General features: G+C 70.4%; 59 protein-coding genes and 3 pseudogenes (1 of these 62 only partly in view). 41 read left to right on the top strand and 21 right to left on the bottom strand.

Annotated features, from left to right (window positions below; translation table 11 throughout):
- Positions 1-791, bottom strand: partial view of a tRNA (adenosine(37)-N6)-threonylcarbamoyltransferase complex ATPase subunit type 1 TsaE gene (gene tsaE / locus MKK69_RS23490; protein WP_243971870.1) — the 5' portion only. The gene continues 790 nt to the left of window position 1, outside the view; only the first 791 of its 1581 coding nucleotides appear in the window; it begins with the start codon at positions 789-791; the stop codon falls past the left edge of the window.
- 233 nt (positions 792-1024) lie between these two features.
- On the opposite strand from tsaE, the gene cynS reads away from it, so the two are divergent.
- The 9 genes from cynS to MKK69_RS23445 all read left to right on the top strand — a co-directional run bounded on the left by cynS (position 1025) and on the right by MKK69_RS23445 (position 6297).
- Complete coding sequence (gene cynS, locus MKK69_RS23485) at positions 1025-1513, top strand: cyanase (RefSeq protein WP_243971868.1); 489 nt, start codon at positions 1025-1027, stop codon at positions 1511-1513.
- 489 nt (positions 1514-2002) lie between these two features.
- Positions 2003-2191: a hypothetical protein gene (locus tag MKK69_RS23480; RefSeq protein ID WP_243971866.1), complete on the top strand. Its 189-nt coding sequence runs from the start codon at positions 2003-2005 to the stop codon at positions 2189-2191.
- A 235-nt stretch (positions 2192-2426) separates the two neighbouring features.
- Positions 2427-2696: a DUF1488 family protein gene (locus MKK69_RS23475; RefSeq protein WP_243971864.1), complete on the top strand. Its 270-nt coding sequence runs from the start codon at positions 2427-2429 to the stop codon at positions 2694-2696.
- Between the two features lie 29 nt (positions 2697-2725).
- Complete coding sequence (locus MKK69_RS23470) at positions 2726-3115, top strand: hypothetical protein (RefSeq protein WP_243971862.1); 390 nt, start codon at positions 2726-2728, stop codon at positions 3113-3115.
- 115 nt (positions 3116-3230) lie between these two features.
- A complete protein-coding gene (locus MKK69_RS23465) occupies positions 3231-3443 on the top strand; it encodes a hypothetical protein (RefSeq protein WP_243971861.1) in 213 nt (70 codons plus the stop codon).
- 215 nt (positions 3444-3658) lie between these two features.
- A complete protein-coding gene (locus MKK69_RS23460; protein ID WP_243971859.1) occupies positions 3659-4003 on the top strand; it encodes a hypothetical protein in 345 nt (114 codons plus the stop codon).
- A gap of 267 nt (positions 4004-4270) precedes the next feature.
- Positions 4271-5020 (top strand): aquaporin Z, encoded by a 750-nt coding sequence (gene aqpZ, locus MKK69_RS23455; RefSeq protein ID WP_243971857.1) that lies wholly within the window; start codon positions 4271-4273, stop codon positions 5018-5020.
- Positions 5021-5368: 348 nt separating this feature from the next.
- Complete coding sequence (locus tag MKK69_RS23450) at positions 5369-5563, top strand: hypothetical protein (protein WP_243971855.1); 195 nt, start codon at positions 5369-5371, stop codon at positions 5561-5563.
- Positions 5564-6102: 539 nt separating this feature from the next.
- Positions 6103-6297, top strand: a complete 195-nt coding sequence (locus MKK69_RS23445; RefSeq protein ID WP_243971853.1) for a hypothetical protein — start codon at positions 6103-6105, stop codon at positions 6295-6297.
- A gap of 34 nt (positions 6298-6331) precedes the next feature.
- Here the strand turns inward: MKK69_RS23445 and MKK69_RS23440 are convergent, their stop codons facing one another.
- Genes MKK69_RS23440 through folE form a run of 3 tightly spaced genes read right to left on the bottom strand, consistent with a single transcriptional unit; the run spans position 6332 to position 8596 of the window.
- A complete protein-coding gene (locus MKK69_RS23440; protein WP_243971851.1) occupies positions 6332-7318 on the bottom strand; it encodes a patatin-like phospholipase family protein in 987 nt (328 codons plus the stop codon).
- Positions 7315-7737 (bottom strand): phosphoribosyl-AMP cyclohydrolase, encoded by a 423-nt coding sequence (gene hisI / locus MKK69_RS23435; RefSeq protein WP_243971849.1) that lies wholly within the window; start codon positions 7735-7737, stop codon positions 7315-7317. The genes MKK69_RS23440 and hisI overlap by 4 nt, the downstream gene beginning before the upstream one ends.
- 40 nt (positions 7738-7777) lie before the next feature.
- Entirely contained in the window at positions 7778-8596 is an 819-nt protein-coding gene (gene folE / locus MKK69_RS23430; RefSeq protein ID WP_243971848.1) for a GTP cyclohydrolase I FolE, read from the bottom strand.
- A 239-nt stretch (positions 8597-8835) separates the two neighbouring features.
- On the opposite strand from folE, the gene MKK69_RS23425 reads away from it, so the two are divergent.
- Both MKK69_RS23425 and yidD read left to right on the top strand, forming a co-directional pair.
- The gene (locus tag MKK69_RS23425) at positions 8836-9279 is read left to right on the top strand and encodes an iron-sulfur cluster assembly scaffold protein (RefSeq protein ID WP_243971846.1); all 444 of its coding nucleotides are present in this window, start codon (positions 8836-8838) and stop codon (positions 9277-9279) included.
- Positions 9280-9283: 4 nt separating this feature from the next.
- Entirely contained in the window at positions 9284-9622 is a 339-nt protein-coding gene (gene yidD, locus MKK69_RS23420; protein ID WP_243971844.1) for a membrane protein insertion efficiency factor YidD, read from the top strand.
- A gap of 346 nt (positions 9623-9968) precedes the next feature.
- On the opposite strand, the gene MKK69_RS23415 is transcribed toward yidD, so the two are convergent.
- From MKK69_RS23415 to MKK69_RS23405, 3 genes are all read right to left on the bottom strand, one after another.
- A complete protein-coding gene (locus tag MKK69_RS23415; protein WP_243971895.1) occupies positions 9969-10226 on the bottom strand; it encodes a hypothetical protein in 258 nt (85 codons plus the stop codon).
- A 312-nt stretch (positions 10227-10538) separates the two neighbouring features.
- The gene (gene pucL / locus MKK69_RS23410; protein WP_243971842.1) at positions 10539-11381 is read right to left on the bottom strand and encodes a factor-independent urate hydroxylase; all 843 of its coding nucleotides are present in this window, start codon (positions 11379-11381) and stop codon (positions 10539-10541) included.
- 32 nt (positions 11382-11413) lie between these two features.
- Positions 11414-12817 carry a nucleobase:cation symporter-2 family protein gene (locus MKK69_RS23405; protein ID WP_243971840.1) on the bottom strand — a complete coding sequence of 468 codons (1404 nt, stop codon included), beginning with the start codon at positions 12815-12817 and terminating at the stop codon, positions 11414-11416.
- A 280-nt stretch (positions 12818-13097) separates the two neighbouring features.
- On the opposite strand from MKK69_RS23405, the gene MKK69_RS23400 reads away from it, so the two are divergent.
- Positions 13098-13331, top strand: coding sequence for a hydroxyisourate hydrolase (locus tag MKK69_RS23400; RefSeq protein WP_243971838.1), 234 nt, complete (start codon positions 13098-13100; stop codon positions 13329-13331).
- Positions 13332-13560: 229 nt separating this feature from the next.
- Positions 13561-13827, top strand: a complete 267-nt coding sequence (locus MKK69_RS23395) for a hypothetical protein (protein ID WP_243971836.1) — start codon at positions 13561-13563, stop codon at positions 13825-13827.
- Positions 13828-13872: 45 nt separating this feature from the next.
- Here MKK69_RS23395 and MKK69_RS23390 read toward each other — a convergent pair whose 3' ends face one another.
- From MKK69_RS23390 to MKK69_RS23370, 5 genes are read right to left on the bottom strand one after another with little or no spacing between them, the layout of a single operon-like run.
- Complete coding sequence (locus MKK69_RS23390; protein WP_243971835.1) at positions 13873-14934, bottom strand: BMP family ABC transporter substrate-binding protein; 1062 nt, start codon at positions 14932-14934, stop codon at positions 13873-13875.
- A gap of 33 nt (positions 14935-14967) precedes the next feature.
- Entirely contained in the window at positions 14968-15894 is a 927-nt protein-coding gene (locus tag MKK69_RS23385; protein ID WP_243971833.1) for an ABC transporter permease, read from the bottom strand.
- Positions 15891-16967: an ABC transporter permease gene (locus tag MKK69_RS23380; protein ID WP_243971832.1), complete on the bottom strand. Its 1077-nt coding sequence runs from the start codon at positions 16965-16967 to the stop codon at positions 15891-15893. Before MKK69_RS23380 ends, MKK69_RS23385 begins: the two co-directional genes overlap by 4 nt.
- A 15-nt stretch (positions 16968-16982) precedes the next feature.
- Positions 16983-18581, bottom strand: a complete 1599-nt coding sequence (locus MKK69_RS23375; RefSeq protein WP_243971893.1) for an ABC transporter ATP-binding protein — start codon at positions 18579-18581, stop codon at positions 16983-16985.
- A 54-nt stretch (positions 18582-18635) separates the two neighbouring features.
- Positions 18636-19643 carry a hypothetical protein gene (locus MKK69_RS23370; RefSeq protein ID WP_243971830.1) on the bottom strand — a complete coding sequence of 336 codons (1008 nt, stop codon included), beginning with the start codon at positions 19641-19643 and terminating at the stop codon, positions 18636-18638.
- A gap of 247 nt (positions 19644-19890) precedes the next feature.
- Here MKK69_RS23370 and MKK69_RS23365 point away from each other — a divergent pair, with 247 nt between their 5' ends.
- The 12 genes and pseudogenes from MKK69_RS23365 to MKK69_RS23310 all read left to right on the top strand — a co-directional run bounded on the left by MKK69_RS23365 (position 19891) and on the right by MKK69_RS23310 (position 31701).
- Positions 19891-20133, top strand: a complete 243-nt coding sequence (locus tag MKK69_RS23365) for a hypothetical protein (protein WP_243971828.1) — start codon at positions 19891-19893, stop codon at positions 20131-20133.
- Between the two features lie 482 nt (positions 20134-20615).
- The gene (locus MKK69_RS23360) at positions 20616-21509 is read left to right on the top strand and encodes a MetQ/NlpA family ABC transporter substrate-binding protein (RefSeq protein ID WP_243971826.1); all 894 of its coding nucleotides are present in this window, start codon (positions 20616-20618) and stop codon (positions 21507-21509) included.
- Positions 21506-22306: a MetQ/NlpA family ABC transporter substrate-binding protein gene (locus MKK69_RS23355; protein ID WP_243971824.1), complete on the top strand. Its 801-nt coding sequence runs from the start codon at positions 21506-21508 to the stop codon at positions 22304-22306. The genes MKK69_RS23360 and MKK69_RS23355 overlap by 4 nt, the downstream gene beginning before the upstream one ends.
- Positions 22306-23448 carry a methionine ABC transporter ATP-binding protein gene (locus tag MKK69_RS23350; protein ID WP_243971822.1) on the top strand — a complete coding sequence of 381 codons (1143 nt, stop codon included), beginning with the start codon at positions 22306-22308 and terminating at the stop codon, positions 23446-23448. The genes MKK69_RS23355 and MKK69_RS23350 overlap by 1 nt, the downstream gene beginning before the upstream one ends.
- Complete coding sequence (locus MKK69_RS23345) at positions 23429-24082, top strand: methionine ABC transporter permease (protein WP_243971820.1); 654 nt, start codon at positions 23429-23431, stop codon at positions 24080-24082. The genes MKK69_RS23350 and MKK69_RS23345 overlap by 20 nt, the downstream gene beginning before the upstream one ends.
- A gap of 71 nt (positions 24083-24153) precedes the next feature.
- Positions 24154-25386 (top strand): SfnB family sulfur acquisition oxidoreductase, encoded by a 1233-nt coding sequence (locus MKK69_RS23340; RefSeq protein WP_243971818.1) that lies wholly within the window; start codon positions 24154-24156, stop codon positions 25384-25386.
- A 5-nt stretch (positions 25387-25391) separates the two neighbouring features.
- Positions 25392-26630, top strand: a complete 1239-nt coding sequence (locus MKK69_RS23335; RefSeq protein ID WP_243971816.1) for an SfnB family sulfur acquisition oxidoreductase — start codon at positions 25392-25394, stop codon at positions 26628-26630.
- Positions 26630-28004, top strand: a pseudogene (locus MKK69_RS23330) (LLM class flavin-dependent oxidoreductase). The gene MKK69_RS23335 and the pseudogene MKK69_RS23330 overlap by 1 nt, the downstream one beginning before the upstream one ends.
- Before the next feature lie 280 nt (positions 28005-28284).
- A complete protein-coding gene (locus MKK69_RS23325; RefSeq protein WP_243971814.1) occupies positions 28285-28572 on the top strand; it encodes a hypothetical protein in 288 nt (95 codons plus the stop codon).
- A gap of 55 nt (positions 28573-28627) precedes the next feature.
- A complete protein-coding gene (locus MKK69_RS23320; protein WP_243971812.1) occupies positions 28628-29914 on the top strand; it encodes a hypothetical protein in 1287 nt (428 codons plus the stop codon).
- Between the two features lie 186 nt (positions 29915-30100).
- The gene (locus MKK69_RS23315; protein ID WP_243971810.1) at positions 30101-31468 is read left to right on the top strand and encodes a YeiH family protein; all 1368 of its coding nucleotides are present in this window, start codon (positions 30101-30103) and stop codon (positions 31466-31468) included.
- Positions 31465-31701, top strand: a complete 237-nt coding sequence (locus MKK69_RS23310; RefSeq protein WP_243971809.1) for a hypothetical protein — start codon at positions 31465-31467, stop codon at positions 31699-31701. Before MKK69_RS23315 ends, MKK69_RS23310 begins: the two co-directional genes overlap by 4 nt.
- 52 nt (positions 31702-31753) lie before the next feature.
- On the opposite strand, the gene MKK69_RS23305 is transcribed toward MKK69_RS23310, so the two are convergent.
- Both MKK69_RS23305 and MKK69_RS23300 read right to left on the bottom strand, forming a co-directional pair.
- Complete coding sequence (locus MKK69_RS23305) at positions 31754-32125, bottom strand: hypothetical protein (RefSeq protein ID WP_243971807.1); 372 nt, start codon at positions 32123-32125, stop codon at positions 31754-31756.
- 68 nt (positions 32126-32193) lie between these two features.
- Positions 32194-32844 (bottom strand): BON domain-containing protein, encoded by a 651-nt coding sequence (locus tag MKK69_RS23300; RefSeq protein WP_243971805.1) that lies wholly within the window; start codon positions 32842-32844, stop codon positions 32194-32196.
- Between the two features lie 623 nt (positions 32845-33467).
- Between MKK69_RS23300 and MKK69_RS23295 the strand changes: the two genes are divergently transcribed.
- The 5 genes from MKK69_RS23295 (at position 33468) to MKK69_RS23275 (ending at position 37952) form a co-directional block, all read left to right on the top strand.
- Positions 33468-33860 carry a hypothetical protein gene (locus MKK69_RS23295; protein ID WP_243971803.1) on the top strand — a complete coding sequence of 131 codons (393 nt, stop codon included), beginning with the start codon at positions 33468-33470 and terminating at the stop codon, positions 33858-33860.
- A 345-nt stretch (positions 33861-34205) separates the two neighbouring features.
- A complete protein-coding gene (gene dnaK / locus MKK69_RS23290) occupies positions 34206-36092 on the top strand; it encodes a molecular chaperone DnaK (protein ID WP_243971801.1) in 1887 nt (628 codons plus the stop codon).
- Positions 36089-36634: a nucleotide exchange factor GrpE gene (locus MKK69_RS23285; RefSeq protein ID WP_243971799.1), complete on the top strand. Its 546-nt coding sequence runs from the start codon at positions 36089-36091 to the stop codon at positions 36632-36634. The genes dnaK and MKK69_RS23285 overlap by 4 nt, the downstream gene beginning before the upstream one ends.
- Positions 36635-36681: 47 nt before the next feature.
- Entirely contained in the window at positions 36682-37590 is a 909-nt protein-coding gene (locus MKK69_RS23280) for a DnaJ C-terminal domain-containing protein (RefSeq protein WP_243971797.1), read from the top strand.
- Complete coding sequence (locus MKK69_RS23275; RefSeq protein WP_243971794.1) at positions 37587-37952, top strand: chaperone modulator CbpM; 366 nt, start codon at positions 37587-37589, stop codon at positions 37950-37952. The genes MKK69_RS23280 and MKK69_RS23275 overlap by 4 nt, the downstream gene beginning before the upstream one ends.
- Before the next feature lie 66 nt (positions 37953-38018).
- Here MKK69_RS23275 and MKK69_RS23270 read toward each other — a convergent pair whose 3' ends face one another.
- The 6 genes from MKK69_RS23270 to MKK69_RS23245 form a co-directional block, all read right to left on the bottom strand.
- A complete protein-coding gene (locus MKK69_RS23270) occupies positions 38019-38879 on the bottom strand; it encodes a universal stress protein (protein WP_243971793.1) in 861 nt (286 codons plus the stop codon).
- Positions 38880-38911: 32 nt separating this feature from the next.
- Positions 38912-39520, bottom strand: coding sequence for a GlcG/HbpS family heme-binding protein (locus MKK69_RS23265; protein ID WP_243971791.1), 609 nt, complete (start codon positions 39518-39520; stop codon positions 38912-38914).
- Positions 39517-40236 (bottom strand): hypothetical protein, encoded by a 720-nt coding sequence (locus MKK69_RS23260; RefSeq protein ID WP_243971789.1) that lies wholly within the window; start codon positions 40234-40236, stop codon positions 39517-39519. The genes MKK69_RS23265 and MKK69_RS23260 overlap by 4 nt, the downstream gene beginning before the upstream one ends.
- Positions 40237-40361: 125 nt before the next feature.
- Complete coding sequence (locus MKK69_RS23255; protein ID WP_243971787.1) at positions 40362-41009, bottom strand: BON domain-containing protein; 648 nt, start codon at positions 41007-41009, stop codon at positions 40362-40364.
- Between the two features lie 565 nt (positions 41010-41574).
- Positions 41575-42312 (bottom strand): cyclic nucleotide-binding domain-containing protein, encoded by a 738-nt coding sequence (locus tag MKK69_RS23250; protein ID WP_243971785.1) that lies wholly within the window; start codon positions 42310-42312, stop codon positions 41575-41577.
- A 300-nt stretch (positions 42313-42612) separates the two neighbouring features.
- Positions 42613-43170, bottom strand: coding sequence for an OsmC family protein (locus tag MKK69_RS23245; RefSeq protein ID WP_243971783.1), 558 nt, complete (start codon positions 43168-43170; stop codon positions 42613-42615).
- Positions 43171-43330: 160 nt separating this feature from the next.
- Here MKK69_RS23245 and MKK69_RS23240 point away from each other — a divergent pair, with 160 nt between their 5' ends.
- The 11 genes and pseudogenes from MKK69_RS23240 to MKK69_RS23190 form a co-directional block, all read left to right on the top strand.
- Positions 43331-44260 (top strand): LysR family transcriptional regulator, encoded by a 930-nt coding sequence (locus MKK69_RS23240; protein ID WP_243971781.1) that lies wholly within the window; start codon positions 43331-43333, stop codon positions 44258-44260.
- A 272-nt stretch (positions 44261-44532) separates the two neighbouring features.
- The gene (locus MKK69_RS23235) at positions 44533-45183 is read left to right on the top strand and encodes a BON domain-containing protein (RefSeq protein ID WP_243971779.1); all 651 of its coding nucleotides are present in this window, start codon (positions 44533-44535) and stop codon (positions 45181-45183) included.
- Positions 45184-45222: 39 nt separating this feature from the next.
- Positions 45223-46104 (top strand): PRC-barrel domain-containing protein, encoded by an 882-nt coding sequence (locus MKK69_RS23230; protein ID WP_243971778.1) that lies wholly within the window; start codon positions 45223-45225, stop codon positions 46102-46104.
- Positions 46105-46163: 59 nt separating this feature from the next.
- Entirely contained in the window at positions 46164-46733 is a 570-nt protein-coding gene (locus tag MKK69_RS23225) for a hypothetical protein (protein WP_243971776.1), read from the top strand.
- Between the two features lie 190 nt (positions 46734-46923).
- Entirely contained in the window at positions 46924-47187 is a 264-nt protein-coding gene (locus tag MKK69_RS23220) for a DUF485 domain-containing protein (RefSeq protein ID WP_243971774.1), read from the top strand.
- Positions 47184-48827 (top strand): cation/acetate symporter ActP, encoded by a 1644-nt coding sequence (gene actP, locus MKK69_RS23215; RefSeq protein ID WP_243971772.1) that lies wholly within the window; start codon positions 47184-47186, stop codon positions 48825-48827. The genes MKK69_RS23220 and actP overlap by 4 nt, the downstream gene beginning before the upstream one ends.
- 19 nt (positions 48828-48846) lie before the next feature.
- The gene (locus MKK69_RS23210) at positions 48847-49482 is read left to right on the top strand and encodes a glutathione S-transferase family protein (protein WP_243971770.1); all 636 of its coding nucleotides are present in this window, start codon (positions 48847-48849) and stop codon (positions 49480-49482) included.
- 735 nt (positions 49483-50217) lie between these two features.
- Complete coding sequence (locus MKK69_RS23205) at positions 50218-50565, top strand: molybdopterin oxidoreductase (protein WP_243971768.1); 348 nt, start codon at positions 50218-50220, stop codon at positions 50563-50565.
- A gap of 39 nt (positions 50566-50604) precedes the next feature.
- The gene (gene nirB, locus MKK69_RS23200) at positions 50605-53052 is read left to right on the top strand and encodes a nitrite reductase large subunit NirB (protein WP_243971766.1); all 2448 of its coding nucleotides are present in this window, start codon (positions 50605-50607) and stop codon (positions 53050-53052) included.
- Positions 53049-53393, top strand: coding sequence for a Rieske (2Fe-2S) protein (locus tag MKK69_RS23195; protein ID WP_243971764.1), 345 nt, complete (start codon positions 53049-53051; stop codon positions 53391-53393). The genes nirB and MKK69_RS23195 overlap by 4 nt, the downstream gene beginning before the upstream one ends.
- A 180-nt stretch (positions 53394-53573) precedes the next feature.
- Positions 53574-53813, top strand: a pseudogene (locus tag MKK69_RS23190) (IS481 family transposase); the annotation flags it as partial.
- Between the two features lie 344 nt (positions 53814-54157).
- Here the strand turns inward: MKK69_RS23190 and MKK69_RS23185 are convergent.
- Positions 54158-54288: pseudogene (locus tag MKK69_RS23185) on the bottom strand (IS5/IS1182 family transposase); the annotation flags it as partial.

Here is a 54288-nt window from a genome sequence, read left to right as displayed (position 1 = left end):
CCGTAGATCTTGGGCGCCGAGAAGCCGAGCGCCCGCAGCCCCCGGTCGAGGGCCACGAAGGCGTGGACGCTCTCGGCCAGATGCACGATCGCGCTGTAGGGCTTGCCGTCGCGCACCGGCGGCCCGTCGGGCCGGGGCGGCGCGATCATCAGGACCGCGCTGGTGCCGTCGGGCTTGGTCAGGCGCTCGTAGGCGCGGGACGAGGCGTCGCCCTGCATCAGCGCGCGCTCGGCGAGGTCCCAGCCGCTGCGGTCGAGGAGCCGGCGCACCGCCCGGGCCCGGTCGAGCCGGGCGCGCATGGCGCCGGTTCCGGCGATCCGGGCGAGCCGCGCCCCGGGACCGAACTCCGCCCGCAGGGACAGGTCGACGCTGAGCACCGGCCCGTCGCGGGCCGGCAGCCGCTCGGGCCATTCCACCAGGGTGATCGCCCCCTCGGCCAACTCGTCGAAGCCGAGTTCCACCAATTCGTCGGCGTCGCGCAGGCGGTAGAGGTCCGCGTGGATGATCGGCCGGCCGTCCCGGGTCGCGTAGGGCTGGATCAGCGTGAAGGTCGGGCTCGGCACCTCCAGGCGCGGGTCGCCGGTGAGTTCGCGGATGACCGCACGGGCGAGGGTGGTCTTGCCGCCGCCCAGGCCCCCGGAGAGCGTCACGACGTCCCCCGGGAGCAGGAACTCGGACAGGAACAGGCCGAGATCCTCGGTGGCGGTCTCCTCCGGCAGCACGAATTCCCAGGGCGCGGATGCGCCCGCCGCCCCGCCGGCCCTCTGCCCGTCCCGATCGTCCCCGTCCAAAGCCCGCCTCCGAGACCCGAAGACGCATGGTCCGAAAACACGCCACGGATGCAAGCGTTTCCGGCCCCTCTCGTGCGCTTCCCGTTCGCCCGGTGCACCGAAACCACGCTCGCGGGCATCGGCTGCGGATTGCCGGACCGGCGCCGTGCTTGGCATACCGCTTGCCGAGGGCGACGCGAACGACCCGCGGGCCGGCCCGGCCCCCCATTCGACGATCAGGCAGGGAGTGACGCATGAAGCGCGAGGACCTCACCGAGAAGCTTCTCGACATCAAGCGCGAGAAGGGCTGGAGCTGGAAGCACATCCACGCGGAGATCGGCGGCCTGTCGCCGTTCCTGATCACCGCGGCCTGCATGGGCCAGATGAAGCTGCCCAAGGCCCAGGCGAAGCGGGCGGCCGCCCTGTTCGGGCTCACCGCCGCCGAGGAGCGCATGCTCAACGAGGCGCCCTATCGCGGCTCGATCCCCCAGATGCCGCCCACCGACCCGCTGATCTACCGGTTCTACGAGCTGGTGATGGTCTACGGCACGACCTTCAAGGAACTGATCCAGGAGGAGTTCGGCGACGGCATCATGTCGGCGATCGACTTCAACATGGACATGGCCCGCGAGGCCAACAACAAGGGCGACCGGGTGCGGCTGACCATGTCGGGCAAGTTCCTGCCGTACAAGTATTACGGCAACGACGACGACACGCCGGAATACGGCTTCAAGGAGGGCTGAGCGGCCGGGGGGGGCGATCGGGATCCGCCGCATCCGCCGTGCCCGCAGGGGCTGGCGGATTCACGGATCGCGTCCGGCCGGGGGCAACGGCCGGCCCCAGGCGCGTCGCCCTTCCCCCACGGCCTGCCGGGTTCACACGTCTCGGGCTGACGCCACCATCTTGAAAGGAAGGCGCTGTTTCCCTCCCCCTTGCGGGGCGGGGTCAGGGGTGCGGGTGGTGCAGACGGCACCGCACCGTTCGATCCTGCACCACCCGCAACCTCCAACGCCGCCCCGCACGAGTGAGGGGACCCGAGCCCCGCCGATCTGACCGGCGAGCGCGCTGAGACCTCAAACCTCTGTAGCCCCCTTGCCGTCGCCGGAGCGAGGCGGAATCCCCGGCGTACCGCGTGGCTGTGCAACCGGGCGTCGCCCCAGGTCCTTGATCTGACGCGCTCGCAGACGGCGAACCGGTCCCCGTTTCGGCGGCGAGCGCGCGAGGACCCCCGCATGACAAGCCCGATGTCTCCCGAGCGCCCCGACCCGACCTATCCCGATCCGTCACCGGCGCATCCCCCGAATCCCGACCGGACGCCGCTCCCCGAGCCTCCGGGCATGCCCGACGATGGGCCGGACGAGGTCCCGCCGTCCAACGAGCCGCTGGGCATCCCGTCCGGTGCGCCTCCGGAGATCGGGTGAAACCGGCCCGGCGGATCCGGCTGCCGCTCGCGTCCTGATCCGCGAAACGGCGGCCACCGCTTCGGTCTTGCAGGACGAGCCCGGCGCCCCGCCACGGGGGCGTCGGGCCGCATCGGGCCTGTCGCGAGATCATCGAAAATAAAATCCGTGACTTTTTGCGCGTTCGCACGTTTACATTTATTGCAGCACACATCCATCATGTTTTAAATGATATCAAAGACTGCGGAGATACGTCATGCCGATTGTCGGATACCCGGCCTGGCAACCGGTCATCGATGCGAACACGCGCGAACACGTCCGTTTCGCGATGTCGGATGGGCGCAGGCTTATCCCATGCCGCATCGCGATCAGCACGCTGCGCGACTGCTTCGGCGATGCGGATTCCGAGCCGATCGCCCTCTTCGAGAGTTTCCAATGCGAGATCGAGGGCTTCGCCAGCAATAAATACGAATTCGGCGGGGTCATGAACGACATCGTCGAGATTAAAGAAGCCGATATGTCTTGATTTCGGCTCACAGGATCAGGAAAATTGTAATGACAAGTCCCAGATTGACGGGCATCGAATTCAGCTGGTTCACCAAGTGCCAGATGTTGGCCTCGAACTACGAGCAGCATTGGGGCATGCAGCTCGAGCCCGAGACGGGAACGCTGGTCGAGACCCTCGCCGCCGATGCGCGAACGGTCTTCACCGGGCCGCAATCCCTGCAGCGTGTGGCTGCACGGCTCGGCCTCGCCGCAGACGCGATCTCATCGACCAAGGACGAGGCGGGTCCCGTCGCCAACCGGCGGCACGAGATCGATCGCGGCGCGGAAGCGCTCCGATACATGTCCGAGAAGCTGGCCCAGGTCGCGGCGGCCGTAGGCGCGCAGGAACGCCCCTCGGCACAGGTGTCGAGCGGTCCCGTCGTGCGCCCCGCGCCTTGACGAGCGGCGGCGGCCTTCGGATCCACGGGCGAGATCCGCGCCCTACATCGTCACGATGATGGATTTTCAGACGATCGGGACGCTGTGCGACCGGAAGCTCATCTCGGAGGACGAGGTGGACGCCGCCGTCGAAGCCTTCCTGTCCGGGTCGGTCGCGAGCGTGTTCCTCTTCCAAGGCGGCTATCGGCTGAACCTCGTCAAGGCGGTGCGCAGCCACCCGGGCGCCCAGGAATTTGTCGGTCGTCCCAATGTCGGCATCGGACTGAAGCGCCCCTTCGTGCGCGCCGCGTTCCTTCAGGCGCGGCCGATGCCGCGCCCGGACGATTGATCCGGTCGGGATCGGTCGGCCACGTCGCCCGACCGGCCACGGCTCCGCCCGGCCAGGATGGCGCGCCGGAGAGCGGGAGCCCGGGGATGTCGGACCGGGTCCGGGACAGGCCGGTCGCGTCATATTCGCGGATCCGAGCATCAGAATTGGTGGGCGCCACGGCAGCGTCCCGCGGATAGACTCCGGACGTCGGATCGCCGGTCGGTATCCGGCCGGTGCGCGCGACGCGCCCGACCTGCCCGCGCACCGTCGCCCCGGACCCGGCCCATCGGGACGGCGGCGATGCGGTGGCGCTCATCCCGAACCGTGGTCCGGAGATGCCTATGCCGACGCACCTCTGCATCGATCCGACCGATCAATACAGCGACGCTCAGGTCCTGGTGACATTCAAGGGGGACGGCAGCGACGTCAGTCTGATCTCGGTGATCAACGCCGCGCACGACGACATCCTCCCCGACCTTGAAGAGATACAGCGTCAGGATCTTCGCGATGAAATCACTGCGGCGGTGCATCGGATCGACGGCCCGCTTCGACGGAACGTGCAAAGCCCTCGCGCCTAACGCATCGTCCTGAATACCGGGATCAGGGCGATGCGCTAGATCTTTGATCTGGCATCATCGTGTTCCGAAAGGCGGCAACCCCCGTTCGGGACGATGCCGTGGAGCGCTGTTCGCCAAGGTGGGTGCCCGGCGCGGCGCCAGAGGGCCCGTCGCAGCGCGGGTCTCGGGCCGCGAACGCCTATGCGGGGGCATCCGGACCGGGGGCGGGCGCTGCGGCAACATCGTCCCGGCGTCGATCGTCCCGCGCGACAGCCCCGGAGGGCTTCGATGACAGATCATTCGACCATGCGGCGTGCGACGGCCGAACTCCTCGGCACGTTCTGGCTGACATTCGGCGGATGCGGCGCGGCGGTGCTGTCGGCGGCCTTCCCCGAACTCGGCATCGGCTTCCTGGGCATATCCTTCGCCTTCGGCTTCACCGTCCTGACCATGGCCTACGCGGTCGGGCATATCTCCGGGGGCCACTTCAATCCCGCGGTCACCCTCGGCTTATGGTCGGCCAGGCGATGTGCGAGCCGGCATGTGGTCCCCTACATCCTGGCGCAGGTCGCGGGGGCGATCCTGGCGGCGGGCGCCCTCTACCTGATCGCGTCGGGGAAGCCCGGCTGGGTTCCGAACGGCTTCGCCGCGAACGGGTACGGCGACCTCAGCCCCGGCCGGTTCGGCATCGTCTCCTGCCTCGCCATCGAGTTCCTGGCGACGTTCTTCTTCCTGTTCATCATCATCGGAACGACCTCGAAGGGGGCGGCGGTGGGCTTTGCCGGCATCCCGATCGGTTTCGCCCTGGTTCTGATCCACCTGATCTCGATCCCGGTGACCAACACCTCGGTCAACCCGGCGCGGAGCACGGGGCCGGCGCTGTTCGCGGGTGAGGCCTATATCGGGCAGCTGTGGCTGTTCTGGCTCGCGCCCATCGCCGGGGCCATGGTGGCGGGCAGGCTCGCGCGGTGGTTCTACGAGCCGGCCGACATGGTCGAAACCGTGGTGGTCGAGAAGGCCGCCGTCCGGCCGATCTGAAGGCGGGCGTGACGGGGCGGACAGCCCCGGCGACCGTCGATCAATCCTCCCGGATTCGTCCCGGATCGAGCCGCGGTCGCGATCCATCTTCGCGCCCCCCGCGCACGACCCTGACATCCCAGAGGATCGGTCCGGCGCACAACGGAACGACGAAGATCCTCGATTCAAAGTCTCTCGGGAGCCTCCCGCCGCCGTCGGCACCGTCCCACCGGCAGCGAAACGGCCCGTCCCCGATATGGGCCGGCTCCGAGGAACCCAGCACGCCGGGCGGGAAACATCCTGTCCGGATGCGACGGTCGCAACGACCGCAACACGCACCGGTCACCGGTGCAACGAAGGAAACCAGCCATGGCTCAGACATCCCACGCCGAAGCCTCCAAGCATCACGAGGCCGCGGCCAAATCCCACAAGAGTGCGGCCGATCATCATGCGAAGGGTGACATGGCCACGGCCACGAAACACTCCGAGGAAGCGCATGGCCATTCGGTCAAGGCGCATGAGAGCTCGGCCAAGGCCCACGCCAAGAGCACCGGCAAGCACTAACATCTCCATCGCCTGATCGAACACGGAGCGTGGGCCGCGTGTCCGCGCTCCGGACCGGGATGGGGGCGGCTGCCGAGTCTGAACGCCCGTTTGACCGCGCGATTGCGATCGCGCGGCCGTCCTGACCGACGTGTAGCCTGATCGTCGCCTCTTCGTGAGGTTTTGCCCAACAGCCTCGAAGGAGCCGTCCAGGGATCACGCGGCCGGCTGGAGGCCTTCTTGTATAGCTCCGCTCCGCGACACGCCGCAGGGTGAGGTCGGGGCGGGGAAAGAACAGCCGAACAGGCTCAAGAATTATCGAACTACATTGATAATATGATCATAATATTATAAGTTAGATTTTGATTTCAGGATTCGTCAATTTTTATCCAATTATACTCAGCTTTTGGGAAGAGACGTTTGATCGGGCTATGCCGGCGTAGGCCCGGCGCCGGGCGCCATCCGTGGGACCGCCGGCTGCCGTCACCGCCCCGGGCGGGCGCGTCCCGCGAGATCTTTCCTTAACGGTGCGCCTGTAGCCTCGGCGGCCCGATGTCGTCGTGAGCGTCCGCCTGGGCGCCGGAGCGCCTGCCGCCATGACCCTGCTCAGCGTGATCTGCCTGGTCTCGGGGGCGTCGCTTGCCGGCCTGGCGCCGCGGCGCTCGGTGCAGCAGGCGGCCCTGGAGGGGGCCGGGGGCGGCCTGATCGTGCTCGGACTTGTCATCATCGGCGCGGGATTGCCCGTCTTCCGATAGCGACCCGTCCCGCGACCCCGCCGGGGACGAGGCCCTACGCCCGCGCCTCGGCGCCCTGCAGGACGGCCCAGATCCGCGGCAGGGCGGCCCGGGCGGCCCGGTGCCCGAGGGCAATGCCCTCGGCGGCGCGGTGGAAGTCGAACAGGCCGAAGCCGGCCACGTCCGGGCCGATGGCCACGTCCGGCGGGTCGCGCTCCAGCCGCGCGCGCGAGATCCGGTCCTGGGTGATGTTGAAGGCGTCGAGCACCACCCGGGCGAGGCCCGGCACGGCGATCTCCGGCTCCGCGCTCTCGAAGCCCGGCAGCCGCTCGCGCAGGGTCTGCAGGAAGCCGCGGCGGAGCGGATGCTTTGGCGCCTCGCGCACCACCGGGCCGCCGGTGTCGCCGTTGAGATTGACGCAGATCACCAGATCGGCGCCGAGCGCCCGCGCCAAGGCCACCGGCACCGGATTGACCAGCGTCCCGTCCATCAGCACCCGGCCCTCGTGGGTCACCGGGGGGAACAGGCCGGGAATCGCATAGGAGGCGCGCACCGCGTCCACCGCCGGACCTTCGGTCAGGCTGACCTCCCGGCCGCTGCCGTACTCGGTGGCGACGCAGCCGAAGCGGATCGGCAGACTCTCGATGCGGCGCTCGCCGAGGTCGGCCCGGAGCCGCTGGCGCAGGCGATTGCCGGCGATCAGGCCGGAGCCCGGCAGCCGCGGATCGATCAGCCCGACCACGCGGCGCCGGGTCAGCGCCCGGGCGAAGGCCTCCAGCCGGTCGAGGCGCCCGGCCGCGTAGCAGGCGCCCACCACCGCCCCGATCGAGCAGCCCGCCACCACGGTCGGGTGGATGCCCGCTTCCTCGAGGGCGCGCAGCACGCCGATATGGGCCCAGCCCCGAGCCGAGCCGCCGCCCAGGGCCAGCCCGATCCGCGGGCCCGCCCTGGGCAGGGGCCGGATCGGCTCGACCGCGCCGGGCAGAAAGGACGTGACGGCGGGACAGTCTTGCCACCCGGTCGCGGCAAGGCTCGCGCTCATATCCCGGCGCTCTCCAGGGTGACGCCGCCGTCCGGCTTCCGGACGACGCCGCGGTAGAAGCAGTCCCGCCGGCCGGTATGGCAGCAGCCGCCGTCGCCGCCGACCGCGACCCGGATCAGCAGGGCGTCCTGGTCGCAATCGACCCGCATCTCGACGACGCGCTGGATCTGGCCGCTGGTGGCGCCCTTGTGCCAGAGTTCCCGCCGGGAGCGCGACCAGTACCAGGCCTCCCCGGTCTCCAGGGTGCGCGACAGCGATTCGGCGTTCATGTGGGCGAGCATCAGTACCCGGCCGTCCCCGGCATCGACGGCGATGCAGGTGATCAGCCCGTCCCGGTCGAAGCGGGGCATGAAGGCCGTACCCTCCTCGACCTCGGCGCGGGAGCCGGGGGGATCGAAGGCGATGTCGCGCGCGGTCATGGGGCGGGGGCGGGGACCTCTGGTTCGCGGGTCCTATAGGCTACTTGGCGCCGCCGCGCACCAGGGTCAGGAAGCGCACCTGCTCGTTGGCGTCGCCCTTGAACACGCCGCGGAACTGGCTGGTGATGGTCGAGACGCCGGCCTTCTGGACGCCGCGCATCGCCATGCACAGGTGCTCGGCCTCCACCATCACGGCGACGCCGCGGGGCTTGAGGATGCTCTCGATCACGTCGGCGATCTGGGCCGTCATGGTCTCCTGCGTCTGCAGGCGCCGGGCGAAGGTGTCGACCACCCGGGCGAGCTTCGACAGGCCGACCACGCCCCGGGTCGGGTAATAGGCGATGTGGGCGAGCCCCATGAACGGCACCATGTGGTGCTCGCAATGGGAGTGGAACGGGATATCGCGCACCAGCACGATGTCCGAGTAGCCCTCGACCTCCTCGAAGACCCGTTCCAGGAGCTTCTCGGCATCGACCCCGTAGCCACCGAACAGCTGCTCGTAGGCCTTGGTCACCCGGGCCGGGGTGTCGCGCAGCCCCTCGCGGGCCGGATCGTCGCCGGCCCAGCGCAGCAGCGTGCGCACGGCGGCCTCGGCCTCGGCGCGGCTCGGGCGGCCGGTCTCGATCCCGTCCGGGACGCGGGTGGCGGAGGCCGGTTCGGGGGCGACCTCGGCGGGACGCCCGTCATCCACCGGCCGGTTGTCGTTGCGCATGCCGTTCAGCCCTTGCCCGTCGAGCCCGCCCCGGTCGAAGCCCGGAGTGTCGCCCTGGTAGGACAGGGATTTGAGCGCGGCATCCATGGCATCTCCGGCCCGCGCGACGCGGGACTTCATCGGGGTGCTGTCGGGCTTGGCGTACATCGTTGGATCGCGTCGGGCGTTCGAGGGAAGATCCCGGGCTCGAAAAGGTTTCAAGCCGGCGCCCCGGGCGGTTCAGAAGCTGTGGGAATCACCGTGGCCGTGGGCGCGACCCTGGTCGACGGTCCGCCTCCTCGCGAAGCGTCCGTCCGGCGCCTATATCATCGTTCGCGGGGCAACGCGCAATGCGCGATGCACGCGGCAGCGTCCCGATGGGATATGCGCTTCCGGCCGAGGACCCGATGCTCGACGACATCTACAATCGCCGTATCCTGGAACTGGCCGCCGATATCCCGCGGCTCGGCCGGCTGGAGCACCCCGAGGCCAGCGCCACCGCGCATTCCCGCCTGTGCGGCTCGACCGTGACGGTGGATCTCGTGCTCGGCGCCGACGGGCGGGTCGCGGATTTCGCCCAGGAGGTCCGGGCCTGCGCCCTCGGGCAGGCCTCCTCGTCGCTGATGGGCCGGCACGTGGTCGGCGCCAGCGCGGAGGAGCTGCGCGCGGTCCGCGCGACCATGCGGGCGATGCTCAAGGAGAACGGTCCGGCCCCCGGCGGGGCCTGGGCGGATCTCGCGGTGCTGGAGCCCGTACGGGAGTTCAAGGCGCGCCACGCCTCGACGCTGCTGACCTTCGACGCGGTGGTGGACGCCCTCGACCGGATCGCCGCCAAGCGGCAGGCCGCGTGACGGCATGGTCCGGCGCACCGCGCATTGGGCGATCCGCATCTACCAGCTCACCCTGTCGAGCCTGATCGGCCGCCAGTGCCGCCACTGGCCGAGCTGCTCCGACTACGCCGATACGGCCATCGCCCGGCACGGGCTCTGGCCGGGGGGCTGGATGGGCTTCGCGCGGATCTGCCGCTGCGGGCCGTTCGGCACCCACGGCATCGATCTCGTGCCGGAGCGGCTGCCCGCGGGGGCCGTCTGGTACCGCCCCTGGGCCTATGCCCGCTGGCGCGGCGTCGAGGCGCCGCCCGCGCCCTTCGCCTGCGAGACGGTGGGTGAGGCGCCGCGGACGGAGATAGGCTGAGACCGCTGGGTTCGCGTTTTGTTTCACGTGAAACAGGGCGCCGCACCGCCGTGGGCCCGGGACGACGGGGTGGCTGACGCGGGGGAGGGCGGGCGCATGGCGGCTCCGGACAGCCAAGATCCTTCGACCCGGCAGGGGATCAAAACGCGAGGTGTGACTCCGGTAGCCCGCACGGGGGAGGGGGGCGGGTCGCGCCGTGTTCGGGCCGATGTGGGACCACCACGGCCCGCGGCGGCAACCAGGAAGGCAAACGGTCGGTCATCGGGTGGTGCTTCGGCGAAACTGCGTTCCGCGATCCCGAAAGGACCACCCGGCACTCACCGGCGTCGCGTCTCGGGGCCCGCCCTCAGCGTGCGCCGCCCGTGTGGTTCCGATGCGGGTGGGGCAGGATGCCGGTGACCAGATCGTCCGTGGTCCCGTGGGACGGACCGGCACGGAACGCGGGCCCGCGGTCGTTCATCAAATTCGGGACGGCCGCGCGCCCCTCAAGGCCGCCCGGCGCGGTGGTGGCGGGGATCCCGGCGGGGGCCGTATAGCTCTGCGCGAGCGCTGCGGTGGAGAGGGTGAAGCCGAGAACGGCTCCGAGAACGATGCGGGCGGTCATGGCGCAGGATCCGATGGCGAAGGTGCCGGGCATGGGCCGGCCGCTCTCCATGGAATCGGAACTGTGCAGCGCTGCCGAAAATAACAACACACCCTGTTCGCTATTTGTGCGCTCGCGCACGAGGCGGTGCCCGCTCCGGAGGCCGGCGCCGCAGGCGGAGGGTCGAAGGATCGGCGAAGTCCCTGATGTCTCAGCCTTTTAGCCGGGCTTTCGAAGGCTCTCGGCATGGCCGGCCTGCTGGCACGGTTCTTTCGTCGACCCCCTCCCGCTCGGCCCGATCGATCGCCGATGCCGCGCTTGTCGAAGGCCGCCTCAGCCCGTCCGGCGGATCGTCGCCTCGATCTGGCCGTGCGGCTCGTCCGTGGGCAGGAACACGGCCCCCGGATTCGCCAGGCCGAACGGCTGCAGGTTGATCGGGATGTAATGCTTGTTCGGCATCGCGAAGCTGATCGTGTCGATCTCCGGCACGGCGGCCAAAGCCGCCTCGCCCATCCGATACATGCTGTCCTGGACGCTGGCGCTGTAGGTGGTTCCGAACACCGCGATCAGGACCGACAGGATTTCGGCGTTGGCGGCGGCATAGTCGATCGGTTTGCCGGCCCAGGTCCAGGTCGCGTCCATGCTGGTGGCGGCGATGCGGTCGGTCGTGTCGGGCAGCGTCCGGTAGGCGTCGTCGACGAAGTCGGCCCAGCCCGATTGCGTGGTCTTCATGACGGTGAATCCGCGCAGGCCCGAGCGCAGCACCGACCCGCCCCGGTTCGCCACGAGGCCGACATAGCCGAAGCCGTTGCCGTCGAGGACGAAGGTATGGCCGTGCGGGGCGCCCCCGATCTCCTGGCGCAGCCAGCGCGTCTCCGTGGCCTCGATCGCGACCTCCTCCACCTGGGGGTAGGTGTCGAGGAAGACCTTGGCCACGGCCTCGGCGAAGGCCTCCTTGTCGAGCGCGAGGTTCTCCGCCGCGGTGACGTTGACGATGTTCTTCACGCTGTCGGTGGCCACGCAGGCCCGGTTGTCGCCCGCGGTCCAGGCGGCGTCGAACCCCCCCGTCATCAGGACCGTGAGTGTCAGTTCGCGCGGGGTGTGGTGGTCGCCGTCGCGGGTCAGGCGCATCACCCGCACCCGGCTTTTGCCGTATCGCGATGCCGTCAGGGCCATGGGGATCTCCGGAATGGGGCCGAAGGCCTATCTCAATGCGCCTCCGCGGTCTTGGCTTGGCGGATGGCGGCCGCGCGGGCTTCCTCCGTGCTGCCGAGCCCGTTGAAGAACAGGTTCAGGAGCACCGCCGAGAGCGCGCAGAGCAGGATGCCGGATTCGAGCAGCGGATGCAGCGCCTGGGGCATCTGCCGGAAGAAGCCCGGCGCCACCAGGGGAATCATTCCGAAGCCCACCGAGACCGCGACCACGAACAGGTTGTTGCGGTTGCTGGCGAAATCGACGGCGCCGAGGATGCGCGTGCCGGTCGCCCCGACCATGCCGAACATCACCAGCCCCGCGCCCCCGAGGACGCATTGCGGCACGGCCTCGACCAGGGCGGCGAGCTTGGGAACCAGCCCGAGGCCCAGCATGATGATCCCGCCGATCACCGCCACGGAGCGCGTGCGCACGCCGGTGACCCCGACGAGGCCGATATTCTGCGAGAACGCGGTGTACGGGAAGGTGTTGAAGATGCCGCCGATCACCGTGCCGAGGCCGTCGCCGCGCAGGCCCCGGGTCAGGCGCGCCGCGTCGATCGGATCGGCGCAGATCTCGCTGAGCGCGAGGAACATGCCGGTCGACTCGATCATCACGACGATCATCACGATGCTCAGCGTCACCACCGAGACCGGCTCGAAGCTCGGCCAGCCGAAGGCGAAGGGGCGGACCACGTCGAACCACGGCGCGCTGGCCACGTGGCCGAAGTCGACCAGCCCGAACATGCCGGCCACGACCATGCCGAGGACGATGCCGATCAGCACCGAGGCCGCGTTGACGAAGCCGGTGCCGTATCGGGTGATCGCCAGGATGACGCAGAGGACGAAGGCCGCGATCGCCAGGTAGACCGGCGCCCCGTAGGCCGGGTTGCCGACCCCGCCGGCCGCCCAGTTCACGCCGACCCGCATCAGCGAGATGCCGATCACCAGGATGATGGTGCCCGTCACCACCGGCGGGAACAGCGGCAGCAGCCGCCCGATCAGCGGCGCGACGAGGAGCGCGAACAGGCCCGCGGCGATCACCGCGCCGTAGATGCCGGTGAGCCCGATCGCGGGATTGCTCCCCATGGCGATCATCGGCGTGACCGCCGCGAAGGTGACGCCCATCATCACCGGCATGCGCACGCCGATCCCGGGCAGGCCCCAGCTCTGGACCAGGGTGGCGAGGCCGCCGGCGAACAGGTCGGCGCTAACCAGCATCGCCACCTGTTCCGGCGCCAGCTTCAGCGCCCGCCCGACGATCAGCGGCACCGCCACCGCGCCCGCATACATCACCAGCACGTGCTGGAGGCCGAGGAGCCCGAGGGCGAGGGGGCCGACCCCGCCCACCGGGGCGGTGGCCGGCCCGAGCGCGACGGGACCCGAGGCTGCGGAAGGCTCTGACCGGACGGCGCTCGACATCGCGGAGACTCCCCCGAGGCGTTACGGGCCGGCAGCCGGAGCGCGGCCCGATGCGCCACGAGGGCGGAGGCGCAAGCCATATGCCACCCCCGCGTCCCGGCCCCGCCCTGGCCATCGCTCCCGCGTGCCGGCCGATTCCCGAGCGCCGGCGCTTGGCCCGGTGCCTGCGTCGCGGCCGCACGGGACCGGGGCGGTGCGGGCGCGATGACGTTTTCCCTCGCAGATCTCGACGGCCTCCCGGAACCCGACTTCATCGCGGCCCTGGGCGCGGCCTTCGAGCATGCGCCGTGGGTCGCCCGGGCCGCCGCTGATCGGCGGACGCCCGGTCCCGATCGCGGTCTACGAGCTTCGCTTCGCCCTCGGCGACTATCACCGCCGGGTCGGTCTCGCCCTGCCGCGGCCGGCCTTCCTTGACGTCGTGCCCCTGCGCTTCGGTGTGGCGGAGCCGGAGGCGCATTACCACCCGCCGCTGGCCGCGACCCCGTGGAGCTTCCAAACCTACCGGGGGAGCTGAGCCCGCGGCACGGGGTTGGCCGCGACGCCGGCGAGATGTCAGGCGCAGGCGGGAAGCGGATCTTCCGCCCGGGCGCCGGATTCGAGGGCGGCCTGCGCGGTCGCGGCGTCCGCCGTCGCCATTTTCACCTCTTTCATAGGCATCCGCGCCACCGGCGCTGAAACGGCGGAACCAGCCCGCAGCTGCGCCATTCGTCCCGATTGCAGGATGCAGCGGGCGCGAGGCGACCATGCGAACGAAGACGACCCTGACACTGGCGCTCTGCGGACTTCTCGGCGCCGCCGGCGCCGCCGCGGCGCAATCCTACACTGCGCCGGCCGGGCGCGATCCATCCACCGCACCGGGCGGCACGGAGGGTATCGCCGGACCGCGCAACGAGGCCGAATCGATCCGGTCGGGTGATGCCGTGGCGGTGCCGCCGCGCCGCGGCGGGGTCGCCGTCGAGGAGCCCGCCGGGCCGCCGCCCGGCACTTACGGGTCCCCCGCGAGCCGCTGACGGCGCTGATCCCGATCCCGATCCGCGTCGGTGGTCCGCGGCCCCCTACTGGGGCAGCGTGTCGTCGATGCCCTTCACGTACCAGTTCATGCCGAGGATTATCGGGTCGGGGGCGGTCTCGCCGTCCTTGACCGCGACGGTCCCGTCCTTCTTCGTCACCGGACCGGCGAAGGGATGAACCGTGCCGGCGGCGATCGCCTTCACGGTGTCCTCGGCCATGGCCTTCACGTCGGCGGGCATGTTGGTGAAGGGGGCGAGCACGACCAGGCCGTCCTTGATCCCGCCCCAGGTGTCGTGGCTCTTCCACGAGCCGTCGCGCACGGCCTTGGCCTCGCCGATCACGTAGCCGCTCCAGTCGTCGACGATCGCGGTGAGCTGCGCCTTCGGGGCGAAGCGGTACTGGTCGGAGGATTGCCCGAAGGCGAGCTTGCCCTGCTTCTCGGCCTCCTGCAGCGGGGCGGCGGAATCGGTGTGCTGGGTCAGGATGTCGGCGCCCTGCGCCAGCAGGGCCTTGGCGGCCTCGGCCTCCTTGCCCGGGTCGAACCACGTGTTCACCCAGACGATCTTCACCTTCACGTTCGGGTTGACCGACTGCGCGCCGAGCATGAAGGCGTTGATGCCGCTCACCACCTCGGGGATCGGGAAGGACGCGATGTAGCCGACCGTCCCGGTCTTCGACAGCCTGGCGGCGATCTTCCCGCAGACGTAACGACCCTCGTAGAACCGGGCCGAGTAGGTCGAGACGTTGGCCGCGCGCTTGTACCCGGTGGCGTGCTCGAACTTCACCGCGGGGAATTTCCTGGCGACCTTCAGGGTCGGCTCCATGAAGCCGAACGACGTGGTGAAGATCAGGCCCACCCCCGAGCGCGCGAGCTTCTCGATCGCCCGCTCGCTGTCGGCCTCGGGCACGTTCTCCAGGTAGGTGGTCTCGACCGTGTCGGGCATGGCCTCGGCCAGGGCCTTGCGGCTGAGGTCGTGCTGGAACGAGTAGCCGTAATCGGCCACCGGCCCGACGTAGACGAAGCCCACCTTGAGCTTGTCCGCGGCCCGCGCCGGGCCGAGCAGGAGCAGGAACGCACCGAGGCCGGCGCAGATGGAATGTCGCATGGTCGCTCGTGTCCTCTCCGGTGGATGGCACCGCTAGCGGTGCGGGGTGAAGTCGCGCCCCAGGGCGGCGGGTGCGAGCGATCCGCCCTGCCGCCGCCCGAGGGACAGCAGGACGAGGGCGACGATCGTCGCAAGGTAGGGAAGCGCCGAGAGTAGCTGTCCGGGCAGGCCGATGCCCGCCGCCTGGGCGTGGAGCTGCAGCACCGTGGCGCCCCCGAACAGGATCGCCCCGGCCACCAGCCGCGCCGGCCGCCACGAGGCGAAGACGACGAGCGCCAGGGCGATCCAGCCGCGGCCCGCGGTCATCGCCGGGGCCCAGAAGGGGGTGTAGGCCAGCGACAGGTAGGATCCGGCGAGCCCGGCACAGGCGCCCCCGAACAGCACGGCCAGGAAGCGCAGCTTGCGCACCGGCAGGCCGAGGGCGTGGGTGGCGGTGTGGTCGTCGCCGATCGCGCGCAGGATCAGGCCGGCCCGCGTCCGCCACAGGAACCACGAGACGGCGCAGGTCAGGGCCAGGCCCGCGTACACGAAGGCGTCCTGGCCGAACAGGAGCCGGCCGATCCCCGGCAGGTCGCTCAGGCCGGGGATGTCGAGATGGGGTGCGGGATCCCGCTTCAGGCCGACATACCGGGCGCCGACGAGTCCCGACAGGCCGAGGCCGAGGATCGTGAGCGCGAGACCCGAGGCGACCTGATTGGCCGCGAGCCCGACGGTCAGCAGCCCGAACAGGGCCGCCAGGCCCAATCCGGCGCCGGCGCCGGCCAGGGCGCCCAGGAGGGTCGAGCCGGTCTCAACCGCGGCGGCGAAGCCGACGGCCGCCCCGCAGATCATCATGCCCTCGACCCCGAGGTTGAGCACGCCCGCGCGCTCGACCACCAGTTCGCCGATCGCGGCGACGATCAGCGGGGTCGCCGCCGTCAGCACCGTGACCAGGATCATCTGGACCATGTCGAGGCTCATCGGGCCCCTCCCGGGACGAGGCGGACCGTGAAGCGGGTAAGGACATCCGCCCCCAGGACGAAGGCGAGCAGCACGCCCTGGAAGGCCCGCGTCAGGTCGAGGGGAAGCCGGAGGTCGATCTGCGCGCCCTCGCCGCCAATCGTCGTCAGCGCGATCACCAGGGCGGCGACGAGGATGCCCGGGGGCGAGAGCCGGCCGAGGAAGGCGACGATGATCGCCGTGAAGCCGTAGCCCGGCGAGATCGTCGGCTGGAGCTGCCCGATCTGGCCCGCGACTTCCGCGATCCCCGCGAGCCCCGCCGCCCCGCCCGAGACCGCGAAGGCGGCGAGCGTCAGGCGGGCCTCGCTGAAGCCGGCGAACCGGGCGGCGCGGGGGCTCGCCCCGACGACCCGCACCTCGAACCCGAACAGGGTCCGCCCGAGGACGATCGTGGCCAGCACGACGGAAGCGAAGGCGATGAGCACGCCCGCATGCAGGGTCTCCCCCTCCATCAGGTAGGGGAGGCGCGCCGCAGCATCGAAGGGGACGCTCTGCGGGAAGTTGTATCCCGCCGGATCGCGCAACGGGCCCCGGGCCATGTAGTCGAGGAGCAGTTCCGCGACGTAGACCAGCATCAGGCTGGTCAGGATCTCGGAGACGCCGAGCCGCACCTTCAGCACGGCCGGGATCATCGCGTAGGCGATGCCGGCGAGGGTGCCGGCGACGAGCATCGTCGGCAGGATCCAGAAGGTGAAGCCCGCGCTGCCCTGGGTGGCGAGGGCGACGCAGCCGCCGGCGAGGCCGCCGACCACGAACTGGCCCTCGGCACCGATATTCCACAGGTTCGCCCGGTAGCAGAAGGCCAGGCCCGTCGCGATCAGGGCGAGCGGCGCGGCCTTCACGGCGATCTCCTGCAGGGACCACAACTCGGACAGCGGCGCGATGAAGTAGGCCGCGAAGGCCGCCGCCGGCGAGACGCCGAGCAGGGCGACGGCCACGCCGCCGAGCAGCACGGAGGCGAGGAAGGCCAGGGCCGGCGCGAGGAGGGCGGCGAGCGGCGCGCGGCCGGGGCGCGGCACGAGGTCAAGGCGCATGGCTACGTCGCTTGGCTACGTCGCATGGGAATCTCCTTCGCGGCTGCGGCCCGCCGGTGTGCCCGTGTGGCCGCCCGGGGGCGGGCCGCCGGAGCCGCCCATCAGCAGGCCCACCGCCTCGCGGGTGGTCTCGGCGCGCGCCACCGCCCGCGACAGGGTGCCGGCCTGGAGGACCGCGATGGAGCCGGCGATCGCGAACAGCTCGTCGAGATCCTGACTGATCATCAGGATGGCGCTCCCGCGCGCGGCGAGGTCGATCAGCGCCTGGCGGATGCGCGCGGCCGCCGCCGCATCGACGCCCCAGGTCGGCTGATCGACGACGAGCACCCCGGGCTCGCCCAGGATCTCGCGTCCGACCACGAACTTCTGCAGGTTGCCCCCCGACAGGGTGCCGGCGGCCGGGTCCGGGCCGGCCTTGCGCACATCGAACGCCGCGATCACCCGGGCCGCCAGCGCCCGGGCCGCGCCCCGGCGCACGAGTCCGAAGCGCGTCAGCGACGCGGTGGCGTACCGGGAGAGCACGACGTTCTCCGAGAGGCTCAGGCCGGGCGCCGCGGCATGGCCGTTGCGCTCCTCGGGCACGAAGACGGCCCCGAGACGCCGCCGCGCGTTGATGTCGAGGCGGCCGGCGGGCGTCCCGTCGATGCGGACGGCGCCGGCCTCCGGCGCCCGGGCCTCCCCCGAGAGCGCCGCGAACAGTTCGGACTGGCCGTTGCCCGCGATCCCGGCGATGCCGAGGATCTCGCCGCCGCGGACACTGAACGAGATGTCGCGCAGGCCGGTGGCGTGCAGGCCGGGGGCGGGCAGCGACAGCCGGTCGAGGCGCAGGCGCTCGGGTCCCGCCGGCGCCGACCGTGCGGGGGCGGCCTCCCGCGTCAGCGCGCGCACCGGCGCGCCGACCATCAGGGCGGCGAGGGAGCCGGCACTCTCCGCACGCGGGTCGCAGGCGCCGACGACCCGGCCGCCGCGCAGAATCGTGGCGCGGGCGCAGAGGCGGCGCACCTCGTCGAGCCGGTGCGAGATGTAGAGCAGCGCCCGGCCCTCGTCCCGCAGGCGCTCCAGCACCGTGAACAGCTTTTCGGCTTCGCCGGGGGTGAGCACCGAGGTCGGCTCGTCGAGGATGACGAGCTTCGGATCTTGGAGCAGGCAGCGCACGATCTCGATGCGCTGACGCTCCCCCGCCGACAGCGACCAGACCGGCCGATCCAGGTCGAGGTGCAGGCCGTAGGTCCGACCGAGGGCCGCGATCCGGTCGGCAAGCGCCCTGCGGCCGAGGCCCTTGCCCATCACGAGGGCGATGTTCTCGGCGACCGTCAGATTCGCGCACAGGGAAAAGTGCTGGAACACCATGCCGATGCCGAGCCGCCGGGCGGCCTCGGGGTTCCTGAGCCGGACCACTTCGCCCCGATGCGTGACGACGCCCGCCGTCGGCTCCAGGAGGCCGTAGAGGATCTTCATCAGCGTGGATTTCCCGGCCCCGTTCTCGCCGAGCAGGGCATGGATCTCGCCGGCCCGGATCTCGAGGTCGATGCGGTCGTTGGCCGTGAAGGCGCCGAAGCGCTTCACGATGCCGTAGGCGCCGAACAGCGGCCTCGGATCGCCCGGGGCGGGCATCGGCTCAGTCGCCGCGATCGTCATCCAGACCCTCCGCGATGCGGGGACAGCGCCTCAGAGGACGTGGAAGGCGAAGCCCGCCAGGAAGCTCTTCTCCTCGGTCCCCTTGAAGGTCGCGGTCTCCAGGTTGCCGAACTTGTTCAGCCAGTACTGGAAGCCGATGAAGACATCGACCCTGTTCGGCTGGTCGTAGATCAGCTTGCCGAGATCGAGCACGAGGTTCGTGCGCGAGAGAAACTCGAGACCGCGCGGCGGGTTGTACGAGAAGTCCGCGACGTTGCGCACGCCGCGGCCCTTGGGCAGAACGATGTTGTTGAACCCGGTCAGGCTGAGCGGCAGCCCGGTGAACGTCAGCGGGAAGTTGTAGACGAACTCGAATTCCGGAACGGCGTCGAAGCTCTGGTCGCGATCCGGCTGGAGGTTGAAGCCGTTGCGGTTCCACTCCTTGTAGACGTGCGTGCTGAGATTGAGGAAGCCCGCCGCGACGTCGAAGGAGAAGTTCAAGCCGCCGACGATATCGCGCTTCTTCGAGCCGAACGCGTCGTTCTGTGCATTGGCGTCGAACCCGAAGGCGAGGGACACGTCCTTCACGAGCCCGGGAAACGTGAACGCCCTGGTGCCGGTGAGCGCGTTCAGGCTGAGGGTGCCGCGGTACAGGCCGTAGGCTTCGGTATTGCCGTTCTCGAAGAAGGCCGGCGCGGCGACGCTGCCCGGCGGGTTGGTGGTGCCCGCCGGGAACTGCGAGCCCGATTTCAGGATGTCGAGGGAGAAGAAGTTGGTGCCGTAGGCCCAGGCATCGGCATGCGCGATGTTGAGGATCTGCTTGGGCGCCTCCCGGGAGACGAAGCTGCCGTCCGCCCGCTGGATCTGGACGCCGGGCGAGACCGTCGGGAACTGGTAGCGATAGCTGACCTGCGTGTCGGCGAAGAGGAAGAACGGCCCATCGGCTACGGCGGCAGCCTCGGGTGCCTTGGCCGATGTGCCGGCTCCAGGGTCTGCCGCATGCGCGGCCCCGAACATCAGGGCTGGCAACAAGGCAGCCGCGATCCCGCGCCTGAACATCGTCTCGGTCCCCCGGCTTCGCAAAGCATCGGACGAGCGGCCGCAACCGATATGCCATCGCTCCGGTCCAGAGCGCGGCCGGCCGCACGCGTTATAAAAGTGCAACAGATGCCGGACCCGCGGAGGTGACCCGCTGCGCTATCCCGCGCCGGAATCCGGGACCTGAACCGGAGTTCCTGCACGTCCCGTTGGTCTTCGTCCTGGCGCGGCGCTTGCTTCGACTTGGCTCTAGTTCACAGGGACGATCATGCGCCGGTTGTATCTCGGGCTCGCCCTTCTCGTTGCTCTCCCGGGTGCGGCAGGCGCGCAAAGCTACACCGCCCCCGCGCCGACCGACGTGCCGTCCTCCGGCACCCGGGAACTGAGCAAGGCTGACCGCAAGACCGCCTGCACGCAGGAGGCGGACCGGCGCAACATGCGCGGCCTGCCGCGCCAGCAATACCGCGCCGCCTGCCGCGGCCGCGCGATCCCGAAGCGGATCCGGTCTTGAAAGGCAGGTTCCCGGCGTCGCGCAGCTTGCAGCGGTCGAGCGGGACTTTGTCTCAGGGCGGCAACATCGCGATCGCGTGGGACGACATCTGAAGGCGCGCGCCGAGCGGGCCTCCCGCGGGACGCCCCATTCCGGGGCCGCGGACCGCGGACCGACGACGGTCTGACTGCGAGCCCGGGCCACCGATCGGAGGCAGGCTAGAACTTCTGTCCGTCAGGCCGGCGGTAGGTCGTCTGTATCGCGATTCAGAGATCTTTGGAATGCCCGGCCCCGCGACTCTGGTCTAGTTTGCGACGCGAGATCAAACGCTCGCGGTCGCAACGATCGTCCCGACACGATCCCATCCGATCTTCCCTCGGCCGTCGCGCACGGAAGACTTCGGAGGCCGGGAATCGGCGTCTGGGGTGTTCGATGAATGGCCGTCCTATTCGCTCTGGACTGCGGGGATCCCCCGACGGGGTCCCGCGAGGTCGAACGCCGTCATGGAGTCCCGCGCCATCCTCCACCCACAGGCCGGCCTCGTCCGTTCGCCCCGGCGGCCGCGCCGGAGACGCCGCGTCCTGGCGGCCGCGCTGCTGCTCGCCCTCGGCGCCGCGCCGGCCCTCGCCCGGGTGCGGATCGAGGTCACGCCCGGATCCCTGGCCGATTCCATCCACGTCGCGGCGGCGGAGGCCAAGGCACGCAAGCTCGATGTGCAGGTGGTCGAATTCACCGATTGGACGACGCCCAATCTCGCCCTCGCCAACGGCGATCTCGACGTGAACTACTTCCAGCACCAGGCCTTCCTCGACAACGCCGTCGCAGAGACCGGCTTTCCGCTCAGGAGCGTCGCCCTCGGCATCGTGCCCAATATCGGCCTGTACTCGGAGCGGCATGCGAGCCTCGCCGCCCTGCCGGACGGGGCCACGGTGGCGGTGGCGAACGATCCGGTGAACCAGGGCCGGGGGCTCGCGCTCCTCGAATCCGCCGGGCTCATCAACCTCACGAACGGGGCCGGCACGAGGGCGACGCTCGACGACGTGGTCGCCAATCCGAAACAACTCAGATTCGTCGAGATCGCGGGGCCGCAACTGGTCCGCGCGGTCTCGGATGTCGATCTCGCGCAGGGGTATCCGGCGCACTTCGTCAATGCCGGTCGCGCAGACTTCGCCGGCCAGGCCCTGATCTATTCCGGCATCGGCGACCGCGCCTACGCCATTCGGTTCGTGACCCGGGCCGACCGCGCCGACGATCCCGAGATCGCGCAATTCGTGGCGATCTATCAGACCTCGCCGGCCGTGCGGGCGCGGATCGACGCGTCCTTCGCCCACAACCCGAGCCTCTACGCCCTGCCCTGGCTGCCCGAAGCCGCCCCATCCCAGAGTTCGACCCGATGAGAGTCCCGCGTCTCCTTGCCGCCGCCCTCCTGTCGCTCGGCGCGATGGCCGCCCGGGCCGAGACCCTCACGGTCGGTGTGGTCCCGGGCGCCTATGCCGATGCGGTCAACGTCGCCGCGGACGAGGCCAAGTCCCAGGGCATCACCGTCAAGGTCATCGAGTTCAGCGACTGGACGACGCCCAACGTCGCGCTCGACGCGGGCGATATCGACCTGAACTTCTTCCAGCACCGCCCCTTCATGGAGAATGCCGAGCGGCAGAAGGGCTACAAATTCGCGATCGTCGGGCTCGGGATCCTGCAGAATCTCGGGCTCTATTCCCTGAAGCACACGAGCTTCGCGGCGATCCCGGTGGGCGGCACGGTGGCGATCGCCAACGATCCGGTGAACCAGGGCCGCGGCCTGCTGCTGCTCCAGAAGGCCGGGCTGATCAAGCTCAAGGACCAGGTCGGCTTCCTCGGCACGCTCGATGACATCACCGAGAACCCGAGGAAGCTCCGGTTCACCGAGGTCGAGGGCCCCCAGCTCGCGCGCATCACCGGCGATGTCGATCTGGCGCAGGGCTATCCGCACTTCATCGTCGCCGCCGGCAGCTTCGATCCGACCAGCGGCCTCATCTATACGGGCATCGAGGACAAGCTCTTCGCGGTGAGCTTCGTCACCAAGGCGGCACGCAAGGACGACCCGACCATCGCCAGGTTCGTGCGGATCTTCCAGACTTCGGAGGCGGTGAAGCGGCAGATCCACAAATCCTTCGCCAACAGCGACAAGCTCTACGTGCTGGCGTGGCAGAACTGATGGCCGGCCTCACGTTCGACAGCCTCCGCGACCCCGCCCGCTGGATCGCCCGGGACCGGCCCGGCGCATCCGCCGCGCCCGCCCTCGTGTCGGCGATCGCGACCCGGGCGGCCGGCACCGTGCGGTTCGAGGCGGTGTCCAAGACCTACCTGTCCGCCGCCGGCCCGGTCCAGGCCCTCGATCGGGTCGACCTCGACGTGCCCGCGGGCGCGATCCTCGGAATCATCGGCCGGTCGGGGGCCGGCAAGTCGAGCCTGCTGCGCACGGTCAACCGGCTGGAGGCGCCGACCTCCGGCCGCGTTCTGGTCGACGGCCAGCCGGTCGCGGCGCTGGACACGGACGGGCTGGTCGCCCTGCGCCGCCGCGTCGGCATGATCTTCCAGCATTTCAACCTGCTCTCGGCCAAGACGGTGCACGGGAACGTGGCGCTGCCGCTCAAGGCGGCCGGCCTGCCGAAGCCGGAGATCGCCGCGCGGGTCCAGGAGGCGCTGCGCCTGGTCGGGCTCGAGGGCAAGGCGGAGACCTATCCGTCGCGCCTCTCCGGCGGCCAGAAGCAGCGCGTGGGCATCGCCCGCGCCCTCGTCAGCCGCCCGGACATCCTGCTCTGCGACGAGGCGACCTCCGCGCTCGACCCGGAAACGACCCTGACGATCCTGAACCTGCTCCGCGACATCAACCGCCGGCTCGGGATCACCATCATCCTGATCACCCACGAGATGAGCGTGATCCGGGAGATCTGCAGCGACGTGGTGGTGCTGGAAAAGGGCCGGGTCGTCGAGACGGGGCCGGTCTGGCGGGTGTTCGGCGGCCCCGAACATCCCACGACCCGGGCCCTCCTTGAACCCCTGAGCCGGGGCCTGCCGGCGGATCTGGCGCCCCGGCTCCGGCCGCACTTCACCCCCGGTGCCGCGACGGTCCTGGCGGTCACCTGTGCCGGGCCGGCCGGCCCCGATCTGTCGGCCCTCGTGGCGGCCGCCGGCGGACCCGTCCGGCTGCTCCAGGCCGGCATCGAGCGGATCCAGGGCCACGCGGTCGGCCGGATGCTGATCGCCCTCGATGCGGCGGGGCCGGACGCGGAGGATCGATTGCGCGCCCTCGGAGGAACCGTGGAGAGGATCGGCTATGTCACCGCAGATGATTGATCGCCTCGGGCAGGCATGTCTCGACACGCTCTTCATGGTCGGTGTCTCGGCCGGGATCGCGGTGCTGGCCGGCATCCCGCTGGCGCTGTTCCTGGTCACCTCGGAGCCCGGCGGCATCCTCCCGGCGCCGAAGGCCAACCGGGTGGTCGGGACGATCGTCAACGGCTTCCGCGCCGTGCCCTTCATCGTCCTGCTGGTGGCGCTGATCCCGTTCACCCGGTTGGTGACGGGCACCACCATCGGCATCTGGGCGGCGATCGTCCCGCTCTCGGTGAGCGCCACGCCGTTCTTCGCGCGGATCGCCGAGGTCTCGCTGCGGGAGGTCGATGGCGGGCTGATCGAGGCGGCGCAGTCCATCGGCTGCCGGCGCCGGCATATCCTGCTCCACGTGCTCCTGCCCGAGGCCCTGCCGGGCATCCTGGGCGGCTTCACCATCACCCTGGTCGCGATGATCGGCGCCTCCGCCATGGCCGGGGCGGTCGGCGCCGGCGGCCTCGGCGATGTCGCGATCCGGTACGGCTACCAGCGCTTCGACACCACCGTGATGGCGGCGGTGATCGCGGTGCTGGTCGCGCTGGTCTGCCTGGTGCAGTTCGCGGGCGATCGTGCGGTCCGGCGCCTGCGCGCCCGCTGATCGTCCCGCATCCGGGCGCGCCACCCGCGGCGGCTGTCGCGCCGCCCCGTTCCGTTCGAGGTGATCCGCGCATGACCCTGCACCGTGCCGACGGTTTCGAGGACCGGCGCCCGCTGCCGCCGACCCGCCCGCACCGGATCCGTTCGGACGCGGAGGCGATCGCGATCGCCCGGACCATCGCGCGGCGCTTCGCCGACGGGGCCGCGGACCGCGACCGCGACCGGCGCCTGCCCTGGGCGGAGATCGAGGCGTTCACGGCGAGCGGCCTGGGCGGCATCACCGTGCCGCGGGCCTATGGCGGCGCCGATGTCGCGCACACGACCCTGGCCGCGGTGTTCGCCATCCTGGCCGCCGCCGACGGCTCGGCCGCCCAGATCCCGCAGAGCCAGTTCGGCGTGCTGGCCCTGGTGCGGGCGGCGGCGAGCCCCGAGCAGCAGGCCCGGATCTACGGCGCCGTGCTCGACGGCCACCGGATCGGCAATGCCGGGCCGTCGCGCAACGGCAGGGCGATCACCCAGGTGGAGACGCGGCTGGCGCCCGGGCCGGCGGGGAGCCGCCTCACCGGCCGGCGTTTCTATTCCACCGGCGCCCTGTTCGCCCATTGGATCCCGACCCGCGCCGTGGCCCCGGACGGCCGGCCGCTCCTGGTCTGGGCACGCCGCGACGCCCCGGGGGTGCGGGTCGTGGACGATTGGCAGGGTTTTGGCCAGCGCACCACGGCCAGCGGCACGGTGGCGTTCGTGGACGCGCCGATCGAGGACGGCCTGACCCTCGACCTCGCGCCCCTGGCCGAGCGGCCGGCCCTGTTCGGACCGGTCTCCCAGCTCGTGCAGGCGGCGATCGATGCCGGGATCGCCCGGGGCGCGACCGAAGCCGCCCTGGAGTTCCTGCGGACCCGGACACGGCCCTTTCCGTTCACCGCCGAGAGCGTGGCCGAGGATCCGCACCTTCTTGGGGAGGTCGGGCGGCTGACGGTCGACCTGCACGCCGCCGAGGCGGTACTCGCCCGCGCCGGCCGGACGCTGGACCGCATCGCCGCCGCCCCCGTCACCGCGCAGAGTTCGGCCGAGGCCTCCGTCGCCGTCGCCGAGGCCAAGATCCTGACCACCGAAGTCGCCCTCGAGGCCTCCGAGCGCCTGCTGGAACTCGCCGGCGCCGCGGCGACCCGCGCGGGCGACAATCTCGGCCGCTTCTGGCGCGATGCGCGGGTGCACACGCTGCACGATCCGGTGCGCTGGAAGTATCACCTGCTGGGCGATTACACCCTGAACGGCGCGCTGCCCGCCCGGCACCAGTGGAACTGAGGGCCATGCCGCTTCAGGCGCACGAATCCGCCTTCACCCGGCTGCCCGAGCCGCCGCGCCGGGTGCCAATCCTCGCCGACGATGCCGCCGCCCTCGCGGCCGCCCGGGCGCTGGCCGAGGACCTGGCCGTCGATGCCGCCACCCGCGACCTCGACCGGACGCTACCCTTCGCGGAGATCGAGCGCTTCACCGGGACCGGCCTCTGGGCGATCACGGTGCCCCGGGACTACGGCGGCCCCGGGGTGAGCGCCGCCACGGTGGCGCAGGTGATCGCGATCATCGCGGCGGCGGACGGGTCGATCGGCCAGATTCCGCAGAACCACTTTTACGCCCTGGAGGTGCTCCGCAACGGCGGCACCGCGGCGCAGAAGCGGGACCTCTACGGGCGGGTCCTGGCCGGCGAGCGGTTCGGCAACGCGCTTGCCGAGATCGGCCCGCGGGACCATACCCGCCGCACGCGGCTCGTGCGCGATCCGTCCGGCTGGTTCGTGGAGGGGCGCAAATACTACTGCACCGGCTCGCTGTTCGCCCACCGCATCCCCACGATGGTCAATGCCGAGGAGGAGGGCAGGGCGGTCGCCTATCTGGTGTTCATCCCCCGGGACGCCCCCGGCGTGACGCTGGTCGACGATTGGGACGGGTTCGGCCAGCGGCTCACCGGCTCGGGCTCGGTCGTGTTCGACCGCGTTCGGGTGGAGCCGGACTGGGTGGTGCCGTTCCAGGCCTCGATGGACCGCCCCACCGCCATCGGCCCCTTCGCGCAGATCCTGCACGCCGGGATCGATCTCGGCATCGGCCAGGGCGCCTTCGCGGCGACGCTGCCCTTTGTCAGGGATCGGGCCCGGCCCTGGATCGATGCCGGCGTCGCCCGTGCCAGCGAGGATCCGCTGACCCTCCACGCGCTCGGCGACGTGCGGGTGCGGCTCGCCGCCGCCGATGCCCTGCTGGAGCGGGCCGGCCGCTTCGTCGATGCCGCGCAGGCCGAACCCGACGCGGACAGCGTCGCGGCGGCCTCCGTGGCGGTGGCGGAGGCCCGGGCCGCGAGCCACCGGGCCGGTCTGCGCGCCGCCAACACGCTGCTCGAACTCGGCGGCACCTCCGCCACCGACCGGGCCGAGGCGCTGGACCGCTACTGGCGCAACGTCCGCACCCACACCCTGCACGATCCGGTGCGGTGGAAATACCATTGGATCGGCGCCTACCACCTCGACGGCCGGCTGCCGCCCCGGCACGGAGCCCTCTGATGGCCGCCAGAAAGCAGATCCGGCTGAACGCGTTCACCATGAACTGCGTCGGCCACATCAACCACGGCCTGTGGACCCATCCGCGCGACCGATCCTCGGAGTACAACACCCTGCGGTACTGGACCGACCAGGCGAAGCTGCTGGAGCGCGGCCTGTTCGACGGCCTGTTCATCGCCGACATCAGCGGCGTCTACGACATCTACGGCGGCGGCATCGCCGTCACAGCCCGGGAGGCGGTGCAACTCCCGGTCAACGATCCGAGCCTGCTGGTGCCCGCCATGGCGGCGGTGACCGCGCATCTCGGCTTCGGCGTGACGGTCAACGTCCATACCGAGGCGCCCTACACCTTCGCCCGGCGCCTCTCGACCCTCGATCACCTGACCGGCGGCCGGATCGGCTGGAACATCGTCACCGGCTATCTCGACAGCGCCCATCGCGGCCAGAGCGGCGGCAGTCTGCCCGCCCATGACCGGCGCTACGACTACGCCGACGAGTATCTCGAAGTGCTCTACAAGCTCTGGGAGGGCAGCTGGGACGACGCGGCCGTGCGCCGGGACCGGGGAGGCCCGGGTGTTCAGCGATCCGGCCCATATCCGGCCGGTCTCGCACCACGGCGAGTTCTTCGATGTCGAGGGCTATCACCTGTCCGAGCCGTCGGTGCAGCGGACCCCGGTCCTCTACCAGGCGGGCGCCTCGGGCCGCGGTCAGGCCTTCGCGGGGCGCCATGCCGAATGCGTGTTCATCTCCGCCCGCGACCGGGGCGCCGCCCGGGAGGCCGTGCGCGCGCTCCGGGCCGAGGCGGTGGCGGCGGGGCGCCGGCCGGACGACATCAAGGTGTTCGTCGGCCTCGCGGTCATCCCGGGCCGGAGCCGGGCCGAGGCCGCGGAGAAACGCGCCGAGTACCGGCGCTACGCCAACCCGGAGGCGGGCCTGGCGCATTTCTCCGCGTCCACGGGGATCGATTTCGCGCGCTACGGCCTCGACGAGCCGATCCCCTACGGCCCGGGCAACGCCATCCAGTCCGCCACCGCGGCCGCCGCCAAGCGCGGCCTGACCAAGCGCGACCTCCTGGGGGAGCTGGATCTCGGCGGGCGCTACGCGGTGCTGGCGGGCGACGCGGTGTCGATCGCCGACGAGCTTCAGGCCTGGATCGAGGAGGGCGAGGTCGACGGGTTCAACCTCAGCCGCATCGTCGCCCCGGAGAGCTTCTCCGACTTCATCGACATCGTGATCCCGGAATTGCAGGATCGGGGGCTCTACAAGACCGCGTATGCGGACGGGTCGTACCGGAACAAGCTGTTCGGGGAGGGCGACCGGCTGCCCGAACGCCACCCCGCCCAGACCGCTCGCCGCCGGGCCGTCGGCCGCGGGTGAGCCGGAGGGCGGGTTCAGGCCCCGGCCGGACCGCATCTTATGCTCCGGGATGGGCCTTCGGCGAACAACCTGCGCTGCAGGTTATCGCCGATTTGGCAGCACATTCTCGGCATCGGCATCTAGATTGACGGTGTCGACGCGAAGTCGACGCAGCGCCGAATGAGGTGTGCCGTGGTCGCCAGCAAGGATCGGATCGCCCTGACGACTGTGCCGTGTCTGCCGTGTTGCCGCGTCCAGGAGGCGGAGAGCGCACGACATCAGGCACGGAAGGCGACCAGCGATGCAGACCTATGAGACGACCCGGAACACCCGATCTGACTTGAGCGCCGCGCAGGCCGAACCGGCCGCGTCCCTCGGCCGAACCCTGTACCGGAGCGTCCGCTCCCATCCCGCCTACGAACGCGCCGCCCTCGCGACCGCCTTCGATGACGGCCTGATGCCCGACGAGGTGGCCCGGATCCTCGCCGGCCGCCGGGTGGCGGAGGCCTTTCCGGTCCGCCGGGGCGAGAGCCCGGAGGATTACGCGTCCCGGGCCGTCGCCGAGATGTTCGTCGCCTACCTCCAGTAGACGCGCCGCGGCCGGCCGCGCCGGCAATCCCGCTCCCGAACGATGGAAACCTGTCATGTCGGTCATCCCCCGCGGGTGGCGGCGCCGGACGGGGAGGGCGGCTTGCGTCCTCGCCCTGGCGCTCGCCGCCGGCCCGGTTGTCGCCGGGCCCCTGTCGACGAATCGCCGCGCGTCCGCCGCGGCGGACGGGCCGGAGATCCCGGCCCGGCTCACGGTCGGACCGGATGGCCGGGACCTGCGCCTCGCCGGCGACCTTACGGAGGGCGTGGCCGCGCGGGTCGCCGAGATCCTCGCCGCGCATCCGCAGATCGCGCGCCTCCACCTCACCAGCGACGGCGGGCTGGTCGAGGAGGGCGCGGCGATCGGGGCGCTCGTGGCGGCGCGCGGGCTCGCCACCTACGTGCCCGATGCCTGCGCCTCGGCCTGCACGCTGATCTTCGTCCGCGGGCGGGCGCGCTCCCTCGCGGTCGGCGGCCGGCTCGGCTTCCACGCGCCCTACGAGATCGGCGCCCATGGCCGGATGCACCCGGTCGATTCCGCGCCGGAGCGGGCGGCCTACCGCGCCGCCGGCCTGCCGCGGGCCTTCGTGGCGCGGGCCCTGGCGGTGCCGCCGGCCGGGATCTGGATGCCCGCGGCGGCGGAACTCCGCGCGGCCGGCGTCGTGACCGAGGTCGTCGGCCCCGACCGCTTCCCCGATTCCACCCTCGACGCGGATCCGAGCGAGGCCGGGGCCCGCGCGGCGATCCTGCGGGCCCTGCCGATCCTGCGGCAGGCCGGGGCGGCGGGCCTCGATCCCATCGCCCGGTGGTACCGGGACAGCTACGCGGCCGGGCGGCCGGAGGCGGAGGCGCGGGCGGGCCTGAGCCGGCTGGCCGGCGCCTATCTGCGGCGGCGCTTCCGAGCGGCCGACGACGGGGTCGTCCGGGCGCTGGGGCGCCGGGTGCTGGCGATGATGCGGATCACCGGCACGCGGGGCGCGGCCACCTGCACGGCGCTCCTGGCCGGCGATCTCGTGACGCTCGACGCGCGGCTCCGCGCCGAGGGACCCTCCGGGTTCGGGCTCGCGCCGCTCCTCGCCCGGACGCAGGGGTCGGTGCCGGGCCAAGGGGCGCTGCCGGGCCAAGGGGCGGCCCCGGGCCAAGGGGTGGTCCCCGCCACGATCCCGGCGGTCACGAGCCCGGGTGTCACGGTTCCGAGCGTCGCCCGATCGCAGGATTGCGAGGCCCGGATCGCCGATGCGACGCGCGCCCTCGCGCTGCCGCCTCCCGAATCGGCGGCGCGGCTGCGGTCCCTGTTCCTCGCCGAGCCGCAGCAGGCGCTCGCCAACGCCGCGGGGCCGTAGCGTCCCGCGCCGTGGACGGGCATACCGCAACGCGCAGTCGAGACAGTGCGCCCGGGGGGTCTCCCTCAGTGCCGACGTGGCGGCGGGATGCGCGGCCGGTCCGGCCGGGCACGGGGTCTCGGGCGCTGGATGTGTGAAAGGGTCGAGATGGGTGGGGACGCTGCGATACCGGCCGCAACCGAGCCGGTGTCCTCGAAACACGGGGGCGGGTGGAACGAGTTGTGGCGCAAGGAGGATTGGTGGGCCGTCTGGGTCGGCCTGGCCACCGTGCTGATCGCCTACGCGGCGTTCGCCCAGGGAACCAGCATCGGCTGGATCGCCGCGGCGCCGGCCAAATGGTCGACGCTGGATCAACTCCGGGCGCAGCTTGCGGCCGATGCCGTCCGCTACGCCGTCCAGTTCGTGGCCTTCGCCGCCGTCTTCACGATCGCCCTCGCCGTCATCGGCCTGCGCCCGGGGGCCTTCCTGGCCTCCTTCGTGCTGGTCTATCTCCTGTCCTTCGCGATCTTCACCCTCGGCGCCTGGGACAAGGCGCAGACCTACAACCTCGAACCACCGCTGATCGCCCTCTTCGTCGGGCTGGTGATCGCCAACACGACCGGCCTGCCGGCCGCCCTGTCTGCGGCGTTCCGCGTCGAGTTCTACGTGAAGCTCGGCATCGTCCTGCTCGGCGCGACGCTGCCGTTCACGCTGATCCTCTGGGCGGGCCCGGTGGCGATCCTGCAGGCGTCGATCGTCTCGATCCTGACCTTCCTGGTCATCTTCTTCGTGGCGCGCAGGCTCGGCCTCGACCATCGGCTGGCCGCGACGCTGGGGGCCGGCGGCGCGGTCTGCGGCGTCTCGGCGGCGATCGCCGTCGCCGGGGCCGTGCGCGCCCGCAAGGAGGATCCGCCGATCGCGATCACGCTCGTCGTGCTCTGGGCGATCGTGCTGATCTTCCTGCTGCCGCTGGTGTCCCGGGCTCTGGGCCTCCCGGCCGGGGTCGGGGGGGCGTGGATCGGCACCTCGGAATTCGCCGATGCGGCGGGCTTCGCCGCGGCGCAGGCCTATGGCGGCCTCGCCGGTCCGGCGACGGGCATCGCCGGCACGGCCGATCAGGCTGTCTGGGCCTATACGCTGATCAAGGTGGTCGGGCGCGATGTCTGGATCGGCATCTGGGCCCTCGTCCTGTCGATCATCTCGGTGACCTACTGGGAGCGCGAGGGCACGACAGGCCCGGTGGAGGTCGGCCAGATCTGGTGGCGCTTCCCGAAATTCGTGGTCGGGTTCCTGATCGCCTCGCTCCTGGTCACCGCCGTGACGCGGGGGATCTCGTTCGGGGATTACAACGCGCGGGTGAAGCCGGCCCTGATCGCCCCCATCACCAGCCTGCGGATCTGGGCCTTCACGTTCAGCTTCCTGTCGATCGGGCTGACGACGCGCTTCCGCGACTTCGCCCCGGCGGGCGGGCGGCCGGCGATCGCCTTCACGGCCGGCGTCGCGGTGAACCTCATCGTCGGCTTCGTGATGTCGGTCCTGGTCTTCGGCACCTACTGGGCGGAGCTGGCGAAGTGAGCGCCCCCCGCTGGCGGCGGACAGTGGCCGGCCTGCGCTGGGCCGCGCGCGAGGGGCGCCGCTGCGGGACCTGCGTGCATTTCGAGACCGATCCGCACAGGCTGGAGCGCCTGTTCGGCAACCTCGCCGCCATGAGCTCGGCCTTCGCCTCCGTGAAGAGCAGCGACGGTCTGTGCCGCCATCGGGGCTTGTATCTTCCGGCTGGCGAAACCTGCGCCGATCACGCGGCGTGAGGACGAAGCCCTGACGCCCGCCGTCGCGCCCGCGGGCGCGACGGCGTGGCGCCTATGCCGCGGGGGCCGCCGGCAACGCCGTCCGGGGGGCGGGGCGACGCTTGCGCGAAGCCCCCTGGATCAGGGTCGCGATGGCATAGCCCATCGCCCCGACGGCCAACGCGGTGGCCAGCGGCGACGCCCCACCGCGCGCGCGTCCGTTGAGCGGGTCGCCCTGGCTCGCTTGTTCGGCCCGCCTGACACCGGCCCGTCCGCGGGCCAGGCTATCCTGCGCCAGGTGCGTGGCCCGGTCGGCGACGTCGCGGACCGCGTCCTGGGCGCGCGCGAAGATCGCGTCGGCAGCCCCCTCAATGCGGCGTCCGTCGTCGCTGCCGCCGGCCCCGGTATCCGAGGATTGGCCGTGCTCGTGATCGGGTCTGGTCATGGTCGGTTTCCCTGTCCTGGTCGAAGGTCGCCCTGCCGGCACGTGCGATCCGGCAGGGGGTGCGCCCGTCAGACGACGCTGATGAGGTTGTCGACGGCCGTGGTGCCCGGGGAGGCCCAGGCCGCCCCCACCGCCGCGCGGCGCTCCTGCATCGTGCGGACGGTCCCGCCGAGATGGACGGTCCCACCGTCGGCGGTGACGGTCACAGTCTTCGGATCGAACAGCCACGAGCGATCCAGCGCCTCACTGATGTTGTCGCTGACCGCCGAGACGTCGACCTGGGGCCGAACGGTGATGTCGTTGTTCACCGCCACGACGCCGGAGATCTGACGAAGCTCCCGCTCGGCGGCCTTGGACTGGAAGTGTTGGTCGACCTCCCCGGTCAGGGTGATGACGCCCTTCGAGACCTTCACCGAGATGCAGTCCGGCGGCACGGCCACGTTCCAGGCGAGGCGGGCGACGGCCGTCGCCGCGATGTCCGCGTCGGACCGTTTCAGCGCGAACGGCACCGTCACCTCGATCTCCTGGACGATCGCCTGCACGCCCCGGATCCGGCGGGCGGCGGCCTCGGCGGCCATCTTCTCGTCGTAGGTGCCGACCTGGCCGGACAGGGCGACGACCCCGTCCTTGGCCGTCACGCCGATCTCGGAGGAGGTCACCTGGGGATCCCAGATGAGTTCGGCCGTGACGGCGTGCTGGAGGGTTGTGTCGTGGGACATGGTGGTCTCCGTGACGATGCGGGGCGCGGATGACCCTGAACCCCCGGCGGAGGCTCCTTTGCCGTCCGCGCCGTGAGGGGGGGGGATGGCCCGGCATTCGGCGACCCTAAGCAGCCGCACCGGTGACGTCCTTGATCCACCGCAACCGCCGCGACGCCTCGGGGCATCCGGCCGTCATCCCGACCGCCGGCGCGCCGACCGGGTCAGGATCGTCGGCCCGTGCGGCTCAGGCCGCCGGTCTGCCGAGATCCGCGCGGGAGACCCCGGTGGCCTGCCGATAGTGCAGGGCCCGGTAAGCCTTGAACAGGATGCGGGGATCGAACTTGCCCTGGTAGACGGCCGCCGCCGACGAGATAGGCCTTCGGGCCGTGGCGGGGGGTGTCGGCGTGGGCCATGCAGTGTCTCGCTGTCCAGAACTTGCCTGCCAGCGCTCGTTCGACGCGCCCGCGCCACCGTGATGCCCGTGGACACGAGAAACCGCGCTCTTCAGGCGCGGTCTTGAGAATATTGGACGAGCTCCCACCGTCTTTGATCCAAGACAAAGACCTCCGTTGCGATGAAATGCATAGATATGTCGCGATGGATGCAGATTTGTGAGCCCCATCGGACGAAGGAAATCTCCGATGCGACTGTCCGTTCTGATCCTTTCGGTCGTGTTCGCAGCGGCGATCACCGGGTCCGGTTTCGCTCAGGCCACTCTGCCGGACGATGCCGTCAACAGCGCGAACAATCCCGGCTCGGTGCGGAACGCGGCGCCGGCCCATGAGCAGGCCCTGGACTGCACCTGCCGCATCACGGCGCCGGGTGCGGACGCCGCGGGCTCGATCCCGCCCGGCGGTTCGAACCGTCAGGCCGATCCGGACGATGTTTCCGAAGCCGGTGATGAGACCTTCGCTTGTACCTGCGGCGAAGCGGCTCCGGACACGACCGGGGCCCTGACCGCCCCGAAATCCGACCGCGGCCCCGACGCTGCGGTGCCGGGGGCGGCCGGCATCGGTCCGGTTCCCGCGCGCTGAGAGCGGCCGCCGCCCGCGGCCCGGCACGATGCAGGGAGGACCGGACATGACATTCCCATCCGAGCGCCTGACGCCCATCGAGCGATTCCAGCGCGAGACCTGGGCGGACGATGGCGGGGCTGGCGTGTCGGGCCCGCGCACGGCGAGCCGGGTTCCGCATCCGTCTCCGGGCCCCGCGCAAGCCGCGACCGACATGGGTCGCGCCCCGCCGGATCGGCCGTCGCGACGGCCCCGCTCAAGCCTTCCCCCGACCGGCCTTCGAGCCTGACCCTTCGAGACCTTCGACGCCCATGCCGAAACGCGCCGGCACCGGCATCCCTGACCACAGACACTGCGGAGACCACCATGTCCAAGGCCATCGGCATCGACCTCGGCACCACCAATTCCTGCGTCGCCGTCCTCGACGGGGCGAAGGCGCAGGTCATCGAGAACGCGGAAGGCGGCAGGACCACGCCGTCGATCGTCGCCTTCACGGAGGGCGGCGAGGTGCTGGTCGGGCAGCCGGCCAAGCGCCAGGGCATCACCAACCCGGAGAACACCATCTCGGCGATCAAGCGCCTGATCGGCCGCCGCTACGACGACCCGCTGACCGAGAAGGACAAGGCCATGGTCGGCTACACGATCGTGCCCGGCCCCAACGGCGACGCCTGGGTCGAGGTGCGGGGCAAGACCTACAGCCCGAGCCAGATCAGCGCCTACATCCTCACCAAGATGAAGGAGACCGCCGAGGCCTTCCTCGGCGAGAAGGTGACCAAGGCGGTCATCACCGTGCCGGCCTATTTCAACGACGCGCAGCGCCAGGCCACCAAGGATGCCGGCCGCATCGCCGGCCTGGAGGTGCTGCGCATGATCAACGAGCCCACGGCGGCCGCTCTGGCCTACGGGCTCGACAAGAAGGGCAGCGGCAGGGTCGGCGTCTACGACCTCGGCGGCGGCACGTTCGACGTCTCGTTCCTCGAGATCGGCGACGGCGTGTTCGAGGTGAAATCCACCAACGGGGACACCTTCCTGGGCGGCGAGGATTTCGACAACCGCATCGTCGACTATCTCGTCGACGAGTTCCGCAAGGAGAGCGGCATCGACCTGCGCAAGGACCGCCTCGCGCTGCAGCGCCTCAAGGACGCCGCCGAGAAGGCCAAGATCGAGCTGTCCTCGGCCACCCAGACCGAGGTGAACCTGCCCTTCGTCACGGCCGACCAGAACGGGCCCAAGCACCTCGCGATCAAGCTCAGCCGCGCCAAGCTCGAAGCCCTCGTGGCCGACCTGATCGAGCGGACGACGGCGCCGTGCCGGGCGGCGTTCAAGGACGCGAACCTCGACGTGTCGCAGATCGACGAGGTCGTCCTCGTCGGCGGCCAGACTCGGATGCCGAAGGTGCAGGAGACCGTGCAGGCCCTGTTCGGACGCGAGCCGCACAAGGGCGTGAACCCCGACGAGGTCGTGGCCATCGGCGCGGCGATCCAGGCCGGCGTTCTCCAGGGCGACGTCGGCGACGTGCTGCTGCTGGACGTCACCCCGCTCTCCCTCGGCATCGAGACCCTCGGTGGCGTGCTGACCCGGCTGATCGAGCGCAACACCACGATCCCGACCAAGCGGAGCCAGACCTTCTCGACCGCCGCCGACGCCCAGCCGGCGGTGACGATCCGGGTGTTCCAGGGCGAGCGCGAGATGGCGGCCGACAACAAGATGCTCGGCCAGTTCGACCTTGTCGGCATCCCGCCGGCGCCCCGGGGCCAGCCGCAGATCGAGGTGACCTTCGACATCGACGCCAACGGCATCGTCAACGTCGCGGCCAAGGACAAGGCGAGCGGGAAGGAGCAGACGATCCGCATCGAGGCGTCCGGCGGGTTGGACGAGGCGGCGATCCAGCGGCTCGTGCGCGAGGCCGAGACCCATGCCGGCGCCGACAAGGTGCGCAAGGAGCTGGTCGAGGCCGGCAATCAGGCGGATGTCGCGATCTACACCACCGAGAAGAGCCTGAAGGACGCTGAGGGCCATGTGGCCGCCAATGTGAAGGCCGAGGTCGAGACCGCGGTCACGGCCGCGAAGGCGGCGATCCAGGCCGTCGACCTCGCGCGCATCAGGACGGCGACCGAGCGCTTGATCCAGGCGGCGTCCCGGCTGGGCGAGACCGGGGCCGCACCGAAGGCGCCGTCTTCCGACCCGGAGATCGTCGACGCGGAATTCGAGGAGGCGCCGGGCGGCGACACCCGCCACCGGCCGGCGGCATGACCGGCCCGATCGCGGAGCCCCCGACCGAGGCCATGTCGCCCGCTTCGGAGGCCGCGGATCTCGCGGCCCTCCAGGCCGAGAACGCATCCCTGCAGGATCGCCTGATGCGGGCGCTCGCCGAGTCCGAGAACGTCCGGCGGCGGGGCGAGCGGCGTGTCGAGGAGGCGAAGAAATTCGCCGTCCAGGGTCTCGCGGGCGCGCTTCTTCCGGTCGTCGACAACCTCGGCCGGGCGGTCGCGGCGGCCATGAGCGGCCAGGGCGTCGGTCCGGCGGCCCACGCGTCCCTGCTCGAAGGCGTCGGGGCGACCGAGCGGATGCTGACCGGCACCCTCGAACGCTTCGGCATCCAGCGGATCCCGGCCCTCGGGATGCCCTTCGATCCGAAGGCCCATGAGGCGATGCGCGAGATCGAGGATGCGATCCACCCGCCGGGGATCGTCCTCGACGTCATGGAGGACGGCTTCACCCTCCATGACCGGCTCCTCAGACCGGCCCGGGTGAGTGTCGCCAAGGTGCGATCCGGCGGCGGCACGCCGGGCTGACAGGCCTGGGTCGGTCCAGAGATCATCCCGAGCCGGAGGACTCCGCAGTGAGCGACGATCCGTACAAGATCCTCGGCGTGACGCGGGACGTCTCCGAGGCGGCCTTGCGCAAGGCCTATCGCAAGCTCGCCAAGAAGCTGCATCCCGACCTGAACCCGGGCAATGCACAAGCCGAGGCGGCCTTCAAGACGGTCGCAACCGCCTACGATCTGCTGAACGATCCCGCCAAGCGCGCCCAGTTCGACCGTGGCGAGATCGACGCGTCCGGCGCGGAGCGGCCGCGGCAGCCGTATTACCGCGCGCAGGCCGAGCGCGAAGGCGCCCATCCGTATGGCGGCGATGCGGGCTTCGGGGATTTCGACGGCGAGGACATCTTCGCGCAGATGTTCGGCCGCGCTGGCCGCGCCGACCCCAATCGAGCAGGTGCCGACGCCCGGTATCGGCTGGATCTCGATTTCCTGGAGGCGTTCAACGGCGGGACGCGCACGCTGACGCTCCCGGACGGTCCAGCCCTCGACGTCACGATCCCGCCCGGGACGCGGACGGGGCTGACGCTGCGCCTGCGCGGCAAGGGCGAGCCCGGCATCGGAAAAGGGCCGCCCGGCGACGCCCTGATCGCGATCGAGGTCCGTCCCCACCCGGTGTTCAAGCTGGAGGGCGAGGACATCCATGTCGCGCTGCCGCTCTCGCTCCGCGACGCGGTCCTCGGCGGCAGGGTCAGCGTGCTGATGCCGTCCGGTCCGGTTTCCATGACGGTTCCCAAGTGGACCAACGCCGGCGCCGTGCTCCGCCTGAAGGGCAAGGGCATGGTCCGTAGCGGCGGCGCCCCTGGCGACGCGTACGTCACGCTGCGGCTGACCCTGCCGGCCGAGCCGGATGCGGAACTGCAGGACTTCGTCTCCCGATGGGGGAGCGCGGAGCGTCCCGAGACCCGCCAAAGCGAGGACGTGCGATGATGGAGATGCGTGAGTTCCTGGCCCGCGCCGGGGTCGAGACCGAGGCTCTGCTCGCCTGGGTCGAGACCGGCTGGCTCATCCCCGGAGAGACCGAGGGACGCTGGACGTTCCGCGAGATCGACCTCGGCCGGGCGCAACTCATCCAGGACCTGGACCGGGATTTCGGCGTGAACGCCGAAGGGATCGTCCTGATCCTCGACCTCGTCGACCGGATGAGCGGCATGCGGCGGGCGCTCGGCCACCTCGCCGTGGCGATCCGGCGAGAGCCGGACCACGTCCGGGACCGGATCGCGGACGGGACCTTGGCGGCGGCGCGCGGGTCCGGCGATGCCCCCGGTCAACCGGAGGGACGAAACCGGTAACCGGAACGGTCGCGGCCTCGTTCGAGCGATCGGGCAGCGGTCGAAGAGCCGCGCCGTCTCTCCGCGTCAGTGGGCCATCAGCACGGGCATGCCCGCGTTCTCGACGACGTGCCGGGTGACGCCGCCGAGCAGGAATTCGCGTACGCGGCTGTGGGTGTAGGCGCCCAGGGCGAGCATGGAGGCGCCCCGTCGCTCGGCCTCGGCCAGGATCGCGGCGCCGACCGGGGCTCCGTCCTCGATCGCCAGACTGGCGGCCTCGGCCACGACCCCGTGCCAGCTCAGGTACCCGCACAGGTCCGCGGCCCGCGCCTCGTCGGAGCGTTCGGTCCTGGCATGCACGACCGTGACGCGCGTGGCCTCGTGCAGCAGGTCGATGGACTGGCCGATCAAGCGCGTCGCCTCCAAGCTGCCGTTCCAGGCGATCACGACATGGTTCAGCAGGTCGTACGGGACGGTCTCGCCGACCATCAGCGTCGGCCGCCCGACCGAGAACAGCGCGGTGTCGAGCGCACGGCCGGTGAAGGGCAGCTTCGGATCGGGCCGGTCGACGATGACCAGGTCGTTGACGCGCCCGGCCAGCGTCAGGAGGGGTTCGACCTCGCCGCTGAGCTCGGCCCAGGTCACGAAGGTGGCGTCGAGGCGCTCGGACTTCCCATTGAACGGCACCTCCGCCCGCGCGCACCACGCCTGCAGAGCCGCCTTGCCGTCGGCCGCCGCCTCGCGCACGCCCTGTTGGACGGCCTCGAGGCTCGCACCGTCGAGGGGGGCGAGGCTCGCGAAGCCGGCGAGCATATGGTCCAGACCGGGCGCGATGAAACGCACGCCGATATGGGCATGGAGGCGCCGGCTGAGACGAAGGGCGGCCTCCAGCCGACGGGTCGGGTCGAGACCCGGGGCGGTCGGGACGAGCAGGCAGCGCAAGAACATCGGAGACTTTCCTCACCTGGCGTGATCGCGGGCTACGTTCGGATGAGGACGGGCTCGAGCCGTGCCCCGTTGTGAGGATCGGCCGGGCGACCCGCCGCGACGCCGGCGGCCCCGTGGTCCGGTTCGGGGCCGCCGATCCCGCGGGCGTCGTTCGTGACGACGGGGCGCTCCGTGACGGCGGTGTGACCCCGCCCTTCCGGCGCAGGCGCGGTGGACCGCAGGGCGCCGCTGCCGGCGGTCGCGCAGGCGAGATCCTGGTCCCGGGATGCCTCCCCGAAGACGCCGACGGCCCCGATCAGGGCGCCGTCCCGTCTCAAGGGCACGCCGCCGCGTTCGTGGAAGGCCGCTGTCCCTTCGGCCTCGACGAAGGAGCTCCAGACGGGCTCCCCGGGCGCGCGCAGGACCTCGCTCGGCTCGCCCGAGAGCGCCGAGGCCACGGCCTTCCCGATGGCCCCGCGCGCGGTCATGCAGCCCGCGCCGTCCATCTTCGCGAAGGCGACGAGGCGGCCCTGGCCGCCGCAGACGGCGACGCTCACGGCGAGCCCGAGGCGACGGGCCTCCGCGATGGCTTGCGCGACGACCGCGCTGGCCTCCGCCAGCGTCAGGGCGCCCTCGGGGGCGGTGGAGACGCCTGCGGTCATGACCCTGCGTCCCGGTTCAGCATCGTGCGCCCCAGCGCCAGCAACTGTCCGTCGGTCGCCGCCGAGAGGTCGACATTCGCGGTCGCCACGACGCGGCCCTGCGTCGCGTGATGGTGCTCGCCGAGGCGGCGCGACAGGACCGACATGGCGCTGCTCTTGCCGGTGCCGGTGCCGTGGCCGACGATGGCGATGCGCGGCGCATCCCGGACCGACGCGACGATCCCGTCGTAGAAGGCCATGTTCTCCGGGGCGCGCTGGCCGGGGTAGGTCCCGCCTTCCTTGTGGGTGAGGTGGTGGATGTAGCCGTGGGGATCGTAGGGCCGGAGCGTGGTCTCGGCCGTCTTGCCCACGGTCTCGGGGTCGAGGCGATAGATCCGCGCCTCGTGATGATCGACCACGATCAGGGCGTCGTTCTCGGCCGAGGCCGGGCCGGGCGCCATCAATTCCGTGGAATGCGCCGACAGGCCGGCCTCCTCCATCAGGTGCCTCAGCCGTTCGACCTCCCGGGGATCCATGTCCTTGTGCGGCGGCTGGGGGAAGGTCCACGCCCGCCCGCCGAGGCTCAGGCTCCAGTTCCCGTCCGGCTTTTCCTCGCTGGTCCCGATCCTGTCGACGAAGGCCACGACCTCCCGCCATTCCAGGTTCTCGCTGGTCGGGTGGTTGAAGATCAGGGCGAGGGTGGTCCGGTCGTGGCCGTGTATCCGGGCGTGCATCATCACGTTGGGGCTCCTGAGGGAGGCCGTACCGGGCCGATCGGCTCGGACCGCCCGGTAGGTCGCGGTGCGCGGCTGGCTCAGCCCCACCGATCCCGACCCCTGGCGGGGATCGGTGAGGCCCGGTATCAGACGACGCGGATGTCGTTCTCGACCGTGGTGGCCCCGGGCGCGCCCCAGGCGGTCCATCCGGCCATCTGCCGGTCGTACCAGGTGTCCACCGTCCCGCTCAGATGGACCACGCCGCCCTCGGCGCTGACCGCGATGGTCTTCGGGTCGTACCAGCTCCGGTGCAGGGCCTTGGTGATGTCCGCGCCGATATTCACCGCGCTGGGCCGGGCCTTGATCGCGATCCAGTTGGAGATCCCGACCACGCCGAGCATCCCGCGGATGTCGTGCTGCGCCGCTTCCTTCTGGTACTGCCAGTCGACCGTGCCGGTGAGGGTGACCCAGCCCTTCTCGACCTTGGCCTGGACCGCCCCGTCGGGAATCGAGACGTTCCAGTCCAGGCGCTGCAGCAGGGCGACCGCGATCTCGTCGTCGTTCCGCCTGGCATGGTCCGGCAGGCGGACCTCGATCTCCTCGGCGACGGCGCGCACGCCCTTGACGCGGCCGGCGGCCCGCTCGGCGGCGTATTTCTCCATGTAGTTCTGGACGTGGCCGGTGAGGGTGACGATGCCGTCCTTGGCGGTGACGCCGATATGCGCGGCGGTGACGCTCGGCTCCCAGCCGAGCTCGGCGATGACGTTGGTCTGCAGAGTCTTGTCCATGGTCATGATGCGGTCCTGGATCGAGGAGGACGGCGCCCCGTCGCCGCTGGGGCTTCGGGGATCGGCTGCGTCCGGTGTGCCGGGACGGTGAGGGGGGCCGTCGCGGCCTCGGTTCGGGCCGTGCGTCCTGGCCGTCCGTCCTGGCCACCGAACCCTAATGACCGGGCGGGCCCCATCCTTGATCCAACGCAAAGTCCGGGACCGGCCACGCGCCCATGCTGCATCGCGCACCGGGGCGGCCGAACGCGGCCGACGACCCGGGAAGGACGAACCCGCGATGGCAAGATCACTGACGACCACGTTCGCCGCCCTCGGGGCGGTCCTCGTCGGCGCGATGGCTCGGGCGGCCCCCGCCGACGGACCTCAGGCCGGTTCCAGCGGCCCGAACATGCCGCCCGCGCGGGACATCGTGCCCAGCGAGATCCGACCGGAGGATCCCGCCGCGGCGGGAAGCGCCCAAGGACCCGCGGAGACGGGCGCGATATCCCGGTGGCGCGACATCAAGCGGCCGCCGGCCCGGCCGCCGTCCCCGTGAGCGGGCCCGGCCTCCGGCGCGCTGCGACCGAGGGGATCACTGTGCCGACAGCCGGTCGAGGCGGCCCTGATCGATGAGGCGCACGCCGCCCGGCACGATCAGGATGGCGCCGTCCCGGTCGAGGCGGGACAGGGTCCGGCTCACCGTCTCGATGGTCAGGCCGAGATGGTCGGCGATATCGAGGCGGCCCATCGGCAATTCGAGGGTGACCGCGGACCGCCCGATCCGGACGTAGCGCGCCTGCAGGCCCGTCAGGAAGGTGGCGATCCTCTCCTCCGCGGTGCGCCGCCCGAGCAGCATCATCATGTCCTTGGCCCGGGACAACTCCTGCCCGGTGATCGCGTGCAGGTGCATCATCAGGCCCGGTTGCCCGCGCAGCAGGTCCATGAAGGCCAGCCGCTCGAAGCGGCAGGCCGTCACCGGGCCGAGGGCGTCGGCGGAGACCGAGAAACGGTCGAGCATGGAGAGCCCGAGGAAGTCCCCGGGGAAGGCGAATCCGGTGACCTGGCGTCGTCCGTCGGTGAGGATGCGGTACAGGCGAAGGGCGCCGGACGTGACGTTGTAGACCGAGGCGGCGGGCTCGTCCTGACCGTACAGGGTCTGCTTCTGGTCGAGGGCGACCCGCCGGCTCAGCGGCTCCAGCGCGTCGCGTTCCGCCAGCGGAAGGGCCGTGGCCGAACTGACGCGACGGAGCGTGCCCACGCCGTCCGGCCGATACGCGGGCGGTCGATACGGATGGATCCCTGGGCTGACCGGCAGTGAATGGGTCGACATGGGCCTGTCCTTCGGGTTCGGTCTGGTCGCATGCTCCGCCGATGACGGCACCGCGGCGCCTCCGCCACCATTCGGTGACCCGCATCCGCTCCGTATCGGGACAACGTGCCTGCGGCGGCGACGAACGGAGTCAAATCCGGCGACCGGACACCCGGATTTGCGCCGTGCCCGGACTGGGGGCCGCGTGATGACGGGATCGGTCCCCTGTCTTCACCCGCAGTCAGGGCGTCGCGATGTTGGGCCCCGCCCGACCGGATCGCCCCGGACGGCGGCCACCGGATTCCGGAGACGGCGTATGCGCTAGGCGACGGCCGCCGTGAGCGCGACATCGAGATGGACCGGGTTGTGGAGCGTGTTCGCCACCGGCGACCACAGCACCGTATGCCTGATGAGCGCGGCCAGCGCCTTTCGCGACGCATCGGCGTCCATCGTCACGGCAACCCGGATGGTCTCAAACCCGATGGTCTTCGGCTGGAGATCGCCGCTGCCCCAGACCGACGTCATGTTGATGTCGGCTTCGACGTTGAGTTCGAGGGACCGGATCGGGATGCCCTGCGCCAGGGCGTTGGCGTGGATGCCGATGGACAGGCACGACCCGAGGGCCGCGAGCAGGGCCTCGGACGCGTTCGGGGCTACGCTCTCGCCGAGCAGTCCCTCGGGCTCGTCCTCCATCACCTGCTGCGGCGGCAGGTTCCGGATGTAGTTGAGCTGGTGCAGCCGCCCCTGTGCCACCGTCCGGCACCGCAGGGTCCGCACGGCGGCCGGGTCCGCCTTGGCCTTTGCCACGACGACGTCGAGCGCGCGTTTGTCGACGGGGGACGGCGCCCGGTTCTCGGGTGCAAGAGGCAGCTTAGCCATATTGAATGCCGTCCCCTGATTGCTTGTCCATGGCGATCGTTCCGTCCGCCGGAAATATTTGATCGATAGGCAACTCTCGAACGGTAGTTTAGACTTATACTCGCGAGAGTCGGCAACCAAATTTGATGAAGGGAAGCTCAAAAATGGCGGGGCGCGGCGGATGCTAGACTGGGATGACCTGAGATTTTTCCTGGCCCTGGCGCGGCACGGCAGCCTGTCGGCGGCCGCCAAGGTGCTGCATGTCTCGCAGTCGACGGTCGGGCGGCGCCTCAACACCCTGGAGGCGACCCTGGCGGTCCGCCTGCTCAACCGCACCCCCGAGGGCTACGTGCCGACGCTGGCCGGCGAGGAGGTGCGCGAGCGGGCGGAGCGTCTGGAGGCGGAGACCCTGGCCCTGGAAAGGGACGTCACCGGGCGCGATACCCGCCTGCGCGGGCTGGTGCGGGTGACCTGCGCCGAGACGATGGCGGCGCACCTGCTGGCGCCGAGCTTCGCCGGGCTCCATGCGCTGCATCCCGATATCATGATCGAGCTCATCCCCAACCCGCGGGAACTGAGCCTGGCGATGCGCGAGGCGGACATCTCCGTCCGCATGCGCCAGCCGGAACAGCACGATCTCGTCGTGCGGCGCATCGGCGGCATCGCCTTCGGTCTCTACGCGGCGCCGGACTATCTCGCGGCGCACGGCGGGCCGGACTTCGACGACGGGTGCCCCGACCACCACCTGATCACGCAGTTGGAGGACAGCCAGGAGATGACGCAGTCGGCCTGGCTGACCGAGATGGCCCCCCGCGCCCAGGTGGTGCTGCAGACGAGCAGCCACGAGGCCGCCGTTCTGGCATCTGCCAATGGCGGCGGGCTGGCCTGCCTCGCGCGGTTCCGCGGCGACGAAGAGTCCCGGCTGATCCGGCTGAATGTTCCGACCGAACCCCCGAGCGCCGACATCCTGTTGCTCGTCCACAAGGACAACCGCGACACGCCGCGGATCCGGGTGGTGCTGAGCCACATCACCGACAGCATCCGCGCGCTCAGCCACAAGCTCCAGCCCCTGATGGCGGACGCCGATGACGTCCGCGCCGTCAACCAATGATACGGCCCTGGCGGCCATCCGCGGTCCGATCCCGACAGGAGGCCGGATGCGCCGGGACGGACATCAATCGCCATGTATCGACCGATTGCGGTCACTGCCCTTTGATCTGAATCAAAGCTTGCCGCTGATGTTGCAATATTTCATCATCCGATCGTGCATAGTGAAATATCAAATTTGATTGGCGTATGTATTTGTTCGATACGCTAGCTTGCTGTCGACAGGATCCGTCGGCCCATCCGCCGCCGGGATCGCACCGACGAAGGCGAGCCATCATGAGCCCCGACGAGAAACTGACGCACGACGTGCTGGCCGAGCTGGCCTGGGATCCGAGCGTGACCGAGACGGCCCTCGGGGCGAGCGCAAAGGACGGCATCGTCACGCTGACCGGCGCCGTCACCAGCTTCGCGCAGAAGCACGCCGCCGAGGCCGCCGCCCGCCGCGTGAACGGGGTCAAGGCCATCGCCGGGGAGATCGGGGTGGACCTCCCCTTCGATCATCGCCGCACCGACGCGGACATCGCGGCCGCCGTCGTCAACCGCCTGGACTGGGATGCCGCGATCCTTCCGGACACGATCACGGCGCAGGTCCAGGACGGCTGGGTCACCCTGAACGGGGCCGTGGACTGGAACTTCCAGAAGGACGCCGCGGCTCTCGACGTCCGGTCGCTGCTCGGCGTCGTCGGCCTCTCGAACGGGATCACGATCAAGCCGCGCGCGAACGCCAATCACATCGCCGAAGGGATCCACAGCGCCCTGGGGCGCTCCTGGTTCTTCGATCCCAAGCGCGTCGGAGTCGATGTGGAGGGCGACCGGGTCCGGCTGACGGGCAGCGTCCATACCGAGGGCGAGCGCCGGCTCGCGGCCGTCACGGCCTGGGGCTGCCCGGGCGTCGCCATCGTCGAGAACGACCTCGCCATCCTCTGACGCGTGTCCGCGTCCGTCCCTTCGAGCCGAGGCACCCCCATGCGCGATCTCATCCGCCCCCTGACGCTCGGGGCCTGCGCGGCCCTGATCCTGGCGACACCGTTGCGCGCCGTCGGTGAGCGGGGCGCCGATCCGGCGGCCGCGACCGCCCCGGACGCGGAGGCCCTGCCGGCCCAGGCCTGCCTCGACCATCTCAAGGTCTTCGACGCCCAGATGGAGAAGGACGGGTACTGGCTCGGCGGATCGGGCTACGGCTACGGCTATCCGCTCGGCGGCTACTGGGCGGGCAGCCTGGGGTCCGACGCCGGCATGGCGATGGGCGCCGCCTCCGCGATGATGCGGTACGCGAATGCCCGCCCCGGATACGAGGTCCGGATCCTGCTCGCGGGCGCCGACATCCTGGCGCGCCATGGCGAGCAGCAGCCGTGCGAGGACGTACTGGTCCAGATCCGGGCGAGCTACGACGCCTACAAGACGGATCTGCAGGGCCGTGACCTCCGGATCGCCAACGCCCTGGGCTTCCGCAAGCAGGAACTCGCCCTCGCCCAGCCGGTCGCGTCCCGGACGCGCGCCTTCCGCTCGGACGACCTGCTCGGCAGCGAGGTGCGCAACCCCGGCAACGTGGCCCTCGGCAGCGTCGACGACATCGTCATGGGCCCCGAGGGCGGCAAGATCGCCTACCTCGTCGTCGCCCGCGGCGGCATCTTCGGCCTGGGCGAGCGCCACGTCGCGGTCCCCTGGGATCAGTTCAAGGTCTCTCCGAACCTGAACATCCTCGTCCTCGACACCAGCAAGGACGGCATGGACCAGGCCCCGCGGATGATCGAGGGCCGCTTCACGACGGCGGAGCCGTTCGCCCGGCAGACCGCGAAGGCGGACGCCTACTGGAGTGCGGCCGCGAAGATCCGGCGGACGGACTGAACCGCGCATCGACCGAAGACCGCCGCCCGCCCCGCCCGACGACACGATTGGACTGTCCCATGCGAACGATCACGATCCTGACGACGACGTTCCTCGTCCTCGCGACGATCCCGGCGGCCCGGGCGCAGACGCCGATGACGCCTCCGGGCAACACGAGCGCGACGATGCGGGAGGCGGGGCGCGAGGCGAGCCAAGCCGCCGACGCGGCCCGTGAGGCGGCCCGGCTGGCGATGCAGGCCTCGAAGGCGGCGGTGACCGATGCCCCGAAGCGATCGGCCGACATGATCGGCAAGCTCGCCACCGACGCCGCCGAGGCGGCCGATCGCGCCGAGACCAAGATCGCCGCGGCCAACAGGGCGGCGGGCAGGGCGGCGAACGCCTCGATGCGGAAGGCCGCGGATGCCGCGCGGACATCCGTGGCGGCGACCCGGCTCGCGGTGCAGACCTCCGAGGCGGCCGCCGGGGCCTCGGTCCGCTCGGACATGGCGGCGATGCGGCGAGCGGCAACGACGGCACGGGCGTCCCTCGTCAAGGCCGCCACGGCCACCGCGAACGCCGCCCGCGCCGCCCGCGCGGCGGCCCGGACCACCTGGGACCGGGACATGGCGCGGGCCCAGATCCGCGGCTGACCACCGCTGGGCCGCGGCTGGATCGGCCCGGCGCGACGGGCTCAAGCGATGGCCGGCGCAGGGTTCGGCGCCAACGGGTCTCGGGCGCGGATCTCCGGCACCCGCTGATCGCCACGAAGGTCTTTCTCGGAGCGGTCTCCAGGTTGGCATCCGAGTTGCGGATTCGACCGGGACGCATCCGGAGACCGTCATGGCTGTGCAGATTTCCCCGCCTTCCGAGGCGGGCGGCAGGATCGGGCGTCCCCGGCTCGGCCTGGGCCTCACCGCGATCCTGATGGTCTTCTATTTCGGGTTCGTCGGGCTCGGCGCGTTCGCGCCGTCCGTCCTGGCGCAGCCCCTTGTCGATGGGGGCACGGTCACCGTCGCCTTCGCGTATGGTCTCTTCGTCATCGCGTTGGGCGTCGCGCTGACAGGCATCTACGTGCTGATCGCGAACCGCGAGCGCATCCGGTGAGGGCTTGGGCAGGACGCCGCGGGCTGTTCGGCTTGGCCGCTCTCGCACCGACGCCGGCGCTCGCGCAGACGGGCGGTGCCGGGACTGGCCTCAACCTGACCGCCATCGCGCTGTTCACGACCGTCGTGATGGGCACGCTGTACATCACCTACCGGGCGGCACAGCGGACCCGATCGGCCTCGGACTTCTACACGGCCGGAGGACGCATCACGGGATTCCAGAACGGTCTCGCGATCGCCGGCGACTTCATCTCGGCCGGCGCCTTCCTCGGGCTCGCCGGGCTCGTCTACGGCAACGGGTTCGACGGCCTGATCTATGCGGTCGGCTACACGACGGGGCTGCCGATCGTCGTCTTCCTGATGGCGGAGCGGTTGCGCGCGCTCGGCCGGTTCACCTTCACCGACGTCGCCTGCACGCGCCTTCAGGAGAAGCCGGTCCGCATCTTCGCGGCCTCGGCCTCCCTCGTGGTGATCGCGTTCTACCTGATCGCCCAGATGGTCGGCGGCGGCCAGCTCATCCGCCTTCTGCTCGGCCTCGACTACGTCTACGCGCAGTTCATCGTCGGGCTCCTGATGATCTGCTACGTCCTGTTCGGCGGCATGGTCGCCACGACCTGGGTGCAGATCACGAAAGCGGTGCTGTTCCTGATCGGCGGAACGGCGGTCGCTCTGCTCGTGATGGCCCATTTCGGCTTCGATTACGGCGCGCTGCTGCGGCAGGCGGTCTCCCGTCACCCCCGCGGTGAGGCGATCCTGACGCCTCAATTCCTGTCCCGCGATCCCGTCTCGGCGATCTCCCTCGCCCTCGCGCTGATGTTCGGGACCGCCGGCCTCCCCCACATCCTGATGCGCTTCTTCACGGTGCCCGATGCGCGCGCCGCCCGGGTCTCCGTCTTCTGGGCCTCGGTCTGGATGAACTACTTCTTCGCCCTGGTGTTCGTCATCGGATTCGGAGCCCTCGCCCTGGTCGCCAAGAACCCCGCCTATGTGAACGCCGCCGGCGGCCTGATCGGTGGTGGGAATATGGCGGCGATCCATCTCTCGCACGCGGTCGGCGGCGACCTGATGCTCGGGTTCATCTCGGCCGTCGCCTTCGCGACGATCCTCGCCGTCGTGGCGGGCCTGACGCTCGCCGGGGCGACGGCGGTGTCGCACGATCTCTATGCCAGCGTGTTCCGGCGGGCCGGAGCGGGCGATGCGGCGGAGGTGCGGGTCTCGCGCTACGCGACCGTGGTCCTGGGGATCGTGGCGATCGGGCTCGGGATCGCGTTCCAGAACCAGAACGTCGCCTACATGGTGAGCTTGGCGTTCTCCATCGCCTGCTCGTCGACGCTGCCGCTTCTGATCCTCGTTCTGTACTGGCCCGGGCTCACGACGCGCGGGGCCGTGACGGGCGGGTGCGTCGGGCTCGCCAGTGCCCTCCTGTTCACCATCCTGGGCCGGGCCGTCTGGGTCGGCGTTCTCGGCTATGCGACACCGATCTTCCCGATCGATCCGCCGACGATCGTGACGATGCCGCTCGCGTTTCTCGTCTGCTACCTCGTGTCCATCACCGACAGGAGTCCGCAGGCCCGGATCGATCACCAGCGGGGGGCCTTCGTCGGCCGGGCCGCACCGACCGCACCGGCGCTCGCGGAATGAAACACCCCAGGATCCCGGCATGATGAAGCTGATCAGCGCGACGCCGAGCCCCTATGCCCGCAAGGTGCGGATCGCACTCGCCGAGAAGGGCATCCCCTTCGAGCTGCAGACCGAAGTGCCCTGGCACGGCACGTCGGTGACGCCGCAGTACAATCCCCTCGAGAAGCTGCCGGTTCTCATCCTCGAGGACGGCAGCGCCGTTTACGAGTCGCACTACATCATGGAATGGATCGAGGCGAAGTACCCGACGCCGCCGCTCGTTCCGGCGGATGTCGACGGCCGGCTCCTCGCCCGCAAGTTCGAGGTGCTGTGCGACGGCACCTGTGACGCGTTCGTGCTCATGTTCTTCGAGCAGATGCGCGCGCAGGAGCGGCAGAGCCCGGAATGGATCGCCCGGCAGCGCCGCAAGGTCGATGGCGGCGTGCGCGAGATCGCCCGCCTGATCGGGGACCGTGACTATGCGGTCGGCGACGGCTTCGGGCTCGGGGACATCGCGGCAGGAACGGTCGTCGGCTATCTCGATGTCCGCTGGCCGGACTATCCGTGGCGCGCGCAATACCCGAGTCTCGCCGCCTATAGCGATCGCATGGAACGCCGGCCCTCCTTCCAGAAGACGCGGCCGACGCCTCAGCAGATCACCGAGAAGGTGGTGTAGTCCGCCCTGCCTCTGCCCGGGCGGCGCTCGGCATCCTGGCGGAGGTTGGGACATCCGGTCCACGCGTCGCGGCGATCGACCCCGGCGACGGCCCCGTCACGATCCGATCCGGGGCCGCCGAAGCCCGGGCCGTCGGCGCGGTCGCGCAACACGATCCGCTCGACTTCGATCGATCCGGGGACACGCTCACCAAACGCGAGCGCGGCTCTGCGAAGGGTATCGGCGCCTCTCTGTCGCTCATGCTCTCGCCATGTGCAGATATGATGCCTGATGAGCACTGAGCCTAAAATTATTGCTCGACGCTCAAGTATTATCGGATAGCGTTCCACTTTAGAACGGCGCCGAACAGGTGTTTTGAACAGCCGGGTTCCGGCTGGTTACCGACGGTTTGAGGTCGTCTCGTTTATGTCCCGGTCCGGGGATGGTTCAGGCGCGGGGATCCCGCACGACCTGGACCGACGAGCCTCGGGCGGTGCCGAAGTGCGGATGTGGCGGGTGTCGCATGGCCGGTATCGAAGAACCCACCCCCTCGGGCGCCTCCGCGCCGACTCGGCGGACGCCGATCCCGGGCCGCATCGGGGAAACGTCCGCGGATGCACCGCTTCGGGGCGCACGCCGCGCCGACGGCTGCCATCGCCCGGCCGCACGCCGCCTCCGCCCATCAGCCTGACGGACCCTCCGTCGCACGGACGATACGGGGCCGTGGCCCCGAAGCTTCAGCCAAGGATCAGCATCATGGAATCCATCCCGAAATTCCTCCAGGGCGTGTTCGGATACACCGGTGCCGGCCTCGACCGGTCGGCCCTCCTGGCCTCGACGCTGATCTATACGGTTCCGAGCACCAAGCGGGCCCAGTTCGTCTACCTGCGCGCTGGCAATGCGGGGCCTGAACTGGTCTGCCTGTCGCTCGTCATCGCCGGCAAGGCCGCCCGCTACCTGCCGATCGGCGCCAAGGCCGGCATGAACGTGCCGCTGACCATCGTCGAGGACCTGCAGCCGGACACGCGGGTCGAGATCCACATCTCCGCCCCCGAGGGCGCCACCGGCCAGGTCGTGGTCGATGTCGGCCTCCTGGAGATCTGAACGGTCCGACCGCAGGCAGCACCGAGCAGGAGAGCCTTGATGAGCAAGCAGAGACTCGTGGTCGTCGGAAACGGCATGGCCGGCGCCCGTGCCGTGGAGGAGGTGCTGGCTCGGGGCGGCGCCGAGATGTTCGACATCGTCATGTTCGGCGACGAGCCCTACGGCAACTACAACCGCATCCTGCTCTCCGAGATCCTCAACGGGACCCAGGACACCGACGGGATCACCATGAACCCGCTGAGCTGGTATGCCGAGAACGGCATCACGCTCCATGCCGGCCACCGCGTCGAGCGGATCGATCGCGCCGCCAAGGTCGTCATCGCGCAGACCGGCGTGCGGGAACGCTACGACAAGCTGATGATCGCCACCGGCAGCCGCGCCTTCATCCCGCCCATGCAGGGCGTGCGGATGGAGGACGGAAGCCTCAAGCCGGGGGTGTTCGGCTATCGCACCGTCGAGGATTGCGCGCGGATCGTCGACTACGCCCGGCAGAGCAAGGTCGCGGTGACCATCGGCGGCGGTCTGCTCGGTCTCGAGGCGGCGCGCAGCATGACGGTGCAGGGCTGCGAGTCGCATGTGGTCCACCTCGCGGGCCACCTCATGGAGATGCAGCTCGATGTGACCGCCGGCGGACTTCTGAAGAAGACCATCGAGGGCATGAACATCCGGGTCCACACCGGCAAGCTCACCACCGAGGTGCTGGGCGCCGACAAAGTCGAGGGCCTGCGGTTCAAGGACGGCTCGGAGCTTGCCTGCGACCTCGTCATCGTCGCCGCCGGCATCCGGCCGAACTCCGAGATCGGCCAGCTCTCGGGCCTCACGGTCGAGCGCGCGATCGTGGTCAACGATCATATGCAGTCGGTGGACGACCGCGACATCTACGTGGTCGGGGAATGCGCGCAACACCGCGGCCGGCTCTACGGCCTGGTTGCCCCCCTCTACGAGCAGGCGAAGGTGTTCGCCGAGCACGTCACCCGGACCGACATCGACGCGGCCTATCACGGCTCGAAGCTGGCCACGAAGCTGAAGGTGATGGGGGTCGAGCTGGCCTCGATGGGCATCACCGAGCCGGCGGACGACAACGACGAGGTCGTGCAGTTCACCGAGCCGAAGCGCGGTACCTACAAGAAGCTGATCGTGCGCGACGGCCGGCTGGTCGGCGGCATCCTGATGGGCGACATCTCCAAGGCGCCGTTCCTGATGCAGGCCTTCGCGCAGGACGCGCCGCTGCCGGACGAGCGCCTGTCGCTGATGTTCGATCTCGGCACGCCCTCCGCCAAGGTCACCTATGACGAGATGCCGGCGGAGACCCAGGTCTGCAACTGCAACGGCGTGACCAAGGCCGGTATCGCGGCCTGCGTCGCGGGCGGCGCCAACACCTCCAAAGCGGTGATGACCCAGACCCGCGCCGGCATGGGCTGCGGCGCCTGCAAGGGCGAGGTGACCGAGCTCGTCTCGTGGCTCCTGGGCGGCGAGGTCGAGGAGGACCCGTCGGTCCACTACTACGTGCCGACGATTCCCCTGCGGAAACCGGAACTGATGCGGGAGGTGGTCGCCCGCGGCCTCAAGTCGGTCTCCTCGGTGTTCCGCGAGCTCGGGAACGGCGAGGTTGATGCCGGCGCGAAGCCCGCGCTTGCCTCGCTGCTGATCACCGTCTGGAAGGGCGAGTACGACGACGAGCGCGACGCGCGCTTCATCAACGACCGCGTCCACGCCAACATCCAGAAGGACGGCACCTTCTCGGTGATCCCGGAGATGCCCGGCGGCGTCTGCACCCCCGACGAGTTGGTCCGCATCGGCCAAGTGGCGCAGAAGTACAACGTTCCGTTGGTGAAGCTGACCGGCGGGCAGCGCGTCGATCTGGTCGGCCTGAAGAAGGACGACTTGCCCAAGATCTGGAGCGATCTCGGCTTCAAGGCCGGCTATGCCTGGGGCAAGAGCTACCGGACCTGCAAGAGCTGCATCGGCACCGATTTCTGCCGGTTCGGACTCGGCGATTCCATGGGCTTCGCCCAGCGCATCGAGCGGCGCTACCGCGGCATCGACAGCCCGGCCAAGCTCAAGCTCGCCACCGCCGGCTGCCCGCGCAACTGCTCCGAAGCCTACGTGAAGGATGTCGGCTTCGTCGCGATCGGCGACGGCAAGTGGGAGATCTACGTCGGCGGTGCGGCCGGCGCCCATATCCGCAAGGGCGACCTGCTCACCACCGCCCGGGACGAGACCGAGGCGATGCTGATCGGCAGCCGCTTCATGCAGTTCTACCGCGAGAACGCGAAGTGGAAGGAACGGACCTACACGTTCATGGAGCGGGTCGGCCTGGAGCGGGTCCGCGCCGTGGTGGTGGAGGACAGCGAGGGGATCTGCGCCGATCTCGACGCGGCCATGGAGGCGTCGATCGCCGCCTGCGTCGATCCCTGGCTCGAAGCGGTCGCCCCGAAGACCGCCAACCAGTTCACCTCGGTGATCCCGGCGAAGGAGGAGGCATGATGGCGGCCGGCGAAGTGCTGCTCGGCGCGGTCGAGCAAATCCCCACCGGGGAGGGGCGCACCTTCCGCGTCGGCGACGTCGAGATCGCCGTGTTCCACACCGCCGAAGGGGACGTCTACGCGACGCAGGCACTCTGCCCACATCGGCAGGGACCCCTGGCCGATGGACTCCTCGGCGGGACCACGCTGATGTGCCCGCTGCACGACCGGACCTTCGACCTGACATCCGGTTGCGGCACGAGCCACGAGCATCTCGGCCTCGTCACCTATCAGGCCCGGGTCATCGACGGCCAGATCTGGTTGCGGCCGGAGCCCGTCCAAGCCCAGGCGGCGGCGGAGTGAGTTCGGCGGCGTACCCTTGCCGAACGCCCGGGGCGTCTCCGCCGGGATCTCGCAGACGGCGAGCCGCATCGCGCACTCGGTGTGCCGTCCCGGTCTGTGAGGGTGCATCCTGCTCCTGACGCGTCAGGAGCAGGATGTCCCGCGGCAAGCGGTCTTCACGGCAGGGCCCGCACGACGCCGAGCCATGGCCAGGCTGAGTGCAGGAGCCGGACGATCGAGGACGCGACCGTAAGGGTCTTCCACTCCGACGCGTTGGAAAGCCTCAGGGCGCACGTCTTGGCTTTCGTCATGACCCGCGACTTCGCCACGGACCTCCGGGCATCACGCCGGAAAACACCGTTCCCGACCATCTGTCAGGCCTGGATCACCGGCCCGGACCGGTTCAGAATCGGCCAGCACCACCTCATCCCGGGACCATGAACCGAGCGCACGCAGACGTCGTTGTCTTGCAGTGACCCCTTCACGTTCGGATCGCCCCGCTCGGCCTCCCCATGCACACCGAAGCGCAGGTCACGATGGAGCCGTCGATCTAAAAGCTTCCATAGTGATGATTGCAACAATGCGTCGGAATTCCGTTGTGTAATTGTATTGTCAAAATATCAAATCAAGATATGTATCTTTCAAATCTGACGACATTGACTCGACGGCACCCATAGCACCGTGGATGTTTATCCGGTGGATCTACACAATCCACTGCCGTGGTGCCATAGGCTTGGTTCCGGCTCGATCCGCCTCCATGGTCAGATCGAGGGGCCTTAGAGCGCCTAACAGAACCGTCTGATCTGGTTGAGGGTGATGAGGCTGGCGGCGAGGCTCGTGAAGGCCTCGTAGATGTCTGCGCGTCGCTCATAGCGGATGGGCAATCGACGGAAACGGTTGAACCAGGCGTGGGTGC

Source organism: Methylobacterium sp. J-026, assembly GCF_022829585.1.
GTDB lineage: Bacteria > Pseudomonadota > Alphaproteobacteria > Rhizobiales > Beijerinckiaceae > Methylobacterium.
The sequence above is the reverse complement of the archived record's forward strand: the minus strand, read 5'-3'. Positions and strand labels throughout refer to the sequence as shown.

Excerpts from the sequence above, each read along its gene's own strand:
- cynS (WP_243971868.1), top strand. The coding sequence starts at position 1,025 with ATGAAGCGCGAGGACCTCACCGAGAAGCTTCTCGACATCAAGCGCGAG.
- MKK69_RS23480 (WP_243971866.1), top strand. The coding sequence starts at position 2,003 with ATGACAAGCCCGATGTCTCCCGAGCGCCCCGACCCGACCTATCCCGAT.
- MKK69_RS23475 (WP_243971864.1), top strand. The coding sequence starts at position 2,427 with ATGCCGATTGTCGGATACCCGGCCTGGCAACCGGTCATCGATGCGAAC.
- MKK69_RS23470 (WP_243971862.1), top strand. The coding sequence starts at position 2,726 with ATGACAAGTCCCAGATTGACGGGCATCGAATTCAGCTGGTTCACCAAG.
- aqpZ (WP_243971857.1), top strand. The coding sequence starts at position 4,271 with ATGACAGATCATTCGACCATGCGGCGTGCGACGGCCGAACTCCTCGGC.
- MKK69_RS23450 (WP_243971855.1), top strand. The coding sequence starts at position 5,369 with ATGGCTCAGACATCCCACGCCGAAGCCTCCAAGCATCACGAGGCCGCG.
- MKK69_RS23440 (WP_243971851.1), bottom strand. The coding sequence starts at position 7,318 with ATGAGCGCGAGCCTTGCCGCGACCGGGTGGCAAGACTGTCCCGCCGTC.
- hisI (WP_243971849.1), bottom strand. The coding sequence starts at position 7,737 with ATGACCGCGCGCGACATCGCCTTCGATCCCCCCGGCTCCCGCGCCGAG.
- folE (WP_243971848.1), bottom strand. The coding sequence starts at position 8,596 with ATGTACGCCAAGCCCGACAGCACCCCGATGAAGTCCCGCGTCGCGCGG.
- MKK69_RS23425 (WP_243971846.1), top strand. The coding sequence starts at position 8,836 with ATGCTCGACGACATCTACAATCGCCGTATCCTGGAACTGGCCGCCGAT.
- yidD (WP_243971844.1), top strand. The coding sequence starts at position 9,284 with ATGGTCCGGCGCACCGCGCATTGGGCGATCCGCATCTACCAGCTCACC.
- MKK69_RS23415 (WP_243971895.1), bottom strand. The coding sequence starts at position 10,226 with ATGACCGCCCGCATCGTTCTCGGAGCCGTTCTCGGCTTCACCCTCTCC.
- pucL (WP_243971842.1), bottom strand. The coding sequence starts at position 11,381 with ATGGCCCTGACGGCATCGCGATACGGCAAAAGCCGGGTGCGGGTGATG.
- MKK69_RS23405 (WP_243971840.1), bottom strand. The coding sequence starts at position 12,817 with ATGTCGAGCGCCGTCCGGTCAGAGCCTTCCGCAGCCTCGGGTCCCGTC.
- MKK69_RS23400 (WP_243971838.1), top strand. The coding sequence starts at position 13,098 with ATGCGCCGTGGGTCGCCCGGGCCGCCGCTGATCGGCGGACGCCCGGTC.
- MKK69_RS23395 (WP_243971836.1), top strand. The coding sequence starts at position 13,561 with ATGCGAACGAAGACGACCCTGACACTGGCGCTCTGCGGACTTCTCGGC.
- MKK69_RS23390 (WP_243971835.1), bottom strand. The coding sequence starts at position 14,934 with ATGCGACATTCCATCTGCGCCGGCCTCGGTGCGTTCCTGCTCCTGCTC.
- MKK69_RS23385 (WP_243971833.1), bottom strand. The coding sequence starts at position 15,894 with ATGAGCCTCGACATGGTCCAGATGATCCTGGTCACGGTGCTGACGGCG.
- MKK69_RS23380 (WP_243971832.1), bottom strand. The coding sequence starts at position 16,967 with ATGCGCCTTGACCTCGTGCCGCGCCCCGGCCGCGCGCCGCTCGCCGCC.
- MKK69_RS23375 (WP_243971893.1), bottom strand. The coding sequence starts at position 18,581 with ATGCCCGCCCCGGGCGATCCGAGGCCGCTGTTCGGCGCCTACGGCATC.
- MKK69_RS23370 (WP_243971830.1), bottom strand. The coding sequence starts at position 19,643 with ATGTTCAGGCGCGGGATCGCGGCTGCCTTGTTGCCAGCCCTGATGTTC.
- MKK69_RS23365 (WP_243971828.1), top strand. The coding sequence starts at position 19,891 with ATGCGCCGGTTGTATCTCGGGCTCGCCCTTCTCGTTGCTCTCCCGGGT.
- MKK69_RS23360 (WP_243971826.1), top strand. The coding sequence starts at position 20,616 with ATGGAGTCCCGCGCCATCCTCCACCCACAGGCCGGCCTCGTCCGTTCG.
- MKK69_RS23355 (WP_243971824.1), top strand. The coding sequence starts at position 21,506 with ATGAGAGTCCCGCGTCTCCTTGCCGCCGCCCTCCTGTCGCTCGGCGCG.
- MKK69_RS23350 (WP_243971822.1), top strand. The coding sequence starts at position 22,306 with ATGGCCGGCCTCACGTTCGACAGCCTCCGCGACCCCGCCCGCTGGATC.
- MKK69_RS23345 (WP_243971820.1), top strand. The coding sequence starts at position 23,429 with ATGTCACCGCAGATGATTGATCGCCTCGGGCAGGCATGTCTCGACACG.
- MKK69_RS23340 (WP_243971818.1), top strand. The coding sequence starts at position 24,154 with ATGACCCTGCACCGTGCCGACGGTTTCGAGGACCGGCGCCCGCTGCCG.
- MKK69_RS23335 (WP_243971816.1), top strand. The coding sequence starts at position 25,392 with ATGCCGCTTCAGGCGCACGAATCCGCCTTCACCCGGCTGCCCGAGCCG.
- MKK69_RS23325 (WP_243971814.1), top strand. The coding sequence starts at position 28,285 with ATGCAGACCTATGAGACGACCCGGAACACCCGATCTGACTTGAGCGCC.
- MKK69_RS23320 (WP_243971812.1), top strand. The coding sequence starts at position 28,628 with ATGTCGGTCATCCCCCGCGGGTGGCGGCGCCGGACGGGGAGGGCGGCT.
- MKK69_RS23305 (WP_243971807.1), bottom strand. The coding sequence starts at position 32,125 with ATGACCAGACCCGATCACGAGCACGGCCAATCCTCGGATACCGGGGCC.
- MKK69_RS23300 (WP_243971805.1), bottom strand. The coding sequence starts at position 32,844 with ATGTCCCACGACACAACCCTCCAGCACGCCGTCACGGCCGAACTCATC.
- MKK69_RS23295 (WP_243971803.1), top strand. The coding sequence starts at position 33,468 with ATGCGACTGTCCGTTCTGATCCTTTCGGTCGTGTTCGCAGCGGCGATC.
- dnaK (WP_243971801.1), top strand. The coding sequence starts at position 34,206 with ATGTCCAAGGCCATCGGCATCGACCTCGGCACCACCAATTCCTGCGTC.
- MKK69_RS23285 (WP_243971799.1), top strand. The coding sequence starts at position 36,089 with ATGACCGGCCCGATCGCGGAGCCCCCGACCGAGGCCATGTCGCCCGCT.
- MKK69_RS23275 (WP_243971794.1), top strand. The coding sequence starts at position 37,587 with ATGATGGAGATGCGTGAGTTCCTGGCCCGCGCCGGGGTCGAGACCGAG.
- MKK69_RS23270 (WP_243971793.1), bottom strand. The coding sequence starts at position 38,879 with ATGTTCTTGCGCTGCCTGCTCGTCCCGACCGCCCCGGGTCTCGACCCG.
- MKK69_RS23265 (WP_243971791.1), bottom strand. The coding sequence starts at position 39,520 with ATGACCGCAGGCGTCTCCACCGCCCCCGAGGGCGCCCTGACGCTGGCG.
- MKK69_RS23260 (WP_243971789.1), bottom strand. The coding sequence starts at position 40,236 with ATGATGCACGCCCGGATACACGGCCACGACCGGACCACCCTCGCCCTG.
- MKK69_RS23255 (WP_243971787.1), bottom strand. The coding sequence starts at position 41,009 with ATGACCATGGACAAGACTCTGCAGACCAACGTCATCGCCGAGCTCGGC.
- MKK69_RS23250 (WP_243971785.1), bottom strand. The coding sequence starts at position 42,312 with ATGTCGACCCATTCACTGCCGGTCAGCCCAGGGATCCATCCGTATCGA.
- MKK69_RS23245 (WP_243971783.1), bottom strand. The coding sequence starts at position 43,170 with ATGGCTAAGCTGCCTCTTGCACCCGAGAACCGGGCGCCGTCCCCCGTC.
- MKK69_RS23240 (WP_243971781.1), top strand. The coding sequence starts at position 43,331 with ATGCTAGACTGGGATGACCTGAGATTTTTCCTGGCCCTGGCGCGGCAC.
- MKK69_RS23235 (WP_243971779.1), top strand. The coding sequence starts at position 44,533 with ATGAGCCCCGACGAGAAACTGACGCACGACGTGCTGGCCGAGCTGGCC.
- MKK69_RS23230 (WP_243971778.1), top strand. The coding sequence starts at position 45,223 with ATGCGCGATCTCATCCGCCCCCTGACGCTCGGGGCCTGCGCGGCCCTG.
- MKK69_RS23225 (WP_243971776.1), top strand. The coding sequence starts at position 46,164 with ATGCGAACGATCACGATCCTGACGACGACGTTCCTCGTCCTCGCGACG.
- MKK69_RS23220 (WP_243971774.1), top strand. The coding sequence starts at position 46,924 with ATGGCTGTGCAGATTTCCCCGCCTTCCGAGGCGGGCGGCAGGATCGGG.
- MKK69_RS23210 (WP_243971770.1), top strand. The coding sequence starts at position 48,847 with ATGATGAAGCTGATCAGCGCGACGCCGAGCCCCTATGCCCGCAAGGTG.
- MKK69_RS23205 (WP_243971768.1), top strand. The coding sequence starts at position 50,218 with ATGGAATCCATCCCGAAATTCCTCCAGGGCGTGTTCGGATACACCGGT.
- nirB (WP_243971766.1), top strand. The coding sequence starts at position 50,605 with ATGAGCAAGCAGAGACTCGTGGTCGTCGGAAACGGCATGGCCGGCGCC.
- MKK69_RS23195 (WP_243971764.1), top strand. The coding sequence starts at position 53,049 with ATGATGGCGGCCGGCGAAGTGCTGCTCGGCGCGGTCGAGCAAATCCCC.